Consider the following 57,671-nt stretch of genomic DNA (forward strand, 5'->3'; position numbering starts at 1 on the left):
GACTATGAGGAACAGATTCAATCGCTGTATGCGGGCGAGAATACAGGTCTGCCCTATTTTCCCTTGAAAGAAGCGCGGGGGCGCTATTTTGGCGGTTCGACCAATCTCTGGGGTGGTTGGAGTCGCCCGATGGATGAGATTGACTTCGAGCCTCGTGCTTGGATGCCCTATAGCGGTTGGTGTTTTCCCAAAGCGGAGCTAGATCCCTACTACGAACGGGCGCAAACTGCTTGTCATTTGGGTCCGTTTGAATACGATTTGGCATACTGGCAAGAGGGATTGGCGCAACAGCAACGGCGACAAGTGCCATTTTCGACAGACGAGCTGGCTACTTATCTGTGGCAGATTATCCCATCAACACACTTACGCTTTGGCGACGCTTATCGCGCCGAAATCGAGCAGGCGAGTAATATTACTACCTATCTCCACGCTAATGTGCTGGAGATTGAAACCAACGACAGCGCTCAAGCCGTGACGCGGCTGCGGGTAGCAAGCTCCGATGGGAAACAGTTCTCGGTAGCAGCAAAAGTCTTTGTACTAGCAGCGGGTGGAATTGAAAATCCCCGCTTGTTGTTAGCTTCCAACCGGGTGCAAAGTGGTGGAGTCGGCAACCAATACGATGTGGTGGGCAGATTCTTCATGGAGCATCCCTATTTAATTTCTGGGAAACTACAGCCTTCCCGTCAAATCCCCCTATACACGGGCAGAAATTGTCAGATTGATGAGACATTTGTGGCGACGGCTCTAGGACTATCGAAAGAAGTGCAAGAGCGCGAGCAAATTCTCAACTTCGCCGCGAGACTGATACCTTACGAGGAAGAATGGGTACAAGCCGTGACGCGATTGAAGCGGTTAGGTAAACCGCGCCCGGTAGGACATCAAGCTTTTCCTAAGCTTCAGGAACATAAGGAACACAGGCGGAAGTATTTCCCCAGCATTAAGGAAGGTAACAAGCACAGCAATGATACGACTTTACTTCAAGATCTGACGACGGCGATCGCCAATGTCGATCGGATTGCAGCTAAAGCCTATCAGAAGTTGCTGAAAAAAGGCTCCTCGAAACAGCCGCAATTGTGCGAAACTCACTTAATTGGGGAACAAGCACCGAATCCCGATAGCCGAATTACCCTCAGCCGCGATCGCGATAAATTAGGGATGAATCGCGTCCAGCTTGACTGGCGTTTGAGTCCGATTGACAAGTATACGATTAAGCGATCGCAGCAATTAATTGCGGCAGAATTCGAGCGTTCTGGACTTGGCAAAATGCAAATCGAAATGGGCGACGATGACGCTTCCTGGCGATCGCTGCGCGGTTCGTATCACCACATCGGCACAACTCGCATGAGTCACAACCCCAGGGAAGGTGTGGTTGACGAGCATTGTCAAGTGCATGGAATTCACAACTTATATATCGCTGGTAGTTCCGTTTTCCCCACCAGCGGACTCTCCAATCCTACACTCACGATTGTGGCTCTAGCCATTCGGCTAGCAGATCGAATTCAAGAGCAGATGAGTCGTGCTGAAGCCACAGCAGGAGCGATCGGGTAACTTGCTCGACTCGCTGTTGTGTCGGCGACTGTACCAATTTACTCTTTGACTACGACAAAAGAGATCCCCCCAACCCCCCTTATCAAGGGGGGATCTTGAAGCCCCCTTTTTAAGGGGGTTGGGGGATCTTCCAAGATCTTTGCATCGCTAACCGAGATCCGCGAGTAGGGGCGCACAGCTGTGCGCCCCTACGATTTATGGCGATCTAATGAGAATCGCTATTTAAACGTCAAACGCAAACTGGGTGCATCTAAAAAAGAGTTATGAAACTAAGTGTAATCATCCCCTGTTACAACGAAGCTGGCACTATTTCCGGTCAACTTGAAGCACTAACGACCCAACAGTGGTACGCACCTTGGGAAATTATCATTTCTGATAACGGTTCGACAGATGAAACAGTGGCGATCGCCGAGCAATACCAGGAAAGCTTACCTAACTTACAGATTGTAGACTCATCCGGTCGGCAAGGTGCGGCACACGCCAGAAATGTGGGTGCATCTGTGGCTGCGGGTGAGGCATTGGCTTTTTGCGATGCCGATGATGAGGTAGGTGCTGGATGGGTATCGGCTATGGGTGAAGCGCTCTCCCAGCACGATTTTGTGGCTGGCAAACGCGAGTACACAAAACTCAACGAACCTTGGACGCTTGCGTATCGCCCTCTGACTCAGGTAGATAAGTTGTTGACTAGCCATCCCCCTTATTTACCCCATGCATCTAGCAGCAACCTCGGGATCAAACGCTCGATCCATAAAGCTGTTGGTGGATTTGATGAAACTATGCTCAAAGTCCAAGACACCGACTATTGCTGGAGAGTGCAGCTTGCTGGGATAAAACTCCATTTTGTCCCAGAGGCAGTGGTTCACTACCGCTTGCGCGATCGCCTCAGGGCGATCTACCGTCAGGCGCGCCTTGCCGGAGAGTATAACGTTCTCCTGTACAAAAAATACAAAGCGCTAGGTATGCCTAAGCTTTCTTGGAAGGCAGGCTTAAAGTCTTGGTGGCGTTTATTCAAGCAATTCCCGCAGATTTTTTCTCAGCAAAATCGAACTAAATGGGTGGCACATTTTGCCCGCCGCTGGGGACGATTGCAAGGTTCTATCAAGTATCGAGTTCTAGCCCTCTAGTTTCTGACCGATCTTCAATCCCCCTACCCTTTTGAAAAAGGAATGACACTTGTAGGGGCGCACTGCTGTGCGACCCTACAGAACGTGTGTTTTACCTAATTGAAAACCGCAATAAGTTCGCGATCGAGAAAAATCAAAATTATGAATCATGCGAAGTCATTTGTACTTCCATCAGGGGGGTAATCTGCATTGTTCATCTATTTAAACATGCAGAAAAATGAAGGTATGCTACTTTATCCAAAGTCACAAAAATCCACAGCAAATTCATCGTCTAATTCGCACTATTAAACAACAAAGTCCTAACTCTCTAGTTTTAGTCAATCATGACTTTAGCGTATCTAATTTAGATATAAAAGCAGTAGGCAATTATTCAGGTATCGAAGTAATCAAAAGATATGAGTTGGTCAAAAGAGGCAATTCCTCAATTTTAGAAATTTATTTAGATGCAATTCATTGGTTGCTCGCTCGTGGTTTTCATTTTGATTGGCTAGTCTGTCTTTCCGGTCAAGATTACCCAACTCAACCCATCTCTAAAACTGAGGAGTTTCTGGCTCAAACTGAATACGATGGCTTTATCCGCTATCACGATCCGCTAGCAGAAAAATCCGCTTGGAATGAGAAGAGTATTCAGCGATTTTTTAATCAGTACGTGCAGGTTCCAGAATCAATGAGTTGGCTGCTCAGAAAGTATTCTGGAAAAATTCAACACTACACGCCGCTGATTGTCAAATGGCGATATTCTATGGTCGGAATGAAAACAAAAACTCCGTTCGATCGCAATTTTAAATGTTACAGAGGATGGCACTGGAATACTCTCTCTCAAGCCTGTGTCAAGTTTTTAATGAACTACTTGAACAACCATCCTAAAATCTTGAGGTATTACAAAAAAACGATTGGTCCTGAAGAATCTCTAGTTCAAACTGTGTTAGTCAATAGTCAGCAGTTCAATCTTTGTAATGATGACAAGCGTTATCATGACTATCCTTTAGAGCTTGGAGGTTATGCTAGATTGCTAACTGTTAAAGACTATCCGATCGTCACTAACGGTAGTTTTCATTTTGCCAGAAAATTTGATGCCGAGATAGATAGTGAAATCTTAGACTTACTTGACGCTCAAGTCTTAAATAATTCTCCACATTCACCCGAACATATTTAAAAGAGTAACAGTTGTGACTGAATCTATGGATAGCAGTTTAACTCAAAATATCTGGACTCAAATTGGCAAAATAAGACAACCAGATAAATTACTCGGTTTTCTCGTAACTATCTGGTCGCGCTTTTGGATGAAATTTGCTGGATTAGGCTATTTCGGGCGATTTGCTACTTGGCTTGCTACCTGGTTCATTCCACCCTACTACGAGCGTCGTCGTTTAGCTCAATACAACTCAAAAGGATATATCGCGCCTAGTGCCACCGTGTATCACTCCCAATTGAAACTCGGTGCTAACGTTTTTATTAGCGATCGCGTCTTGATTTTTGAGGATCGCAATAGTGGTTCAGTCAAGTTAGGCGATCGGGTGCGCCTGCATCAGGATGTTTGCATTCAGACGGGGAATGGTGGCAGTTTGCAAATCGGAGACAATACATCCGTTCAGCCCCGCTGTCAGTTTTCAGCCTACAAGTCAGCGATTCAAATTGGTAACAATGTCTTGATTGCACCCAATTGTGCTTTCTATCCCTACGATCACGCGATTGCGCCAGATCTGCCGATCGCGAAGCAACCTTTACAAACCAAAGGAGGCATCGCGATCGAAGATGATGTCTGGTTAGGCTTTGGGGTCATCGTGCTAGATGGGGTACGCATTGGTAAGGGTGCGGTCATTGGTGCTGGTGCAGTTGTGACGCAAGATATACCGGAGGGCGCGATCGCTTTGGGCGTGCCTGCCCGTGTCGTGAAACTGCGCAGTAGTCTAGCAGAGTCAAATCTCGCAACCAGCCCCAGCAATTAGAAGATTAGATTTTTAACCCTAATACATTTCGTTAAGACCAGATCCCCCCTAACCCCCCTTAAAAAGGGGGGAACTCTTGCCCCCGAAGAACTCTTGCCCCCTTCAAAAGGGGGTTGGGGGATCGCCAAGATCTTTGGTTTTGCCCCCGAAGAACTCTTGCCCCCTTCAAAAGGGGGTTGGGGGATCGCCAAGATCTTTGGTCTTGCAACGTAAATGTATTAGGTCTTGTCTGTGTAGCCGCGAATTTGATTCGCCAAATTAATTATGTTTGTTGATGCTAGGACATTACCAGAAGACACAGTCATTGACAGCGAAGTTTGCATCATCGGTACTGGTCCCGCCGGAACTACGCTGGCACATGAGTTTCGCTCGCAGAACTTTCGCGTTTGTTTGCTTGAAAGCGGGGGAACCGAGCTGGATGAAGCCACGCAATCTCTCTCCCAGGGCAGAATAGTTGAAGAAATTAAACAAAAGCTTGACAGGTCTCGCTGTCGTCAGTTTGGTGGTACTGCCAACCGCTGGAGAGATCGAACCGGAGAAAATCACTATAGCGTCAGACTGCTGCCGCTAGACAAAATCGATTTTGAAAAGCGGGATTGGTTGCCATATAGCGGCTGGTCGTTTGATAAATCTCACCTCGATCCGTTTTACGAACGCGCTCAACACTTATGCCGACTGCGACCCTTCGCTTACCATGCGGAGGATTGGGAAGACGATCGCACGCCACGGCTACCTTTAGCTGAGGAGCGGCTGGAAACGACCATGTATCAGTTTGGACCGCGCAACGTCTTCACGCACGAACTCAAAAGCGAAATTGCGCGATCGCCCAACATTACAACTTATCTCCATGCAAATGTTGTCGAGATTGAAACTAATGATACAGCTAAAGCGATAACTCGCGTCCGAGTCGCTTGTTTGTCGGGAAATCAATTTTGGGTAGCCGCTAAAATCTTCGTTCTTGCCACAGGTGGAATTGAAAATGCTCGTTTGTTGCTGCTGTCAAACAAAACTCAAAAGGCTGGATTAGGCAACCAAAACGATCTGGTTGGCAGATTTTTTATGGAACATCCAATTTTTCAAATTGGCGTGTTTCGACCGAAAGATAGACAGTTATTTAATTCAACTGCACTATACGATCTCCGCTGGGCAAATAACATTTTAGTTATGGGCAAACTGAGTTTGACAGACGCAGTGATGCGCCAGTGGCAATTATTAAATACGAGCTTAATTCTCGTTCCTAGATCGTTAGCATACGAGTCACCCGCTGTTAAGTCTCTGAAAACCTTTCTCTCATCAATACGACGGGGCAAATTGCCAGAGGCGCGATCGCATTTGCAAGCAGCAATTAATGGTATAGATGAAATTAAGTCTCATATTTATAGACGCACTTTTAAAATTGAAGAAAACCCCTATAGCATTAGCGAGGGCGGTTGGTCGTATTTTCAAAATAATGAAAAAAGATTTGGTGCGTTTGAAGTTTGGGCGGCTACGGAGCAAATACCGAATCCAGACATTCGAGTCACGCTAGGCGAGGAACGCGATCGCCTGGGACTCAGAAAAATACAACACATCCTCTGGCATTCGAGCGAGCTAGAAATTCAGAGCAACTTGCAAGTACAAGAAATCCTGAGAGAAGAAATTGCTCAAGCCGATCTCGGTCAGTTTCAGTCATGGCGCGAACTGACGGGACGTACTAAACCCAAATACTACGGTGGAATGCATCACATGGGAACAACCCGGATGCACGTCGATCCCAAGCAAGGTGTAGTCGATGAACACTGCTGCATTCATGGCATTGCTAATTTGTACGTGGCAGGCAGTTCTGTTTTTCCTACTGGGGGTGCTGCCAATCCAACTCTGACTATTGTTGCTTTAGCAATGCGGCTGGCAGATCGGATTAAACATGTGATGAAGCTAGATGCGATCGCCATAGGCAACGAGCAGTTGTTGCACGTTCCATAGAGAAAAACAAATACAACTTTATAAAATAGGCAATCTCATGACGATCGCAAATAATTCAGCATATTACGAGATCGATCCACTCAGCGCATTTTCCGAGCGCGGAGTAGATTATGCCAAATATCGACCGACTTACCCACCCAACGTCATCGATACTATTTTGAAAGAACTGGGCGAACCATCGCAGCTAGCAGCAGCAGATGTGGGAGCTGGCACGGGTATAGCCTCGCGGTTGCTAGCAGAGCGCGGTATCCACGTCTGGGCGATCGAGCCGAATACTTCAATGCGCAGCGCCGCCCAAAATCATCCCTTAGTAAAATTCTGCGATGCTAGTGCCGAACACACTCATCTCCCAACCGCATCTGTCGATCTGATTACATCCTTTCAAGCTTTTCACTGGTTTAATCCTCAGCCAACCCTAGCAGAGTTTCACCGCATTCTCAAACCATCTGGACGGCTGGCGATCGCTTGGAATCAACGAGCAGCGGATGACGAATTTTCTGTAGAATTCGATCGCCTCGTGAAAGCATCGATGAGCGAGCTACCAACGACCAAGCCGCAAAACTCAGTCGCTCGGGTCTTGATGTCGAGTCCAAAATTCGGGCGTGTCCGTCGCCATACTTTTACTTACAAGCACGAGTTGGATTTGGTGGGAACAATCGGTTACGCGCTCAGTAAATCATTTGTCCCTCAAGAGGGAGCAGCGCATCGGCAACTGCTTATGGATTTACAAGAATTGCACGCTCGTTGGGCAGACGAACGCGGCATGGTTAGCTTTGTCTACCATACAACCCTTTATCTGGCTCAGCCTCAGCATGGTTTGAATAAACTACGTAGGCTTTTTTCTAATTGGCTGATAGCAGGGAGCAGGGAGTAGAGAGCAGGGAGCAGGGAGCAGGGAGCAGGGAGCAGGGAGCTGAGGGAGCAAAAAACAACCGTCTTCACGTAGCTTGCTTCCCCGAAGGGGTAGTGTAGCGAGCGCGTTTACCGTCAACCGTCAACAATCAACTACCAATTACCAACTACCAACTACCAACTACCATCACTGCAGGCTTCTCTAAGGGCGGGTTTACCCGAACTCTTTATTGGAGTCAATATAGCTGGTGAACCCGCCCTTACAACTCCTTCATTTTGACTTTTGACTTTTGACTTTTGACTTTTGACTTATTTTGCTCAGTTTTGGCGATCGCGCAATCGCAACCAATATCTAGAAATCATATATCTAGAAATCACATGCATATCAAACTTCCCACGCCAGTTCGCAATTTTTTAGTCGCTACGAGTTTTTGGAAAGAATATTATTTTATCCTGCGCGAGTTCAAGCACTTTCGGCAAATTGCAATTCTGGCAGCAGTTTTCACGTTGTCAGCGGCAGTTTTGGAGGGCTTTGGAGTTGGGTTTATCTTAGCTGTCTTACATAGCGTACTCAATCCCAACGCCAAACCAATTCAAACTGGGGTGGGCTGGTTTGATGTGTGGATTTTAGCGGTCAACGCTTCTGCCAGCGAGCGACTCTTCCGCTCGTCTGCTTTAGTTTTGCTCACAACTCTACTGCGGTTGGGCTTGACGTACTTAGGACGGCTTTACGTTTTTACGGCTCAGTATACTTTAGGATATCGGTTAAGCTTGCGAGTTTTTGAGCAGTTGCAAGCACTCAGCTTGAGTTTTTTCACCAAGACCCGTGCGGGAAATTTAGTTAACAGCCTGACGAGCGAAGTCAATCAAATTACGATGGCTTTTGATGTCCTGGCTACTTTTTTCACGCGGGGTTCGACTCTCATAGCATATACGCTCTCCATGTTCATGCTGTCCTGGCAGCTGATGCTGATTACAGCCATGCTGTTCGGCTTGCTATCAGTAGGGATAACAAGTCTATTAGGACAAATCCGAGAAGCGAGTTTTGCCACCACAAAGGCTCGACGCTGGTATGTTTCAGTAGCGTTGGAATTTATCAATGGGATTCGCACCGTTCAAGCTTTCGCTGCCCAAGACTTCGAGCGCAAGCGATTTCAGGATGCAAGTTTGCAACTATTGCAAGCTAGTACTAAGTCCAGGGCTGCCCAGGCGTTAGTAGAACCTGTCTCAGAAGGGATAGCTACTTTTATCTTGTTTGGCATTTTGTTCTTAGCGTTTGCTGTCTTAATTCCAAATGGACAACTGCAACCAGCAGGATTGCTGACATTTTTGTTTGTCTTGTTACGTCTGATGCCAATTCGCCGTCAATTGGATGGAGCCAGGGCAAAGCTCAGCAGTTTTCAGGGATCGTTCAGCAATGTTAAAGAGCTGTTGCGGACTGATAATAAAACGTATTTACGCAACGGCAAACTTCAGTTTTCCAAGTTACAGCGAGCAATTGAGTTTGTGTCTGTAGATTTTGGTTACGACAAGAAACATACAGTATTGCATAACATCAAACTGACGATTAACCGTGGTGAGATGACAGCACTAGTTGGATCTTCTGGTGCTGGCAAAACGACATTAGCAGATTTAATTCCGCGATTTTACGACCCAACCCAAGGGCAAATCTTCATTGATGGTATCGATCTGCAAGAATATGACATTAAATCGCTGCGTCGCAAGCTAGCTGTAGTCAGTCAGGATACGTTTATTTTCAATGCTTCCGTGCGAGACAATATTGCCTACGCTTTAGAAGAGGTAGATGAAGAAGCGGTTTGGGAAGCGGCTCGACTGGCTAACGCGCTGGAATTCATCCAGAAACTACCTGAAGGCTTTGATACTCAATTGGGAGAACGGGGAGTACGATTATCTGGGGGTCAGCGCCAGCGGTTGGCGATCGCCCGTGCCTTGTTACGCGACCCAGATATTTTGATTTTAGACGAGGCGACGAGTGCTTTAGACTCCGTTTCCGAACGGCTGATTCAAGAGTCATTAGAAAAGCTATCTCAAGGGCGCACGGTGATTGCGATCGCTCACAGGCTTTCAACTATCGTTCGCGCCGATAAGGTCGTCGTGTTAGAACAAGGACGAATTCTCGAACAAGGAACCTATCAAGAGTTGCTGCAACAGCGCGGCAATCTCTGGAAATATCATCAAATGCAACATGAAGTCAGTCAGCTTAGTTAACACCAGATTTTGGTAATTGGTGGCTAACAGTTAACTGTTAACTGTTAACTGTTAACTGTTAGCTGTTAAGTGCGACTTGCAACTTGTGACTTGTCTCTACATCCCACACTCTATTTCAACTCAGGACTGAAATCACCGTGTCAACAGATACAAGAGCAATCAAAATTCTACTATATGGAAAGTCTTTTCCGGTTAATTACCGTTCTAAAGTTTTGATCGATCTGCTTCAGCGATCGCACTACTGTGTTGCTCAATTTAACCCTGACTTTTATTGGACGAGCAACAAGTTCTTAGCTATATTTGCTTGGATCGATCTTTTTGTGAAGGCTATCTTTGCCGATGTCATATATTTGCTGCCCAAAAATACCATTTATATTAAAAATGCTCTTTGGGTAGCAAAGCTTCTACGGAAAAAATTAATTGTAGAGATGCATATCTCGCTTTACGACAATTATGTAAAAGAATACAAAACGATTCAAATCGATGATAAAAAAGCCAAAGCCTTTAAAGAGTTCGATATCTTGGCTCTCACGAAATCGGATTATTTGATCCATAGTGCCGATTACGAATTAGTATATTGGGAAAAACTACTCGATATTCATGTCGATCGCGGTAAGGTTTTTATTGCTCCTAACTGCAATACTTCTACCACGCTACTGCACCAAAGAAGTTTCATGCAGGATGGCGTACTTAAAATTTGCTGGTGGGGAACGTTTATTCCGCTGCACGGCATAGATAAGATCTTGCAAGCAATGCAAACTTTAAAGGAAAAAGAAGTTAAGTTTACTTGCAATTTATTTGGTGTAGATCGACCTATTTTCTCCACATATACTGAGAAGATTCAGCTAGCAAATCTTGGAGATTGTGTTTTTCTCAGAAAAGATCTCAACTTCGCTGATGGCTCTTTACCTAAATATTTAGTTGAGAACTGCGATCTAGCATTAGGTATTTTTGGAGATGGAGATGCAGCACGCCATGCTCTCCCAAATAAATTGAATGAAGCTCTTGCTATGAGACTGCCGATTTTAACTATGAATGCTCCTGCCTTGACCGAATTTTTTAACCCTGAAGTAGACTTTTGGACATGCGAACCTACGGCTGAGTCAATTGTCATGTCAATTTTAAATATTATTCATGGCGTAGCGTATCCTGTCGATTGGGAGCAGAGTCGTCAAAAAGTTGTCAATACATTCAATGCTGTACGGTATCAAGAAGTCTTGAAACAAGTATTAGGGAAAGCTACCCCTAATATATTACCAAAAGAAAATCAGAATTCTGAAAGTGGAGTCTTAACAACTGGTCGGGCTGCACTTAATTAAATTAAGTGCTAAACTCATCGATACTTCTTTGCCTAAAATCAAAAACTTGCGTAGTATCTTGAAGCAAAGTTATAGGATTTCTCACCAGCTATTCCAATCATAAACGCACTGTCAAACAACTAAAAGCTTCGATTGTAAAAAATTTAGATGGGAGATTGGACAAACTAAAGCTTAGTAGAGAGATACAGCATTATGGATTTTGTCAACGATCTGTCTTTGTCAAAGTGGCTATGTAGGAAAGAAGTTGTAGTAACAAAATTGGTGGAATGGATTCCATTTTCGATTTTAAAAATGCCAATCTATCGCACTATCTTGGCGCGATTAGGTACATCTGCTCAAATTCATCGAGGCGTTCAACTTTTGCGTCCTCATGGAATCGAAATTGGCAACAGAACTACGCTTGAGTCTGGAGTTATCTTAAAAAACGTCGGAAAACATAGCAAAATCTGGATTGGAGATTCGGTAACTCTTGAGTCTGGCGTTCGCTTAAAAAGCTCCGCTCACAATAGCAGAATTCGGATCGGAGATGGGACATTAATTGAACGTGGAGTTGATATCAAAGTTCATCCTCTGGGTACGATTGAGATTGGCGCAAATACTCACATTGGACCTTATACATGTTTGTCTGGTAAATCTATCAGCATTGGGAACAACTGTTTGATTGCTTCTCATGGCGGAATTTATGCTGGCAATCATAATTTTTCGGATTGTACTCGTCCCATTAGAGGACAAGGAATTATTTACAAAGAAAAGGGAATTGCGATCGAGGATGATTGCTGGCTGGGTAGTGGAGTCAGAGTTGTTGATGGAGTAACCATTGGTAGAGGAAGTGTCATTGGAGCCGGAGCTGTGGTAACTAAAGATATTCCACCTTACTCTGTGGCAGTGGGTGTACCTGCTAAGGTAATTTCTCAACGACATGATGCTGACAACAAATTGTAGAGATAAAGCACTGCTTGAAATCTCAAGATGAGGACGGAGAGTTCGGGTTTAGTTATAGACATTCATTGCAATTTTTTTGGAGAAATTCATGAAATTTATCGAAACAAAACTCAAAGGCGCATTCATTATTGACTTAGACGAGCGAGTTGACAATAGAGGTTTCTTTGCTCGAACTTTTTGCATGAAGGAATTTATCGACCACGGATTAAAGCCAACTGTCGCTCAGTGTAATTTGTCTTTTAATTACAAAAAAGGCACGCTCAGGGGGATGCACTATCAAACTCCCCCAGCTACAGAAACTAAGTTAGTCCGGTGTACTCAAGGTGCAATTTACGACGTAATTATCGATATGCGTCCTGATTCTCCGACATATTTGTCACATATTGGCGTAGAACTCTCGGCAGAAAATCGCAGAGCTTTATACGTACCGGATTTGTTTGCTCATGGCTATCAAACCCTCACGCCTAATGCTGAAGTCGTGTATCAAGTGAGCGAGTTTTACACTCCAGGTTCCGAAAAAGGACTGCGCTACAACGATCCGGCGCTGGCGATTGAGTGGCGCTTACCTGTGAGCGAGATTTCGCCTAAAGATGCAACTTGGTCTTTACTGTTAGAACCCGCGAGTGTAGGAGTCTAGAGTTGAGCGCGATTAACGGTACTGAAGCTACCGAAATTTTGCGTGGCGATCGCCAAAATGACATCATCAATGGAGCTGGAGGCGACGATACTATTGATGGTGGAGCAGGTAACGATATTCTCATCGGAGGCAAGGGGAAAGACCGACTGATTGGTGGTGACGGTATCGATACCGTAGATTACAGCCAATCCAGCAGGGGAATTATAGCCGATCTCAACCGAGGTGTTATCTTAGCGCCGATATACGGAACATCAAGAACGCCGAGAATTATGCCCCTTGGCGATTCCAAGACCGCAGGCGGACACCGTGTCGAACCGACTCCAGGAGCCTACCGGATTCAGTTGTGGCAAAATTTCGTGGCGGATGGTTTGAGCATAGATTTTGTGGGTTCGCTATCCAATGGACCTAGCAGTCTCGGCGATCGAGACCATGAAGGACATGGCGGGTGGACGACTGATGAGATTTCTGCTTTACTCGACACAGGTATACTTAAGACCTATCAGCCGCACATTATACTATTGACGATTGGCACGAACGACACGGGAACGAGTTCTGTCAATGAAATGTATGGCGATCTGAGCCGCCTGATCGACCGCATTGCTGAGCAGTCACCCAACACGCAGATTTTTGTTTCTTCCATTGCACCGATCGATCCAAATGGATCTAAAGGTGTAAAACCAGAAGCAGCAGAAAACGCTGAAGACTTTAACGCTCTGCTTCCCCAACTGGTTAACAACAAAGTTAGCCAAGGTAAAAAAGTTGCTTTTGTAGATGCAGAGGGTAGTTTAACCATTGACGATCTCGGGTCAGATGGCGTTCACCCCAGTTATCAAGGCTACAAAAAAATTGGGAATAAATGGTATGACGCGCTCGTGGAGCGCGACACTATCAGCAGCGTCGAAAACGTGATTGGTACGGCTTATAAGGATAAATTATTAGGTAATGTTAGTAATAACGTCCTAGAAGGTGCTGCAAGTAGGGATATTCTGACTGGGGGTGGGGGTATAGATACCTTTATCTATCGATCGCCTCAACATGGTAACGATACCATTACCGATTTTGGTACAGATGACTTTTTCCAATTCTCTGCTGCTTATTTTGGTGGTGGTTTAGTTGCGGGTACGCCTTTGAGCTTGACGGAAGCAACAACAGGTGTTTTTGTCAGCAGCGATAATCCCCTTGCTCTGGGTACGAGCGCCAATTTTCTCTACAATACTGCCACGGGCATTCTGAGTTTTGACCAAGATGGAGTTGGGATTGATGCAGCCATGACCATAGCCAGACTCAGGAGCTTACCCAGTTTAAATTGGGAGCAAATTCAAATTATTGCTTAATTTCGGTAAAACTGAAGCATAACGTGCGAAACTACTCTTCGCCGGGTTGATTCTGTAAATATCTAGCTGTTACATCTATCTATAGATGTAATTTTGCGGATAGAACAGTCAACCAGTAAGTGTGGGGAGTAGAGTTTTGCCAGAAATATTTGGTACTAAAGCTGCTGACAATTTGCAGGGCAATGCCCAGGACAGTATCATCTATGGATTAGAAGGCGATGACACGCTTATCGGAGGGACTGGCAATGACATTTTGATTGGTGGTACGGGCAAAGACGCTTTAGATGGTGGCGCGGGAATCGACACGGTTAGTTATTTTAACGCTACCAGTGGTGTTACCGTCGATCTAAATGCGGACGTAGCGACGCGCACAGCCAAGTTGATGCCCCTGGGTGACTCGATTACCTATGGTTTTGTCAGTGATGTAAATCCTGACTCAGGCGGCTATCGCCTGAAGTTGTCGGAGTTATTGCAGGCTAATGGAATTAATATAGATTTTGTCGGTTCCCTATCCAATGGACCTACAACCCTCAGCGATAAAGACCATGAAGGACATAGCGGTTGGACGATCGACCAGATCGACGGCAAAGTTAATGAATGGCTGAATACTTCCCAACCAGATGTCGTTCTATTAACGATTGGCACAAATGACACCTACGGAGATTCTGTAGGGCAAATGTCCCAAGAGCTGAGCAATTTAATTGACAAAATCGTCCAGTATTCCCCAGATACTTATGTATTTGTAGCCACCATTCCACCGACCAACAACCAGGAACGGGTACAAAAGATAGCGGAGTATAATGCTGCCATTCCTGGGATTGTGGAGCAAAAGCGATCGGAGGGCAAACAAGTTAAGTTCGTCGATATGAGTTCTCTGACGACGGACGATATATCTAGACCACCAGATGACAACGGACTGCATCCCACGACTACAGGTTACAGTAAGATTGCGAGTTTATGGTACGAAGCCCTACAAGATTTAGGTATAAGCCAAGGTACGTTCACAGTCGATCGCGACACGCTCGTTAATATCGAATACATTGACGGCTCTAGATACAATGACACGCTAATCGGGAATGCGGTGGGAAATGCGATCGCGGGCAACGCTGGGGCGGATGTGCTAACTGGCGGTGGTGGAAGAGATGTTTTCGTGTATCGCTCCTATACAGATGGCGGCGATACGATTACTGACTTTAACGCCACCGACGATTTAATTCAAATCTCTGCTAGCGGTTTTGGTGGTGGTTTAACAGCTGGGGTAACGTTAAGTTTGACTGCTGCTGCTACTGGCACGTTTGTTAGTGGTAACAATCCCCAGTCTCTCGGCAATAATGCCAACTTTTTATACGATACCGCTACAGGTATATTGAGTTTTGATGCGGATGGTATTGGTACGAATTCAGCTGTCACCATAGCTCAGTTCAGTGGCTTACCTAACCTAAATCCAACTCAAATTAGTATAGTGGCGTAGTTGAGGCGATCGCCAAGTCAGACTCTTGCAGGAGGGGCTTTTTGTCCCTTTTTTTGTATTTCATCATTCCAGCTTTACTGCTTGGGAACCATAAACCAAAAATCACTTTCAATCAATGTTAGAGATGTGTAAACGATATAGCTGAACCATGTCAGCAACCATACTTCAATTCCACTCAAGACCGGAATGCCAAAATCTCCTGTAGAAACACTATGAAATTATTCCACCAGAATTGCTTTATTTTTATCTGCGGCAAGATACCTATATAACTGCAAGGGCGGGTTTTGAGTAAAGATTTACTGCTGTGGTTGTGAGTCTTTTCGCTAAACCCGCCCCTACTTGTACGGGCGGGTTTTGACCGAAGACTAACTATCTCAGTCGTCCATCGATCTAAACCCGCCCCTACAACAACTGATAACTGATAACTGATAACTGATAACTGAATTAAGGAACATACATCATGATCGTTGTCGATCGCGCTTTACAAGCACGGGCAGAAGCAGGCAACCCCGTTCGCGTGGGGATGATTGGTGCTGGCTTTATGGGACGAGGTATTGCCAACCAAATTATCAATTCCGTCCCAGGTATGGAATTGGTAGCGATTTTTAACCGCGATGTCGAGAAAGCCATGCGTGCTTATCGCGAGGCGGGAATAGAAGACGCGAAAGCTGTCCAGACTGTATCTGGCTTAGAAGCAGCGATCGCCGCCAGACAGTATGCAGTCACAGATGATGCAATGCTGTTGTGTCAAGCTACGGGCATTGATGCTTTGATTGAAGTCACGGGCGCGGTAGAATTTGGGGCGCATGTCGTTATGAAGGCGATCGCCCACCGCAAGCATGTCATTATGATGAATGCGGAACTCGACGGGACGATCGGTCCTATCCTCAAAGTCTATGCCGATCGCGCTGGGGTTATCCTCTCGGCTTGCGATGGCGACCAACCAGGCGTGCAGATGAATCTTTACCGTTTTGTCAAGAGTATCGGTTTAACTCCGCTAGTCTGCGGCAACATTAAAGGACTGCAAGATCCTTACCGCAATCCTACCACCCAAGCGGGTTTTGCTCAGCGTTGGGGACAAAACCCTTGTATGGTAACGAGTTTTGCTGACGGAACCAAGATTTCCTTCGAGCAGGCGATCGTGGCTAACGCTACAGGTATGCAAGTTGCCAAGCGCGGGATGTTGGGCTACTACCATGACGGTCATGTAGATGAAATGACATCTAAATACGATCTCGACCAATTAAAAGCATTAGGTGGGATTGTCGATTATGCCGTTGGTGCTAAACCCGGTCCAGGGGTGTATGTCTTTGGAACTCACGACGACCCGAAACAGAGACACTATCTCAATCTCTACAAGTTGGGCGAAGGTCCTCTCTACAGTTTTTATACTCCCTACCACCTCTGCCATTTTGAAGTTCCCTTATCAGTAGCGCGGGCGGTTTTATGTCAAGATCCTGTCATGACTCCGATTGCTGGTGCTGTAGTCGAAGTCGTCACCACTGCCAAAATCGACCTCAAAGCTGGAGAAACTCTCGATGGCATTGGCGAGTACATGACTTACGGACAATGCGAAAATGCCGACGTGGTGCGATCGCAAAATCTTTTACCAATGGGTTTGGCTGTTGGTTGTCGCTTGAAGCGAGATTTGCCAAAAGATAAAGTTCTCACTTACGACGACGTAGAACTACCTACAGGTAGACTGTGCGATCGATTACGGGCAGAACAAGAAGCGCATTTCGGCATTCAGCCAACCGCAAAATCTCCTGTAGCAGTGTAAAGGAGAATTCGGAATTCGGAATTCGGAATTCGGAATCAGTTGTGACTCGCGACTTATCTTGCTCCGCGACTCTCTCTTTCCTCGACGACTGAACGGGCGGGTTTTGTAGCGAAGAAAAACTGCCGGAGTTGTCTATCTATTTGTTAAACCCGCCCCTACGACTGAACGGGCGGGTTTTGACCGAAGAAAAACTGCCTGATAGCAATTCTCGATTGCGTGCGTGACATCTGTAGGGGCGCACAGCCGTGCGCCCCTACGGTCGTGTGTTTTATTTCAATTGAAAACCGCTATGAGTTGTCTATCTATTTGTTAAACCCGCCCCTATGACAACTGATAACTGATAACTGATATTCAAGGGTGCTATCGGAAAACAATGAAAATACTCGTTACCGATCCTGAAGGATATGTAGGTTCCCTTGTTGTTGCCTGCTTCCAACAACAAGGTCATGAGGTGATTAGCGTCAGTCAAGCGAATGGTGGTGCTGCCTTATCTTTGATTCAGCTGGCAGTAACCGACTTGCAAAATTTTGACGCAGTCATACATACGGGAGAAATCTGCGGGAATCTAGCCTTGCATCCGCAAATCGCCTGTAACATCCACTACAGAGATGCTATGCACTTGGCAAACTTAGCCAAAGCTGCTGGAGTCAGCCGCTTTATTTATTTGTCGTCCTGTAGCGTTTATGGTGCGGGTGAGGAAGAATACGTCACGGAAGAATCTCCCGTTCGTCCTCAAACTCCTTCTGCTACTTGTAAAGCTGCGATTGAAAGCGATCTACTGACGATCGCCTCGGTAGAATTCTCGCCGACAATTCTCCGTCCGGCAATAGCTTTCGGTGCTTCTCCCCGCATTCGCTTTGATGTCGTTCTTAACAATATGGCAGGATTAGCTTGGACGGCTAACAAGATTAATATTCCTGGCAAGGGTCTATCTTGGTGTCCTGTCGTCCACGTTCTAGATATTTGCCAAATTATCAATTGCATTCTCCAAGCACCGCGTCCTCTCGTTCATCAACAAATTTTTAATGTTGGTGATACAAATCATAACTATCAACTCATAGAAATTGCTGCTATGGTAGCAGAAGTTTTTCAAGTTGAGAATTTTAGCTTTGGGCATCATGGTTTTGGCGATCGCGGTCTATTTATGACTTTTGACAAGATTTATCAGTTTTTCCCTGATTTTCAATGTGGTTGGAATCCTCGGCAAGGTGCGGAACAATTATTAAATTTCTTTACTCTTACCGATTCGATCCAAAGTCATTTTACATTGGCGCGATCGCCTCACCGTCAGTCAGAAAACTATCCTTTCCATACTGCGTCAATAGCCTAGAGCGATGAGAGTTTTTGTGAAGGAGCAGCAAGTATTTCTATCTTTCTGCTCCCTTACGCTTATTTGTTGAGTTCACACATGTCAAAATTCAGTGATTTTTCTAAAAATTTTAGATTTTCCGTAATTTTACCCGATTACAAATATAGATAATTTCACCTATCGGCAAATTTGCGGTTGCTGCCAAATAATAAAATAGTTAATTTGAAGTTAATTTGAGTCGATCGCAACTTCATATGTCATAAACTGTTCGTAAGGAGAGTTATCGCTCGATTGTTGTTGGTAATAATAAAAACAATATAAAAAGCCGATGACGTGTATTCAATAACGCGATCGCCAGCGATTTTAAAGTTATTTCAGATTGCTAAGTCTAACGTCTCATTCGAGCTGAAAAGTTCTGATGAGAAATAGCATTAGCAATTAGCAAATGACGCATGACCGTCAAAATAGCAAATCTCAAGAACTATTTGTGACCGCTGTTTAACCTAAAACCGTGTAATTTGGCATGAACACTATCATTGCAGCATCAATTTGCATTTTCTTAGCTGGCAGTTGCTACTTTTTGATGAATTGGATGACCTTCTTTCATCGTCAGCCCGATCCTTCAGTAGAAGATAAATTTTTAGCTTTTACAATTCTAATTGTAGCAACCTTTTTCTGGGTTTTGCTAATTCCTGTTTACTGCTTTAGGCTTTTCACAAAGTTGTTTTTGCACGCGATCGAAGCTATAAAGCAACCCGCAATCAATAAAACAAAATTGACAACTGGCTATTCGGAAGTTTTGAGGACAGACTACAAGGTTAAAAGTCAAATTTAGGGGCTGAATCTTTTAAGAAGGGCTATAATTATAGCGTTTCTTATGCAGGTAAAATACATTCGTAGGGGCGCACAGCCATGCGCCTCTAAAATCATTGCACAGATTTTAATGACCAAATAACATTAGACTGTTCGACATTTATTGGCTCGATTATATAATTTTGCTTTGTTTTAAGCCGAGCTATCAGTGCTAAAAACTCCCTTGCAAATCTAGATTTGAAATCTGTCAAACCGCAGGGATTATATAAAAATACATCACTAAATTGCGCTGTATCAATTGCAATATTTTTTTGATTGATTAGTAAAAGCTTAACATTTGGATTTAGAAGATGACTAAAAGAAAATAAATAAGTAGCATTACAATCGTACAGAGATTGATAATTACTGACAACGACTAGCGGACGAGTAGCCTGATTGATAATTCGAGCAATTTCGTTGTCATTTTGATTTTTACCTTTGTTCCACGCAGCTTTTGAGTAAGCAATTTTAGTAGAAGAAAATATACTACCTGTGAAGATAGCGATCGCTATCCATAGCCAAATTTTTCTTTGCCATTGAGGAAAATGAGGGGAAACAACTTTAGTAGTAAAAAGATAAGCAACAGCAATTTGAATGCTAAGATAGCAAGAAATTAAAAATCGAGCTTGTAGCGTTCTTTGTCCCTGAGTAATAAAGTCTGGAATTGCCAAGCATAAGGCTGTACCTCCAAATAGGGTTAAGAGAAAAAACCAAACTTTACGTTCGGAGAACCGATAGGTGAAATAGGCTGCATATCCGACTAAAATCAGAGTCACTGGCGAGATTAAAAAGTCTAAATTAGTGGCATTGAAAAAAATTAGTCTTATCGTATTTCCCCACGAAAAGACTAGCTGACAAGCAGATATTTTAGCAGCGGATATCCAATTCGTTGAATCTCGCAATCTGCCATAGTTACGAATAGCGATCGCTAGCCAAGGGGTGAAGATTGCTAATGCTATACTTGTAGCCAATAAATAAGCTCGAACTGTTTTTGTCCAGCGCCACCTTCGACTCGAATTTTCAGTTACCAATATATAAATTCCGTGCGCGATCGCCACAAAAGCAGAAAATAAAAAAGTATATAGAGCAGATGTAAGAGCAATCGCGTAAATTCCCCAATTCAATCGACTGTAGCAGCGCTTGGCTTGTAATAAAGCAGCACTAGAAAGTAAAATTGTCACAGTCCATAAACTGTATTGTCGCGCTTCTTGAGCGTAGAGGACGTGAAACGGAGAAATAGCAACTAAAGCGATCGCCATCCATCCCGTTAAGGGCGATAATGGAAATAATTCTCGGCACAGCCAATAGATGCAAGGAAATACAAGTAAGCTAGTAACAGCAGACAAACTGCGGATAGCTGTTACCGAATTACCAAACCATTGCATCCACTGACGCAACATTAAATAATAAAGTGGTGGATGCTGCGGATCTTCTATTGCTAATGATGCGATCGTATCTAGCCAATTGCGGTTATGATTTGGACTTAAATACTGCCGAAATTCGCTAACATCAATAATTTTCCCGTTAAAAGTTTGCTGTACGACTTCTCGAATCACATAACCGCCAACTCTTAAAGAAGTAAAGCCTTCGTCAAACCAGTAAACTTTGCGATCGAGGTTAATTAAGCGAAAAAATATACCTAAAATTAAAATAGCTACGAGAAATCTCTGCAACCAGGGGAAATTTTTGCTACTGAGGGAACGATGCATTCAACGAGTGTGATCTTTAATATTTTCATCGAAAGACGTAAAATTTCGGGCGATCGCATCCCCTAGTTTAAAAATCTTTATATGAATTGCGTGCTTAGCAATAAAACTGGTAGGGTGGGCATTGGCCACCATAATGATAACCTGAGGTAGACATTGCCCACCCTACGATAAAAGCTCTTCACAAATGACAAATAACATTTAAGACACTTCTGCTTTCATCTCATCAATCTCAAACAAACTGACAATCACGCTAGTAATGGGAATAGCCAGAAAAACACCTAATAATCCTGCTACTCTTGCTCCCACCAGTAATGCAAAAAAGATTACGACTGGATTGACGTTTAAAGAACCTTGCATCACTCTAGGAGAAATTAAATTATCTTGAATCTGCTGCAAAATAATACAAGCAGCTAATACTTTTAATGCCAGCCAGACATTTTGAGATAAAACAATTAGAAAAATAATTCCAACTCCTAAAGTTGCTCCAATCCCAGGAATTGCATCAAAAACCCCCACGATTGCTGCTAAAACTAAAGGAAAAGGTACGCTTAATACTAAGAAAACTATAAAGCTAGAAGTCGTTAAGAATAACATTAGAATGAGTTGACCTTGTACGAAACCTGAAAATTTTCGCTTCACAATAAGTTCAAATCTTGCCCGTCGATTTTTCGGTACAGACTTTAGAATAAATCCCCAAAGTCGTTGACCGTCGAGCAGCATAAAAAAGGAAACTACCGCAATCAGAATTAAATTGAGAAAATTAGTAAAAAATATTTGAATAGTAGAAAAACTATAAGATAAACCCACACTCAGTCCTGAGAGAATTTGATTTTGTAACTGTTGTTGAATAGCATTTAGATCGACTATAATATTACGATTGCGTAAAAATACCTCTAGGTTTTCTACTAAAGGAATTAAAGAGTTCAAAAAAGCTGTAATACTATTAATTAACTGTTGTGCTTGAGATACTAACGATAAACCAACAGTAATTGTGAGCGCAATAATTAATACTAAACTAATGAGGAAAACTATAGCAACTGCTACATAGCGAGGCAAGTATTTTTGCAACCACTGTACGGGATAGCTGAGTAAAAACGCTAAGATCGCAGCAAATGAGAAAATTGCAATCACATCCTCGAAATATTTTAGCAGCAAGATAGAAGCCCATCCAGAAAGAAAGAGTAGCAAGAAACGCACCAACACCAAATTATTTAAGCGTTCCCAAAAATTCGGTGGTTCCTGCATATCTGGCTTCATAAGTACGATCGCTATTTGCTTAACATAGATCTCCAGCTAGGAGTACAGCATATGGTAACTGCTGGAAATAATCACCTACCTCAAGCAACAGATAGCTCTTGTACGAGGACGTATGGTTGGACGATCAGAGTATTAAACTGCCTAGCGCGATCGCTATTCCAATCAGAAAGTTGATTGGTAGAAGGCTTAGCAATCAATGCTTCACCGATCCAATGTTGTACCGCACTCACGTTATCATTCGCGATCGCCACCCCAACATCAAGAATATCGAGCTGTGGTGCAACAACTACCAGTGCATCTCGCATTGCATGAGGAATCAACCACTCCCACTCAGCTCTATCTAAACTTTCCGCCAGTTCTGTTCTTAAATCTTCCATCAGTCTGAGGTTGTAACAACATTTTTACAGTTTATCGTTTAGGAGGTAGCAGTGAGTGGCTAGCGGCTAGTGACTGGTGACTAGATAAAGAATCCAGCCACTAGCCACCAGCCACTAGCCACTGATAACCGATTATCTTCCCAATTCGTGCAGCGTAGTAATCGCGGCGGCGCACTTTTGCGTGACGGCTTGTAATTCTTCCTTGTCGGTAGAAGTAGGAGGGGGAATGACTTTGCCAATTCTCACGGTGATGGGAACGGGACGGGGAACGGCAGAACCTTTGATTAAAATTTTTTCGGTTCCCCACAGGCTGACGGGTAAGAGTGGAGCTTGGGCTTTGGCGGCGAGTAATGCGGCTCCGCGTTTGGGATCGGTAATGCGTCCGTCAGATGTGCGCTTTCCCTCTAAATACACGCCTATTGCCCAGCCATCTTCTAAACATTTAAGCGCAGCGCGAATAGCCTTGCGATCGCCCGCTCCGCGACTGACGGGATAAGCACCGTACAACTCAATTGCTTGCTTCAAAACCGGAACGTCAAATAACTCTTCTTTTGCCATGTAAGCAACTGGTCGTCTCATACAAGCCGAGAGAAGTGGCGGATCGAAATAACTGGCATGATTGCTCACGACCACCAACGATCCCTTTTGGGGGACATTTTCTGCCCCAAAAATTCGTCCCCGAAAATAAGCGTGCAGCATCGGACTGACCACCGAATATTTAAATAGGTAGTACAGCAGCAGACTGGCAAATGGTTCGCGTTCTTTTGGCATGGGGAATCGGGAGTCGGGAGTCGGGAATCGGGAGACAAGGGGGACAAGGAAGCAGTTCTAGCCACTAGCCACTAGCCACCAGCCACTAGTTCCACTAGTTACTGATAACTGTCAACTTACGACTTACCACTAATATTTTCTAAACCTAAGTCAGGGGAAGTCCGCTTGATTAATCCGGTCAGGACGCTACCTGGACCAATTTCTACCACCTGTTGCACGCCTTCCTCTACAAAGTGCTGAACTGTCTCGCGCCAACGGACTCCACCTGTCATTTGACGTGTCAATCGATCTTTTAAAATCGCTGCATCTACAGTTGGTACTGGTTCCACGTTCGATAAAACTGGAATTGTCGCCGTGTTAAAGGTGACGGTTGCTAATACTTGTTGAAACTCGCTGGCGGCTGCTGCCATAAATGGCGAGTGGAAGGCTCCCGATACTTTTAAAGGCATAGCCCGTTTCGTTTTGATACTAGCAATCAACTCTTGCACGGCGGTGGGAGTGCCAGAAATTACGACTTGGGCTGGGCTGTTATCGTTTGCCAGGACAACATCGGACATTTGTTGCAGTTGAGTTTCTAATTGGGCGCGATCGAAACCAATTAAAGCTGCCATCATCCCACCAGAAACGCTGTCCATCAGTTCGGCACGGCGTTTAATCAGACGCAATCCCGACGACCAATCAAACGCGCCAGCAACGTAGAGAGCAGCATATTCTCCTAAGCTATGACCTGCTACTAAGTCTGGTTGTCGTCCTTGTTGTCGTAACAAGTCGGCAAGAATAGATTCTACAACGTACATACAAGGCTGGGTGTAGAGCGTACGCGACAGGCTGTCATCTTCGCTCTGGCAAATTTCAACTACAGACCAACCTAAAATTTCTTCTGCCTGGGCAAACTTATCTTTGGCATAGTCGATTTCTAACAAATCCATCCCCATGCCAGTTGCTTGCGAGCCTTGCCCTGGAAATACCCATGCTGTTTTAGTCATTTGTCATTTGTCATTTGTGAGTGGCTGGTGGCTCGTGGTTAGTGGCTAGTCACCAGTCACCAGCCACTAGCCACTGATAACTGGTCACTGATAACTGATTCACCTATTTCCATTGAAAGACGGCGGCTCCCCAAGTCAAGCCTGCGCCAAAGCCAGAGACGGCGATGATGTGGTTGGGTTGCACTTGTCCTTGGCGGACTGCTTCGTCGAGTGCCAGGGGAATGGAGGCGGCGGAGGTGTTGCCGTAATGGGCGAGATTGCTAATAACTTTATGGGCGGGAATTTTTAAGCGATCGGCTACAGCATCAAGGATGCGCTGGTTGGCTTGATGTAGGAGCAACCAATCGATGTTGTCAACAGTGAGATTGGCACGAAATAGAGCTTTGTCAATGACTTCTGGAACTCTCTGCACGGCAAAACGATAGACTTCTTTACCGTTCATGGTGATGGGTTGATAAGTTCCTTGAGTCACTTCCACCCCATCCATGAGTTGTTTTGAGTTGCCTTGATAGCCGAGGTTGAGGCAGTGATTTTCCGTACCGTCGCTTTTGAGTTCAAATCCGAGTAAGCGATCGCGTTTGTCTGCTTGCATCACGACAGCTCCCGCACCATCGCCAAATAGGACGCAGGTACGCCGATCTTCCCAATCTACCCAACGAGACAGCACATCTGCCCCAATCAGCAAGACATTCTGATAGACTCCCGTGCGGATGTATTGGGCAGCAGTGACCATACCAAACACAAATCCAGAACAAGCTGCGGTCAGATCGAAGGCTACGGCATTACTCGCACCCAACCGTGCTTGGACTTGACAAGCACTGCCAAAAAGATCGTCGGCGCTGGACGTTGCTAAAAGAATCAGATCGATTTCGGCTGGTGTAATGCCTGCCATCGCGATCGCCTCTTGTCCAGCAGCGGCAGCGATCGAGCTTAAAGACTCCGCTGCCGTGGCTAGCCGCCTGCTACCGATGCCCGTACGACTTCTAATCCACTCATCGGATGTGTCTACCAGTTGACTGAGACTCTGGTTATCTAACACGGTTGCTGGTGTGGCGGAACCGCTACCTGTAATAATTATGCCTGATTGTTGTACCATGCTTCTCCCTGTAGAAGGAGTGAGGAGTGAGGGGTGAGGGGATTAAACTTTTCCCTCGCTCCTCGCTCCTCGCTCCTCGCTCCTCATTCTTCCGCGATCGCTACCGAGCCTTGAATCCGCTCTAGCACTTCGTTGTCTACTGCTTCTCTTGCCAGACGAATGGCATTAAAAATCGACGGTGCTTGAGAGCTACCGTGGCTGATAATGCAGATCCCGGCGACACCCAAAAGTAATCCGCCTCCATGCTCGGCATGATCTACCCGCTGCTTGATGCGTTTCAGGTTTGGTCGCAACAGCGATACGCCTAACTGACCGTGCAATCCTTGGGGTAACTCTTCACGCAGGATTTGCAGCAACACTTCTCCCACTGCTTCGGCAAATTTCAACAGCACGTTACCAGCAAAGCCATCGCACACGATTACATCAAAATCACCGGAGAGGATATCTCGCCCTTCGGCATTTCCGACAAATGGAACTTTAGGATTAGCTTGGAGCAGTTGGTAAGCTTGAAGCGCGAGATCGTTCCCTTTGGATTCTTCCTCGCCAATATTTAGTAAACCGACTTTAGGTTCGGGAATACCTAGAACGTATTTGCTGTAAACCGTCCCCATGACCGCAAATTGTTCTAAGAACTTGGGGCGACAATCGACGTTTGCACCCACATCTAGGATCAAAACTTGCTTGCTAGCAACGATTGTGGGAAACACGGCTCCAATCGCTGGGCGATCGATTCCTGATAGTCTTCCCAAACGTAATAATGCCGATGCCATCGCTGCACCTGAGTGTCCGGCTGAGACTACGGCATCTGCCTGTTTTTGCTTGACCAAATTCATTGCTACGTTAATCGAAGCTTTGGGCTTGCGCCTAATGCCACTCAGAGGCTCCTCGTGCATTTCTATCGTCCCTTGGGCAGGGACGATTTCTAACTGACCGAGATTAGTATTAGCGGGCAAGACGGCTTCAATCTGCTGGCGATCGCCCACCAGTATGACCTCTACGCCTAATTCATCCCTTGCTCGCAGAGCACCAGCAACAATTTCAGCGGGTGCGTGGTCTCCCCCCATAGCGTCTATTGCGATTCGTGCGCGAGTCTTTCCCATTGATGACAGTTCCAGAAACCTTAAAGATCTTACCAGTTATCAGTTATCAGTTATCAGTTATCGGAAGGTCGTAGGGGCGGGTTTTTTCGCAGATCTGTACTAGAACAAATAATTCTTCGTTCAAACCCACCCGAGCGAGCGGAAGGTCGTAGGGGCGGGTTTTTTCGCAGATCTGTACTAGAACAAATAATTCTTCGTTCAAACCCGCCCGTAAGAGTCAGGAGTAATTGCGAATTGCAAATCGCCAATTACGAATTGAATTATCTCCTGCTAAAAGGTAAGCAATTAAGTCCGATCTGTCAAACTTACTGGTGGCGCAGTTTTAGGTACTGGTGCAAAGCTTTGCGCTCCTGCGGAGCTGATAATGATGGGTTGCAGGATCGCCGTATTAGCAATGGAATTATTTGCCAGCGTAAACAGTGGGTTAGAGAGAATTCCAGCTAGAGATGTCGCAATTAAAGAAAGTACGATACCCACTTGTAGCGGACGCATCCCTGATAAAGTCCAGTTGATTTCGGGATAGTTTTTTACCACATCGGACATTTCCTGCGGTTCCTTGACCACCATCATCCTGACGACACGGATGTAGTAATAAATTGAAACTACGGTGGTAACTAGTCCTAGCAATACCAATCCATACTGTCCGGCTTGCCAGCCAGCCCAGAATAAATAGATTTTGCCGAAGAAACCTGCTAGTGGTGGAATCCCTCCTAAAGATAGCAAGCAAATGCTAAGGCACAGTGTCAGCAAGGGATCTTTTTGATATAAACCTGAGTATTCGCTAATTTGGTCGGTTCCCGTGCGGAGGGAGAACAGAACGACGCAGCAGAAGCCGCCCAGGTTCATGAACAGATATACCAACAGGTAAAATACCATACTGGCGTATCCTGCTTCCGTACCTGCAATTAAACCAATCATGACGAATCCGGCTTGGGCAATGGAAGAATAAGCCAACATCCGTTTCATGCTGGTTTGAGCAAGAGCAACGACGTTACCCAAAATCATACTCAGGACAGCGAGGGCGGTGAAGACAAACTTCCACTCGCTAGAAAGTAAGGGAAAAGCAGTAGAAAGAAGGCGAATGGCAAGGGCAAACCCAGCGGCTTTAGAACCTACAGATAAGAAAGCAATGACTGGAGTGGGCGCACCTTCATAAACGTCTGGAGTCCATTGGTGGAAAGGTGCAGCGGAGATTTTGAAGCCAATTCCCGCAATGACGAAGACAAGGGAGATCGCCAGACCGAGAGATTGACCCGCATTAGCTTGGACGATCCCAGTGGCGATCGCGCTCAATTCGGTTTCTCCACCGGATAATCCATATAGTAAGGATACGCCGTAGAGAAAGACGGCTGTAGAGGAAGCACCAATCAATAGGTATTTCAGCGCCGCCTCGTTAGAACGGGGGTCGCGCTTGGTGTATCCCGTCAGTAGATAAGAGGAAATACTTAAAGACTCTAGAGAGATAAAAATCATCACTAGCTCGTTTGCTCCAGACAGGAACATTCCCCCTAAAGTGGCGGTGAGCAAAATGACAAGAAACTCCGCCAAAGCCGTACCGCTTTTTTCGACGTAGGTAATCGACATCAAAATGGTGACAGCGGCAGACAGCGCGATAATGCCGCGAAAGACTATGCTCAGGTCATCACCATTAAAGCCGCCTAAGAAAGCTATTGGATTGGCAATATCCCATTGAAAATAGAGAGCGATTATGGAGCCAAGCAGCCCTGCGATCGCTGCATAAGCAACCCAGCGCGAGGAACTACGACCCACAATCAAGTCACCAACTAAAACTACCATGAGGGTAACGAGGACGATACTCTCTGGCAAAATCGTCCCAGCATTCAACTGGGTTGCAAGATTGGCTAAATCCATACTCTTTGTATCAGTTGCGATGTATCAGTTGCGATGTAATCAGTTGCGATCGTTGAGCATTAGGACTGACTGTGTTAGTTTTATTTTCTCTTAATCCGATCCCCTTTCGGTCACGCCACCCCAGCTAATATTAGCGTTAACTGGGATTGAGAGGATAAGTTTTGCTTGTTACATTAGGGCGAGTGAATGCATATCATTGCAAATTTCTTATAGCTGATTTCAGTTACATATGGCGATCGCTAATCTAGATATACCGAATATTAGCCATCATATTTTGAAAGAGAAAAAGCCCGAAAAATCGGGCTATGCGATCGTAAATCTTGTAGAGAGGTTACATGCAACATCTCTACACTGATAACAGTTAACAGTTAACTGATAACTGACAACTGGTCACTGACTCAAAGTTGTCCCCGTAGTGGAGAAATTAGAGAGAAAATCGGGAATCGGATTGCCTCCATTACGTCCCACGGCAGGAATTTCTAGTAATTGGTCTGTGGCTTGCCCTTTCCCATCATTAACTACAGCATTTTGGTCGCCTGGGTGTCCGTTGGGAATAAAAAGCTGTGGATGGTCGAAGGGCGCTCTTTGAAAGCGAACTCGCTCGTCGGTGAGTCCGCGCAAGAAGGCGACAAACGCTTGTTTTTCATTATTGGTCAAATTCAGCACTGGCAAACCGCCAAAATCTCCACCGCGACTGTAAAAATCTATGACTTGCTCTAAAGTCAAAGTTCCGCCGTTATGAAAGTAAGGAGCAGTCAGTTCTATATTTCGCAGTCCTGGGGTTTTGAAGGCTCCATTCGCCAGGATGGTATCGCTGGGACTTAGGGGTGGATCGAGCGTGGGTGGATTTTCTCCTAACAATTGCGAGAATTTCCCTTGCTGTGCCAACCGTGCTTCAGAGAGCGAATTGCCAAACCCGTCATCAGCACCTAAAGCAACGTCTTCCTGTGGAGGTCTAACTCCAATGGCAAAAAATCCCGTATCTTCCACAGGGGTTCCAGGGATTGGCGCTCGTCCGATTCTACCGCGACCAGTAACATTCCGAAACGAAGCCGCAGTGAGTTCTGTACTTGCATGACAGCCAATACAACCCCTGCGAGTGAAAAGCTGCCATCCTTGCTGTTGCTGTGGGGTAAAAGCACTGCGGTTTCCCGCTAAGAATTGGTCGAAGGGTGTTTGGCTGGAGACTAGAGTAGATTCATAGGCTTGAACTGCTAATCCAAAGAATAGCGAAAAATTGTATTCTGCCAGCGTATATAGCACTCGAAGTATAGATTAGGACGCAAGACGAACAGAAGCATCTACTCGTTCACGAAAGTTTTCAATGGTTCCTTGAGATTTCCTTACTCGGTTTTTAATCGGAAACCAGTAATGCTCAATCTCATTTAAATCGGGAGAGTAAGGCGGTAAGTATTCAAGTTCACATTTTGCTTGGGCGATTAATTCTCGGATTTTCTCAGATTTATGAAAGGTAGCATTGTCTAGAATTAAAGTCTGTCCTGGTTTTAAATGCGGTAACAACTTTTCAGATAACCATTGCTCAAAAACTAAGCGATTGCAAGCGCCTTCAAATGTGAATGGAGCTATCAATTTACCTTGACATAAACCACTGATAATGCTAACTCTCATACTTCTTTTTCCCGATTTCAAGTCAAAGAATCTTTGTCCTTTTTCATTCCAGCCATAACCATAGTCGTCTCGATTATCTATTCCTGACTCATCTATATATACTCGCTCTTCTATGCCTTTTTGACCAATCTTTTCGAGAAACTCTTGCCTTTTGGCTTCATCTCTTTCTTGATACCCGTAAGTTTTTTTTTCGAGTAAATCTAATTTTCTTCAAAGCTTTGCCAATAGTTCTGTCACTAATTTCTTCTTGCCAAGAAGAAGCCATTTCTTTTTGAGTTCGACTGCCATGTTTTCGGACAAATTCCTTAAACTCTTCTAAATCGGTAATTTTTGCGCCATAGCCTCGCTGATATCCATCTTCTGCTCGATAATCTCCTGTTTCTTCCCTTTTCTGAAGCCAGAGATTGATGGTGTTCCGGCTAATTTTAAAGATTTTACTGGCTTGGGTTTTTCCCATTCCACCATCTATTGCCTGTATGACTTTTGTTCTCAAATCATAACTATAGGGAGCTGGCATTTTTTCTCTCGTTGATTTCTCCTCTATTATGTCCTAATCTTTGTTTCGAGTGCTATACTCGATTGTTGATAGGGGACGGTTTCGCGGTCGGCGATAAAATCTTCGCCTACCCGTATTCGGATTGACGCGAATCACCATGTTGGAGTCCCACCACTGGGGTTGGAAAGCTTCTTGAATCATCTGCTCGTAGGTTTTATTTAAACCTGGCTGAGGTGCTTTGCTGAAAGCACCTAAAACGCTGTCATCGGCAGCGACGAGCTGTTTTGCTAAAGGTGGTAAAGCAAGGAGTTTTTTACCTGCCTTTCTCCCTATTCTCCTGATAATTCTGCGGCGGGTCGATTGTGCTGTCGTATCACTGCTTTGTGCGATCGCATCTGTTGAGGCGGCGATATCAGCACTGTTACTATCGACTACATTACCGTTAGTATCTCTCACCCTCACGGTGTTATCCGTATCAGATAAATCGATGACTAATGGTGCTATTGGCAAATCTTCGGCTGCTGTCTCAACTGCTGTAGTTATTGGTGCTACGGCTTGGGAAGCCAGAGAGGAATTTTTAATTCTGACTGGTACATCCCGCAAGCGTCTGCGGTTATTGGCTTGTAAGACAAACGCTTCTGGGTTTCTCAATCCAGAGCGATCGACTCCATTAAATATATTTTGGGCGCTACCGTCCCAGAAATTACGGAAGTTAAAAACAGCATCGATGACAGTTGGAGAGTGACGATCTGTGACGCGCCGTGTGTTAATACCTTGGACTCTGAAAATATCATCTGGCTGCGGCGTGACGTTATCTTTATCACTTCCAGGCACGATATCGACAAAATTAGCTCGAAATACTCCTTGGGAGCCTGCAATATCATTGCTGTCAGATATAACCCTAGAGGCGATATTATTGGGGTCTTCTAGCTTATGAAAGGGAAAATCTGCCGCTGTTAACTGATAATTAGGCGCGCCAGCAAGATTAAATACGCGATCGCCTGCTCTTAATCCTGGGTTGATTTGGTTTTTCGAGCGGCTGTCTGCACCTGCTTTAAAGTGGCAAGTTGCACAAGTGACATTACCATCCGTACCGAGTTGCATATCCCAGAATAAAGTTTTTCCCAAAGCGATCGCGGCGGTTTTGTTGCGAATAAATTCGCCGATATTGTCGGGTTCGGGAATGGAGACTTGGTTTAAAGGTACAATCGGCGGACTACCAACTTGTGCCGACACAGTATGTCCGGTTAAGACTGTAAAGATCGCAAGCAGGGCGATCGTAATACTAGTTTTGAGTTTTCTCGATAGTTGATTTCCTCCGAATTGCCGAGCTAAAAACGAAGTAAAAAAGCGAACGCCAGCCCAAAAAATAGCTGCTAGCTTCGCAAAAAAACGAGCTATAAAACGATAAAAAACTGTTTCGTTTTCTTTATTCGATAACTCGTTTGGTGGTTTATGCTTCAAACCATGACTCATGGCAAAATTCCCTTTGTTGGTTTGAGTAGAGATAAAATCTCTGCTTCCACAAAACAACATTGGTTGACTCAATTACTTAAAATCGTAATATTTTGATATATAGTCATTGGTCATTGGTCATTGGTCATTGGTCATTGGTCATTTGTGAAAGCACAATTAGCAGATCGCAGACAGATGGACGATATTTTCACAATTGGTTAGACACGCTATAGATCGATCTGCATCAGCAGCAGGGCGATCGCTTTACCTTTTCTTTTTAATTTAGCTGCCAATTTAAACTTTTTACACAACAACAGCTTTTACTAGCTAATCTTTCACACTAACTTCGGTAATTCTTCCAGTCTGAAATCTTCAAAAAATCAATTATTCTATATTTGGCTCTGTGCCAGCGAAGTCAATAGCCAAGACCTGAGAAATAATTATGACATTTGAAAAAGAATTAGAAGAAATTACCGCATTAATCTTATTTAGCTGCACGGGTCTATTTTTTGGATTTTTACTATTTTTTATTTGGGCTTATTCTTGATTAGTAATCTTCGATCAAAATTGAGATAGTAGGGTGGGCATTGCCCACCTTATTTTTTTGTAAAAAATAGACATAGCATTTGGATTGGCGAAACTAGCCAAAATAAGAAAAATATAGCTGCGCCACAACCTTCTATCAAACTACTTTCACCGCTAATATTTACGGCGTAGGTTGTCTCAATTTTCGCTGGAATAAGACTACTATACCAAAAGTATTCACAAACCGACCATGCTACATGTATAGCACTCGAAACAAAGATTAGGACATAATAGAGGAGAAATCAACGAGAGAAAAAATGCCAGCTCCCTATAGTTATGATTTGAGAACAAAAGTCATACAGGCAATAGATGGTGGAATGGGAAAAACCCAAGCCAGTAAAATCTTTAAAATTAGCCGGAACACCATCAATCTCTGGCTTCAGAAAAGGGAAGAAACAGGAGATTATCGAGCAGAAGATGGATATCAGCGAGGCTATGGCGCAAAAATTACCGATTTAGAAGAGTTTAAGGAATTTGTCCGAAAACATGGCAGTCGAACTCAAAAAGAAATGGCTTCTTCTTGGCAAGAAGAAATTAGTGACAGAACTATTGGCAAAGCTTTGAAGAAAATTAGATTTACTCGAAAAAAAAACTTACGGGTATCAAGAAAGAGATGAAGCCAAAAGGCAAGAGTTTCTCGAAAAGATTGGTCAAAAAGGCATAGAAGAGCGAGTATATATAGATGAGTCAGGAATAGATAATCGAGACGACTATGGTTATGGCTGGAATGAAAAAGGACAAAGATTCTTTGACTTGAAATCGGGAAAAAGAAGTATGAGAGTTAGCATTATCAGTGGTTTATGTCAAGGTAAATTGATAGCTCCATTCACATTTGAAGGCGCTTGCAATCGCTTAGTTTTTGAGCAATGGTTATCTGAAAAGTTGTTACCGCATTTAAAACCAGGACAGACTTTAATTCTAGACAATGCTACCTTTCATAAATCTGAGAAAATCCGAGAATTAATCGCCCAAGCAAAATGTGAACTTGAATACTTACCGCCTTACTCTCCCGATTTAAATGAGATTGAGCATTACTGGTTTCCGATTAAAAACCGAGTAAGGAAATCTCAAGGAACCATTGAAAACTTTCGTGAACGAGTAGATGCTTCTGTTCGTCTTGCGTCCTAATCTATACTTCGAGTGCTATATAGTAATAAGTATTATAATAATGCTTTTTATAAATTTTTTCATTAGCTAAGCAAAGGAATCGTCATGTCGGAGCAAAACCTTCCGTTTTGTCTACTAGATGAAAGCCAACTTAAAAGACTGTTGATTTTTCATTAGTCCGCGTAGGCGGACTTTGTTTGTATAGCCTCAGAATAGAATTCTGAGGGCATGGTGCTAAAGCTCAATCCCAGAAGTCAAGACAACGAGGGTGAATATTCTACAGATGAATATTTAATGCCTGCTTGTTTAAACCTGCGTAAGGCTTCGCCCAAGCGATCGCATTCTAAAATTAAACTAATCCGCACGTATCCTTCTCCCCCGACACCGAAAGCATTTCCAGGGGTGACAACAACTCCAGTTTGCTGTAATACTGATAAAGCAAAATCTGTAGAACCCATCCCAGGGGGACAGGGAATCCACAGATACATTGTCGCTTTAGTTTTGGGAATATTCCAACCGAGTTCGGCTAATCCTTGAATTAGAAAATCGCGGCGGCGAAGATAGCGTTCTTGGACTTGATGTAAATATTCATCTGGAAGTTGCAAAGCTGTCTCTGCGGCTGTTTGCAACGCGGCAAAAATGCCATAATCTAAGTTGGTTTTTAACGTCCGCAAACCTTGAATAATTTGGCTATTTCCTACCACAAATCCCACGCGCCAACCTGCCATATTGTAGGTTTTAGACATGGTGTGAAATTCTACGCCAATATCTTTTGCCCCTGGTATTTCTAATAAGCTGGTAGGTTGATAACCATCAAAAGCTAATTCGGCATAACACAAGTCATGCACTAATAAAATCTCGTATTTACGGGCAAAGGCAACAATTTCTTCAAAAAATTCGCGAGGAGCTGTGGCAGCGGTGGGGTTGCTGGGATAGTTAAAATAGAGAATTTTAGCTTTTTCGGCTACGGCATCGGGAATTGTAGAGAGATCGATCAACCAGTCATGTTCTGGTTTGAGAATGAGGCTGTAAATTTCTCCACCAGCAATAACGGGACCGCGAAAATGGACGGGATAGGAGGGTGAAGGAACTAATACGACATCGCCAGGGTTAATATAGGCGATCGCCAAGTGTCCTAATCCTTCTTTAGAACCGAGTAGCGGTAAGGCTTCACTATCAGGATCGAGATTCACACCATAGCGACGATGATACCAATTTGTAATTGCCCGTCGAAAACTTGCCGTACCTTCAAACGGGGGATAGCCGTGGTTGGCAGGGTTTTTTAATGCGGCGATCGCCGCATCGATCACAGGTTGAGGTGCTGCGCCGTCTGGGTTTCCCATCCCCAGATCGATTAAATCTATCCCCTGTTCTCTAGCCTTGGCTTTTAATTCATCTAACCGAGCAAATACATACTGTGGTAACGCCCGCACGCGATCCGCCGGACTAATCCAATCCAAGCTCATTGAGCTACCTCTTCGTTGACGAGATTTGTAGTGATGGGGTTGATACTACTGTTAGCTGGAGCTGTGGTAGAAACCATCGCCGCCATCAATTGTTCTGTAACAACTTTAAAGGGTAGCCGATGAATGTCAGATTTGGGATTTAAAGCGATTTCTGCTGCTTGTTTGAGTTGGGTAATCGTAATATCTTCCAGCCCCAAGTCTGCAAGAGTTTGGGGTAGTCCGATTTCGGTATAAAACTTAATTAACTGTTGTCGTGCGGTGGCTGCGAGTTGGTTGCCCTGCACCATTTCTTCTAAGCGCAACTGGACTAAGATGCCGTAACTAACTTTTTCGCCGTGGATGCTGCTGTGAATCGGCAGGTGAGTTAAGCCATTGTGGACGGCATGAGCGGCTACAGTACGACATTGAGCGCCCCCTAAGCCACCAATGACTCCTGCGAGTAAGACTGTAGCATCAACAACTTCCCGCCAAACTTCGCTACCTGGTGCTTGTAAAGCAGCAGCGGATTTTTGAAATAAAATATCGCGCAGTACCCTAGCTTGTTGCACGGCAGCAATAATTAAAGTTTGCTCCGAGTGTCCGCTACTCACAGAAGCTTCGTACCACTTGGCGATCGCATCTCCAATTCCTGCAACTAAGGTATGTCTGGGAGCAGTTTGCACCAAATCGTAATCTAGGATGAGTAAATTAGGGCAATTCGGCAGGTTTACGTCATATAAAAACGCTCCGTCTTCCGAATAGACGTTAGAAAGAGCCGTCCAAGCCGCACAGGTAGCCGCCGAAGTCGGAATCGTGACAATAGGTAACTCACCGCACTGATACGCCAACAATTTCGCCGCATCTAACGCTTTACCACCACCAACACCAATAATCAGATCGGCTTTGTGTGCTGCTACCGCTTGCTTTAACGCCGCTAAACTCGCCTCGCTGCAATCTCTACCGTAGCTTGCTTGAGTAAATTTTAATTTTTGCTCTGACAATACGGCTTGTAACCGAGGTTGGACGGCAACAAGAGAGCGATCGCCACCTACAATTAAGGGACGATGACCTAAACGCGCGATCGCGCTTCCGGCTGTTTCTAAAGCTTGCGGGGCGCGGATTACCTGTGCTGGAGCTACGGACAGACAAAGCATCTTACTAGTATTTGGTGATTGAATATATAGTATAAGCGAGCGATTGTTGTTGGTTGACGGTAGACGCTACGCTACACTGCGTGAAGACAGCTGACGGTTGACGGCTAACTGATAACTGGTTACTGATAACTGTTCACTGGTCACTGGTCACTGGTAACTGTTTTAAGCTTTCGGGATCGATCTTAATTTCCATTGCATTGTCAGTGCGGCTGGAGAGCGATCGCTCGATTTGTCCCAAGTAGAGGGGTTTGGTAACTCCTGGTTCTGGATGCAGATTTGTCCTGACTCTAATCGTCAGTTTATCGTCCTGTCTGCCTAAGCGACCGTAGGAGAATAAATCGCTGGCGGCTTGTTGCATTGTTGCTTCTAGCGCTTGGCTATCAATGGTAGGCGGTACGGCAATTACAGTTTGCGTCCCGCCGTTGTCGAAGACTAAAGAGTAGCGGACTGCGCCTGGAATGAGCGTGCGGGTAAATGGTACTAAGCCAAGGGCAAACAATCCACCCGTGAGTACGCCTAAAAAGCCAGTAATCCCGACGAGGCGAAATCGAATTCCCCATTTAAGCAGAAAACCCAGGACGGTTATCGCCGCCAAAGCTAGGGTGGTTATTCCTACCCACCCAGAAGCGTTGAGAAAATCAGTTGTAGTTGGCATTGTGAAATCAAATTGTGAGATTGATTACTCGTTTTCGTTACTGATAAATCCTTCAGGCACTTGCTCGTTGGTTGATTCCAAGGCTGCTTTGAGGGTATGCCAGGTGAGATTAGCACATTTGATCCGCACGGGAAACTGAGCGACTCCTGCCATCACGTTGAGTTTGCGCTGTTCTTTGGGAAACTCGTCTTCCCCTTTCATCATCCGTTGGAAGCGCTGCACCATCTCTAATGCGACGCTGACAGGCTTACCGCGCAAAACATCTGCCATTAAGTCAGCCGATGCCATCGCGATCGCGCAACCTTCACCATCAAATTTTACATCTGCGATCGTATCGCCCGCTTCATTCAGTTGCACCGTTAATTCAATCGTATCCCCACAAGAAGGATTATGTCCCCGTTGATACCGATGCACGGGATCGGTTTTTCCTTTGTGGCGAGGTTTTTTATAGTGTTCTAAAATTACCTGCTGGTACAGGTCGCGGACATTACCCAAAGTCATAACTGCATTTGCGATCGGGTTTATTTACCTACTTCCATCCTATCAGGGTATTTCAGGTGCGATCGGGTCGTTTTGACGTACTCTACCAATTCGGGAAAAAAGGATTGAAAACTGCGATCCAATTCCTGATAATGAGCTGTTAATTCTTCAATACCACTAGCTAAAATCTCTCTTTGCCTGTTGACGCGATGAGCCATTCGGTTGAGCGTCACCTCAATTCCACTAATATATTGATATTTACTTAACCAATCTTGTTGAATCATTTGTGGTAATGCACATTTGAGACGATCGGGTAAAGTTGATTGATGTTGTGATAGTATCGCATATACTTTTTGGCTAAAATCATCGAGCGTTATCGAACTATAATTCTGCCAATCTCTAGCTAAAAAATGGTCGTAGAATACATCTATCAAAATACCTGCAAATCTTCTTCTCGCTACAGAAATTAGTTGTTTAGATTCTTTTACTATTGGGTGCGAATCTGTATAGGCATCGACTTTCCGATGCAATTCTATTCCTTGCTGAATTGCGATCGAATATCGTTCTTTGCTTACCCCTTGAAGAAAATCACCTAAAAGATTACCTATAATCGATTCTGGGCGATCGTCAGCTAAAAATAGGTGCGCCAAATAATTCATTTCTCAGCTTGTCTCTGCTTGACGACTTGCTCGATTTTGTCTTGGATAGCTTGACTTGCGGGGCTAATTTCTACAGCCGGAATTTGCCACAATTTAGTAATTAACCATTCAGGAACCGGACTAATTACCATATGACATTTACCACATAGGGTAATTAAATTTGCCAGATCGTTTGTTCCGCCTTGACTTCTCGGCAGAATATGGTGTACTTGTCCGCTATGTTCTTTCCCGCAAACTTGACATATACGGTTGTCTCGCCGCAATACTTCTTGTCTAATTTTTTGCCATTCTGACATACATTACATATATTTCTTATCTCTAAATCGGTAAGTCAGCGCGGGGATTGAAGGTTTCAATTTGACGAATCTTCTCGTATAAATCTCGTTCTTCAGGACTAATATTTCTGGGAACGACGATTTGAATCTCAACAATTTGATCGCCTCTTTCACCATCAGCGTCGGGATAACCTTTCTTTGCCAGTCGCAATCTTTGCCCAGTGCGCACGCCTGGAGGTAAATTCATTTGTACCAAACCATCTAAAGTTGGTACTTCTACCGCACCCCCTAAAATTGCCTCGACAGGAGTAATTGGTAACTGAATCGCAATATCGTTACCTTCTAACTTGAAATACGGATGAGGGGGAACGGTGATTTTCAAATAAAGATCGCCGCCGCCAATTCCTTGTTCTCGCAGGCGAACGATCTGTCCGGTATACATTCCAGGTGGCATGTTGACTTCTAGCGATCGCCCGTCTTCTTGGAGGCGAACGCGCTCTAGCCCGCCTTCATATGCCCGTTCTAAGGGTATAGTTAACTTAGCCTCAATATCGCGCCGCGTAGTACGGGCATTAACTGTATAAGCTGCTTTAGTCGTCCCAGGACGAAACGGATCGCGGGGTGCTGTTGTCACTGGTTCGTCATCGGCTGTTGCAGTCCTGGCTTGTTTGCGCCGTCCCAAGACTTGATCGACAAAATTATTAAAGTCGGGAAATGCGCCATAATCGACTTTATTGCCATTACCGCGACTATCGCCAGTCTTAGCGCGGGAAGTTTGCTTGCTCCAGAAACCAGGCTGATTCCAATACTTAGTATATTGGTCGTATTCTGCCCGTCGAGTTGGGTCAGAAAGGACTTCGTAAGCTTCGCCAATTGCCTTAAATTTTTCCTCTGCCTCTTTATTTCCTGGGTTTAAGTCAGGATGATATTGTCTGGCTAAGCGCCGGAAAACCTTTTTAATCTCCTCGTTGCTTGTCTCTCTGGAGACTCCCAACACTTCATAGTAATCGCGAAAGTTACGCAAATCTTGCATAGTTTAGCTATCCGCTTGCAGCTTTTGGCTGTTAGCTTTTATAAGTTACCGTTTAACGTTTTCTTGTTTAGTTCTAGCAATCAACGTGCCAATTTAGCTAAAAGAGAGTGGTGCGTGGTTAGTTGTGTCTCCTATCTTCTGATAACTGATAACTGATAACTGTTAACTGTTATAGCCAATCATCGTCATCATCCCAATTGTCTCGGTATGTGGGACGCTTACGACTGCTGGGCTTATCTCCGCCGTAATACGGGGAACGATCGCGGCTATAGTCTTCTCTACCATAGTCGTAGTAGTCGCGATCGCGATCGCGATAGTTGTCTCGGCGGGGTATGTCAAAGTAATCATCGTCATCACCCGTAAAGATGCGCTTGATTGAGTCAAATAAGCCTTCTTCCTCATCCTCACCATAGTATTCGCGGATCTCGCGTTTTAACTCGTAGATGGCATCTTGCAGTTCGACAAATAATTGGTCGATGCCGCGATCGTTATTTTCCTCTAAATTTGCCCGCAGTTCGCGGACTAAACTTTCGATCCGCTGGCGCTGACTCCGCGCAAATTGCATTCCGAAGTCTAACGCGACTTCCTTCAATTGTCGTTCTGCTTCGACTGTCAAAGACTCTGCCCGCGTCCGCTTTTCTACTCGTTCTTTGCGCTGGCGGTCGATATCGGCATATTGTTCTGCATCGCGAATTGCCCGTTGAATTTCTCCCTCGCTGAGGGTAGAAGCCCCTTGGACGGTGATACTTTGTTCTCTACCAGTAGTGCGATCGAGTGCCGTTACCTGTAAAATTCCATTAGCATCGACATCTAGCGACACTTGAATTTGGGGAATTCCCCTCGGTGCAGGTGGAATCCCCGTTAGCTTGAATCGTCCCAGAGATTTGTTATCAGCTGCCATTTCCCGTTCGCCCTGGACGACGTGAATTTCTACAACAGTTTGATTGTTTTCGGCAGTAGAAAAGATATCGGAACGACGCACGGGAATTGTCGTGTTGCGCGGGATCAGTTTTTTCATCACGCCGCTGACACTTTCCAATCCCAGCGATAAAGGCGTGACATCCAATAGCAACACATCTTTCATCTCGCCGCCCAATATGCTGCCTTGAATTGCTGCCCCAACAGCCACAACTTCATCGGGATTGACATTTTGATTCGGTTCTCTGCCAATGAGCGCTTCTACAAGTGCTTGTACCATTGGCATTCGCGTCCCTCCACCGACAAGGACAACCTCATCAATATCTGCGGGTCGCAGGTTAGCATCCGTCAGCGCCCGTTTGACAGGAACGCGCAACCGTCCTAGCAAGTCAGAACACAAGCCTTCAAATTGAGAACGGGTGAGTCTTGTTTCTAAGTGCTTGGGACCCTCATCTGTAGCAGCGATGAAGGGGAGGTTGATGTCGGTTACCGTCACGCCAGATAATTCAATTTTTGCCCGTTCTGCTGCTTCCATCAAGCGCTGTAGAGAGGAGCGATCGCGTCTTAAGTCTACCCCTTCTGTCTCTAAAAATTGCTCTGCTAGCCAATCGACAATCTTTTTGTCAAAATCGTTACCACCTAGTTGTGTATCTCCACTAGTAGCTTTAACTTCAAATACACCATCGCCTACATCTAAAACTGACACGTCAAACGTACCACCACCTAAGTCAAATACTAAAATCGTTTGGCTTTCCTGACGGTCTAATCCGTAAGCCAAGGATGCAGCAGTGGGTTCGTTTAAAATCCGCAAGACTTCTAGTCCGGCAATTCTACCCGCATCCCGCGTGGCTTGGCGTTGGGAGTCGTTGAAATAAGCTGGAACGGTAATGACTGCTTTGGTGACGGGTTCCCCTAAATACTTGCTGGCATCTTCCACCAACTTTTTTAGCACCATTGCCGAGACTTCTTCGGGAACGAATTCTTTATTCAGTCGCGGGCAGTCGATTTTGATATTACCAGCTTCGCCTTTGCGAATTGTATAAGCAACCCGCTTCGATTCAGGGCTGAGTTCGTTATAATTGCGACCGATGAAACGCTTAACCGAGTAAAATGTATTTTTGGGGTTGAGGACAGCTTGTCGTCGCGCCATTTGTCCGACTACAACTTCCCCTTCACGACTGACACTAACCACGGAGGGAGTAGTCCGCATTCCTTCTGCATTGGCGATCGCCACAGGTTTACCACCCTCCATCACCGCTATGACTGAGTTCGTTGTCCCTAAGTCGATGCCGACTACCTTGCCCATGCGCGATCGTTCTCCTAATTTGTCTCAATATAATAATATGTTGAGAACTTTTGCTGGATTTATTGTATCTTGCTGGCAACAGATATAGGAGCTAGGGAGCAGGGAGCAGAGAGCAGGGAGCAGAGGAGCAGAGGAGCAGAGGAGCAGAGGAGCAGAGGGGCAGAGGGGCAGAGGAGAAATCCAAAATCCAGAATTTCCCTACACCCCACACCCCACACCCCACACCCCATTCATCACGCACCACGCACCACTCTTTTCCAACTTCTGACTTCTTCATGACACATTTATGTCACATCTGTTGCTTATCCTAGATATTTGTAGTGTTAGCAATTGATGATTTTTGCCATTGCCAGGTTTTCCCTCTTGAGAGGGAGCCGCTTTGCAACTAGAAAAGTTTAAATAACTTAACAATTATCTGAGTTATGGCTGTAAAAAATTATAGTCTCAGCCATACTCAAGTTATAGAAACTAGCTCATATATTTGAATTGCCACGGCAAAAGCAAAAATAAGAATTTTTTTATGGGAGCTTTCCATCTATTTAAAGCAATTGCGTTGAGTGCTGTTGTACTCAGTGCTACAGCAGGCTGTGGCATTTTACCGAAAGAAGCAGCTGACGCTCAATCTCAGAGCAGGGCAGCAAGACAACAGCAACCACCAGCAGTAGAAGTGGCGATCGCCAGTACCGGAAAAATTCGCACGGAACCGGAGTATACAGGGACGACTCTACCACTGCAAGAAGTCTCGCTGAGGGCGCAAGTCGAAGGGCGGATATTAAAACTCTTAGTCGATGTGGGCGATCGCGTCAAACAAGGTCAAGTCCTCGCCCAGCAAGATAATACTATATTGCGCACGGCGCTGAACCAAGAACAAGCAGAATTAGCAGCCCTCAAAGCAGAAGTTGCTAGAGCTAGAAATCAAGTCAGTAATGCCAAAGCTAGGGTAGAACAGGCACGCCTGGAATTTCTCCAAGCACAGTCAGACTCCCAACGCCAACAGCAATTAGTCGAACAGGGTGCAGTTGCCGAACAAGCTGCCGAACAAGCCCGGACTAACGCTCAAAGTGCTGCCAAAGTGTTAAAAGCTACTGAAGAAGAAGTCCGTACCGAAGAACAAGCGGTAGCAGCAGCTAGCGATCGCGTCAACGCTCAACAAGCGGCGATCGCTCAAGCCCAAGAACAATTATCCTACGCCAATATCCGTTCTCCCATAAATGGTGTAGTCACGCAAAAAGTCACGGAAGAAGGCAATTTTCTGCAAGCTAACGGCGAAGTGCTGCGTTTAGGAGACTTTCGCCGCGTCAAGGTGAATGTAGAAATCTCAGAATTAGCCTTGGCAAATCTGCGCGTCGGACAGACGGTGAGGGTGAGACTAGATGCTTTCCCTAACCAGACTTTTACGGGAAAAATCAGTCGAATTTCTCCAGCAGCCGATCGCACGGCAAGACTAGTTCCCATAGAAGTCATCATTCCCAACGGCAATGGACGGATCGGCAGTGGATTGTTAGCACGGGTGAGTTTTGAAAGTAACGCCGCTTCTAGGGTGGTGGTTCCTGAGACGGCTGTTGCTCAACTAGGAGCGAGGAGTGAGGAGCGAGGAGCGAGGGCAAAGGAGGGAGACAATTCCCGACTCCCGACTCCCGACTCCCGGCTCCCGAATACAGCGACGGTATTTGTCTTGAATGGAGAAAAAGTAGCAGCGCGATCGGTGAAATTGGGGGAAAGGGTAGATGGTAGAGTCGAAATCTTATCTGGGTTGCAACCAGGGGAAAGGTTTGTGGCGAGAAGTGGTAGACCGTTGAAAAATGGTGAAACCGTGCGACTGTCGGTCTTATCGGAAACACAGCAACAGGAATCGTAGGGGCGAGTTTAGCAAACAAGTTGACAGCATCAACCGTAAATCTTGGCTAAAACCCGCCCACGCTTGAATTTGTCGATACAGAGTATAGGTAATGCAGCCGCCAACATCGGGATTTAGTATCAGCGCCATTTCGATCCGACGACACATCGCCACACTGATGTTAACTGTAGCCGCGATCGTCCTGGGTATCTTTTTTTTGACGACTCTGCAAGTCGATCTCTTACCTGCGATTACCTATCCTCGCATCGGCGTGCGGCTAGATGTTCCCGGAGTATCGCCAGAAGTTGCAGTTGACGAAATTACTCGACCGCTAGAAGAAGCTTTAGCAGCTACAGAAGGCGTAGTCCAGGTCTATTCCCAAACTCGCGAAGGACAAGTCAGTATCGATCTGTTCTTTCAGCCTGGTGGGAATATCGATCAAGCCTTAAATGACGCTACTGCTGCTTTTAACCGAGGTCGAGGTGGATTGCCCGACAATTTAAATATCCAAGAACCCCGATTATTCAAAGTCGATCCTTCGCAATCGCCAATTTACGAATTTGGGTTGACCTCTCCGACACTTAAGCCTGTAGATCTGCGCGTCTTTGCCGATGAAGAACTGGGGCGCGAATTAAGCGTCGTCCCAGGAGTAGCAGCTGTAGATGTGTCCGGTGGCGTGCAGGAAGAAGTAAGAATTAATATCGATTTAGATCGCCTTCAAGCTGTGGGTGTGGGTTTAACTGACGTATTGGAAGAACTGACAACCCGCAACCAAGATATTGCTGGGGGTCGCATTTTGGGAGAGTCCGAACCCTTGACGCGGACTCGCGGTAGATTTCAAACATCTCAGGAAATTCGCAACTTATCCTTTGAAGCCGCTACCTTTGAGGAAAATAACTCCACACCAGGGGTAGCGCGGCGCGTTTACCTGCGGGACTTTGCCGAAGTCATAGACGGGACGGAAGATCAAAGGGTTTTTGCTTTCCTGAACAAAACCCCAGCGGTCAAACTTAGCGTCCAAAAGCAACCAGAAGCCAATACGATCGCAGTGGTTGATGGGGTCAAGCGTCGGATTGAATCTCTGCGGCAATCGGGCTTAATTCCCGCCGATGCGGTCATAACTCCCACGTTAGATGAGTCAGTTTTCATTCAAAACTCAATTTCTAACGTTACCAGTTCGGGGTTAATTGGCGCGGGACTCGCCGCGATCGCAGTTCTACTTTTTCTCGGTTCGCTACGTCAAACCATCATTATCGTTCTTGCCATTCCCCTAGCGACCTGCGCTGCAATTATCTTGATGGGGTTATTCGGTCTTTCCCTCAACGTCTTCAGCTTAGGCGGACTTGCCCTCGGCGTTGGCATCGTCGTCGATAACTCCATCGTCATGTTGGAGAATATTGTCGAAGGAGTTAGGGCGCACAGCCGTGCGCCCCTACCAACAACCTCCATAATCGATCGCGCCGAAAGCAGCAGCCGTGAGGTAGAATCTGCCTTGGTTGCTTCTACCAGTACTAACTTGGTGGCGGTGCTGCCGTTTTTGCTGATTGGCGGTCTGTTTTCTCTCCTATTTAGGGAGTTAATTCTGACTATCAGCTTTGCCGTTGCCGCGTCAATTCTGGTCGCTGTCACGGTCGTACCCATGATGACATCAAGACTCATGGGAATAAAGCGATCGAGTGGAATTGGGAAATTTTGGTTGTTGCGAGAATTCGATCGCAAATTTGAGGCTGCAACTCGTAGCTATGGTAACTTCTTAAATCGGCTGTTGCGCTGGCGGTTTATTATTGTCTTGCTGGCTTTTCTCATCCTGGGTGGTGGTAGTGTGTGGATGGCAGGACAAATTCCGCAGGAAATTCTGCCTCGCATTGATACTGGACAAGCGAGATTATTCGTGCAGTTTCCTCCTGGTACGGCGTTGGCAACGAACCGCAAGGTGATGGAAATTGTAGACGACATTTTACTCAAACAGCCAGAAACCGAATATATCTTTTCGACTGCGGGTGGCTTTTTGTTTGGCAATAATACCAGTGAAAATCCTCTGCGTGGCAGCAGTAATATTACTCTTAAACCAGGTACTAACGTAGAAGCATATGTCACTAAGGTAAGCCAGGAATTCGATCGCCTCAACTTAGTGGAAACAACGATCCGCTTGCGACCGGGAGAAGTGCGAGGTTTAATCTTAAATAATTCTCCCGTACGGGGGGCAGAGTTGGATGTCATCCTTCAGGGTTCGGACACAGAAGAACTGAATCGCGCCGGACAGCAAGTTCTCCAAGCTTTAGAACAGCAGGCAAAATTAGCAAGTTTTCGACCCGATGCCACTCCCAGACAACCGGAAGTCCAGATTCGTCCTGACTGGGAACGAGTCGCAGAATTCGGCTTGACAACTCAAGAAATTGGCGAGACAATCCAAACTGCGCTCGAAGGTTCCATACCAACGCAACTACAAAGAGGCGATCGCTTAGTTGATATTCGCGTCCAATTGAATGAAACTACAATCCAGCGTCCTTCTCAACTCGCCAGTCTTCCCTTATTTATTGAAGGAAATCGGCAAATTCGCCTTGGTGATGTTGCCCAAATTGAAATCGGTCAAGCACCAGGAGAAGTGCAGCGAATCGACCAACGACAAGTATTTATCATAGCCGGAACCCTAGCAGAGGGAGCGAATTTAGGGCAAGCGCTAGCTGAAGTTAACAACGTGATGCAAAGTATAGACTTACCGCAGGGAGTCAACGTCATCCCGAGTTCGGCGGCGCAGTCCAATCAACAGTTACAAAACTCGTTAAAGCTTTTAGGAGGTTTGGCTGCTTTTCTCGTATTTGTCGTGATGGCAGTGCAGTATAACTCTTTAATCGATCCTTTCGTCATCATGTTTACCGTCCCGCTAGCTCTAGCTGGAGGTATTTTCGGACTCTACATCACCCAGACGGCAATTGGGGCTACGGTTTTGGTAGGTGCGGTGTTATTGGTGGGGATTGTGGTCAATAACGCAATTATTATGGTAGAACTGGCAAATCAAATTCGAGAACGGGAGGGTTGTTCTCGTTGGCTGGCAATTCAACAAGCTGCGCCGCAACGCTTGCGTCCGATCTTGATGACGACAATTACGACTGTATTGGGAATGCTTCCCCTGGCTATGGGTATCGGTCAAGGTTCGGAATTTCTCCAACCTTTAGGAATTGTGGTATTTTCAGGATTAGCTTTAGCAACGTTGCTCACTCTATTTATCATTCCCTGCTTCTACGTCATGCTACATGACATTGGCTGGGGTTGGGCAACGCCAATCTGGAAATCTGTTAGCGTTGTGCCGGAAAAATTTCTGCATCGTAAGCGCTATAAAGATAAACGCTGGTAAGTCATGCATTCGTAGGGGCGGGTTTACCAAAAATCTTTGACTTCAACAAACGATCTGGTGAACCCGCCCGTACAAAAGTAAGTAGGGTGGGCATTGCCCACCATTAAATAGCAATAATTTCTGAATATAATTAAACTGCTATATGCCAACAAATTCTTTGTTTACAGGTCGCGTAGCAGTCATTGCTACTATGCACGAGAAAGAAAAAGCGATCGCACCCATTTTAGAATCAGAATTGGGAGTACAATGTATAGTTCCAAATGGCTTTAATACGGATATTTTTGGTACGTTTACTCGCGATATTGCCCGACCAGCAGACCAAATTGCTACGGCTAAACTCAAAGCTAAAAAAGCTTTAGAAATTACGGGTGAAACAATTGCGATCGCCAGTGAAGGTTCTTTTGCACCTCATCCCGATTTGCCTTTTATTGCGTCGAATCGAGAAATAGTCGTTCTCGTCGATACGCTAAATCAGTTAGAAATTGTTGGTCAGGAAATCTCTACAGAAACTAATTTTAATAGTCAATCGGTTAGAACTGTTGAAGCAGCCGAATCTTTTGCTCGTAAAATTGGTTTTCCTTCTCATGGTTTAGTTGTCATGCTCAGTGCTGACTCGTCAGAACGAGAAGAGATTTTTAAAGGTATCAATACAGAAGATAAATTAAGAAAAATTGTGACTTTTGCTTTAAGCAAATCTTCAACAGGCAAAGTACATATAGAAACAGATATGCGGGCGCTATATAACCCCACTAGAATGCAAAATATTGCTAAAGCTACTAAAAATTTAATTCAAAAAATTCATCAAATATGTCCTAATTGTGGTTGTCCTGGCTTTGATGCGATCGCCCAACGTCGCGGCTTACCCTGTGGATTATGCAATCTTCCCACATCTGCAATCCGCTCGGTAGTCTATCAGTGTCAGAAATGCAGTTTTCAACAAGAAAAACTATTTCCGCATGGTGTGAAAGTAGCCGATCCAGCTCAATGTATGTATTGCAATCCTTAGTTGAAAGTCAAAAGTTAAAACTCAAAAGTCAAAAATTGAAAGTTTAAAGTTAAAGATTAAATATTGTTAGGTTAAATTGTCAGTCACTTTTGGTAACAAAATCTTACAAAGAAGTCATCAAATTTTACAAAAATCTAACTTAAGGTAGAAGAAAACACAATATAAACTTTTCTAATGGGAATAAGGTAACATATATTCTTATCTACTTCGATCGCTTGCAGCCTCATTTCTGGACAGGGCAGCTATCTCTGTCTTGCTCGTGTCATTCAATTTTGCCTTGCGACTTGTGACTTGAGTATGCGATTACTGTTTCTCTTACCCTTAACAACTAGTCTGATCTCTGGGTATCTTTGCAAAAAATCTGCTGATGAGATGGCTTACCTAACAGGAACGGCTACAATCGTCAGCCTGATTTTGGCTTTGATTTTAGCTCCTTGGCAGATCCAATTATTAATCCTGTGTGTAACAATCTTCGGCACAAAAAAATTACTTTTAAAAAATCTATCTAAAGGCGAGTCTAATTCAGTCGCCCAAAGCATAACCCAGAGCGATCGCCCTCAGATAGTAATTCCTAGCAGCTCCAGCGAAAACGATGTCGTCGCAGAAGTGAAAGGAATGTATCGCGGTGCGCCTTGGTTATCGAGTCAGGAAAAAACACCTGCACCACACCCAAATCCCACTAACCTCAAATATCGCGGTGCGAGTGTTGTAAAACAAGAGAGTAGGGAGCAGGGAGCAGGGAGCAGTGACCAATGACCAATTATGTATAGTAATTTTAAATATATGTAAATTTTCAGGACGGGGAAATGAGATACTTACGCAGCAAAATAACTAGCAGTAGAAAATATCTGCAATCCTTAGTTTTCTCTTTGGGATTAGTTGTTCTCACTACATTAATGCTGCCATTTCCAGCGATCGCAACGAGTCTATATGAAATTCCTTCAGTTGCTCCAGGAGAGCGGACTTGGGTGATCGATCCGGCAAAAGCAATCAGTCCGGTTAATGAAGGTAAAATTGGTAGCGAGTTGGAAAAATTGGCAGAAACGACGGGAAATGAAGTTAGACTTGTCGCCATTCGCCGCCTCGACTATGGCGAGACTGCTCAATCTTTTACCGATAAATTATTCGAGCAGTGGTTTCCAACTCCAGAAGCGCAAGCCAATCAAACTCTAGTCGTACTAGACACCCTGAGCAGCGGGACTGGAATCCGCGTCGGAGATAAAGCTAAGTCGCTGCTGACAGATGACATCGCCAAAAGCGTGATGACTCAAACCATTTTGTATCCCCTGCGTGAAGGTGAAAAATACAATCAAGCGTTTCTCGATGCTAGCGATCGCCTCGTAGCTGTTTTATCTGGCGCACCCGATCCTGGCGCACCCGAACAGCTAGCAACTGATGTCGCTGTCGAAAGTACCTACAAAAACACCGAAGAGACAAAATCCAGCAACGCTACTATTTGGGTAATTGGCTTTCTTGTCGCTGCGACGATTATTCCAATGGTGACCTATTATTTTTATGTTCGATAGTTGACAGTTGTCAGTTGACGGTTGACAGTTAACAGCTAACGGGTGACTGTCAACTCTAATCCTGAACGTATTCTTGCCCGTTGACTAAAGCGATTTCGGCGCGGACAAATTCTCGTCCAAGATAAGCGGCGTGATCTAAGTAAGTCACGGGACAAGATTGTTCTTGCTCGAAAATTTCCACACAAATTTCTTTTGCTGTTCTACCCCGATAGAGTGTGGTGGAAGTTCGTTGGACTTTACCGCGTGCGGGAATAGGTTTACCCGTTTCAGGATCGACGGCTAAACCGCGATCGTCGATCGCATTGGTGTAATGCTTCGCACAAATTAACCCTGCTTCTCGATCCAGATAAATGATGAAATATCCGCCTGGGTCAAGGTCAATATGACGCTTAGAAAGTTTATCATCAATTGCCGTTAAGTCTTCTAGCGTCCGCTCCATGTTTCATCCCATCAATAACTATTTTTTGCCCTTAACTTAATTTTAAATCTTTCTTCTCTGTGTGGGTTTTGCCAAATATCACGCCATGTATGACTTATCTATTGCCCCCTTTTTAAGGGGGTTGGGGGATCGAAAAACTAAGTTACCTCCTCACAAGATCCCCCCTAGCCCCCCTTGACAAGGGGGGAAACAAAAGAAATTTGCACATTGCGATCTGCTTAAATCTCTAGGTTTTTGCCGCATAACTGTTTTAACAGCAAATATATTTCCTTGCCGTAGCGTGCTGGAGTAAATTGCTCGGTAGCCCATTGTTGACCGTTTTCGCCCATCTGTCTAGCCAAGTCTGGGCGATCGCAAATATGTTTAATTTTCTGCGCTAGCTCTCGCTCGTCTTCCGCAGTATATAACAACCCATTAAATCCATCGCGAATTAACTCTTGCGTACCACCACTCCTCGTACCGATTATTGGCTTACCTGCCCGCATCCCTTCGACAGTCACCCTGCCGAAAGCCTCGCACTTAGAGCATACAAGTACGACATCGGCACTCTGCATTAACGGAAAGGGATTGTCGGCGTAGCCATAAAACTTAATATATTGCTCTACTTGGTTTGAGGTTGCGATCGCCTCTAAATACTCTCGATACTGGAGATCGCCATCGCCAACGATTAATAGCTCTACTCTTACACCCGTACGTACTAGTTGGGCAACAGCGCGGATCGCGTCTTCCTGTCTCTTTCCCTCCACCAATGCACCCACAATAATGCATCTAAAATTTGTTGTCGGAGGTAAGGCGATCGCCTCGCCTGGAGTGACGTTAACTGCTTGATAAACCACTTTCAACTTTGCAGGCGCGATCCACTGCTCGTATTTTTGAGCTACAGCTTTAGAGTTTACGATACAAACCTGGGACAGCAAATTTACTAGTTTTAACGTAAGATTGCGACCGAGATCGAAAACTTGTCCGTGATCTTCGTAAACAAACTCGCGGATGTGCCACACATGGGGTTTTTTCAAGAGAAATGCGGCAAAAGCACCAACGCCTATAGCAACAGTATTCGTGTAGACTACATCGCACTGCCATGCTTTAATTTGAGCGGCGATCGCGAATGCTATACGGTAGCTTCGCTTTAGCTTCTGCCATCGATCGCGTAAGGGATAGTTTGTGGCTTCCAGCCAGCGTTCGTAGGGAATGACACGAATGGGGATATGGCGACGACTCAATTCGTCAAATAGTCGCCCTTGTGCGGGTAATAAAACAAAACACTCGACTCCCAACTTCTGAAGCGAGTCTATAGTTTCCAGCAGCGATCGCGGTCCTCCCCGCATATCCGTGCCTGGACAGGCAGCAATGAAGCATACCTTCATCATTTATCTTTATCTATCCTCAGTTACCACAGCCAGCGTAAACTTCAATTAACTCTTGAAAATGTTGTTCTAGCGATCGCACCGTTCGCGCCTCTTGCCAAAACTCGGTTAACAACTGCGGGTTCTCGCGAATCGTCGAGAGTTTCTGCTGAAAGTCGCCCTTTTTTCCTGGGTCGAAAATGAACGCCGGATGTCGCACGAACTCCTGTGCGCCGCCTCGATTCGAGCAAAGTACGGGTACGCGACAAGCTAAAAGCTCATAGGTGACTTGCGGTAAATTGTCTTCCCATAGTGGCGGGACGATTCCCAAGTGGATGCCATCTAAGATTTTAGGAATATTTTCGTGAGAGTAACCAGGATGGTAATTTAAACGGTGCAACGACTGAGCTAAAGAGAGCAACGGTCCTCTCTGCTGCATTGCCAGGTCTAACTCGGTGCGATCTGCAATTCTACTGGCGACAACGAGTTCTAACGTGCTTAATTCTACTGCTGACAGGCAACGTAATTCTTCTAATAAGAAGTAAAATCCTTTATCTTTTCGCGGTACTCCCATGTAAACGCACCGAAACGGCTGCCCTGGAGAGTATACTGCTGGGTTATGCGGCGGGACTGGAAACTGCGTAGCTTTACTACCTATATATTGCGTACTCAACCGTGCCGGATCGACTCCATAGTACCGATAAATTGCAGCGGTGCGATCGGAAACAGACAGCGCTACATCAACATAACGGTTAATGAGAGAAACAATTTCCTGCCGTCGAAATTGATATGCCTGAGCTTGCTGAGGCAGATTTGAACCTTTAAGTTCTAGCGATCTGAGTAGGGGCGATCGCGTTTGTACGACTAGCGGTCGTTGAATTTTGTAGAAAATAGCGACGAGTTTTTTTAACAAGTTTAAAGGGAGCGATCGTCCTTTCAAATCGAGCGAGTTGCCTAAAAATTCTAATCTCCTCATTGCCAATTCTCGCTCTGAATTTGGTGGTATAGGCAAACAGGCAAGGCAGGCTCGTCCGTCTAAATTATCGTCACAATGGCTCTGTTCTAACCTCCACAAATTGACCTGCGGACAAACAGCCCAATAATTATGCAAACTAAACACGACTTTAGCACCACTTTCTTTAGCTATTTTGAGGCAATTAGCAGTTATGCCCTCCAAATTATGAAAGTGAATCACAGAAAAAGGTGCTTGCGTGTCTAAAAACTCTTGAAAGCATTTTTCCAGAACGGGTTGTTTAACGTTGCCTAATGGATCGTCAAAAGCGAAGTGAGAAGGTGCAATAATTGGAGAATTAACGAGTGAAAAAGTGGATACTTGGGGATGATTTTGGTTGCGAATTGATTTGATATGAGGGCGTTTATTGAAGTAACTATAATCGGTTCCAGAATACAAAAAAGTGACGTGCCAGTTATCTTTTTGAGTTGTAAAGTCAATTAAATTTTTACAGTAAACAGATACACCTCCCCCAGGAGCAGGTTTCTGAAAGTAGGCAGCCCAGTTATAATGAAGTACTCTGTATGACATATTAAGTTTTCCCAATTGAAAACTGATAATTGAAAACCGACTATGTAGCAGCAAACGCTATTCTCATTCTTTACTCAGCGCGATTTTCACTAACGATCTGCCACGATCGCGGTTGATAAAACTTACATTGACTCATCGTCCCGTCCGATTTAACGCTAAATCGAAAAGACTCAAAGACATCGAAAGTATAGATAGAGCTTTGCTTGAGTTTGACACTCATGGTATAAGTTCCAGGGGCTAAACCTAGATAAGGCATTTGCAATTGAATTTCATGTTTTCCTGGGACAATTTCAAAGAACTGCTCATCATTTTCACCGCTTAAAAACAAAACTGCTCCCGTACCACCTTCGCCACCTAATTCGGTAATTTTTAAATGCAATGTCACGTTGTCAAACTTTTGATGAGCTTTACAGCCGATACAAAAGGAAGCAGGTTCGCCACTTTTAAGCGATTCTAGAATCTTGCCTTCAACGTCTCGAAAAAATAGATGAGTGATGTCTAAGCCAAAACTTTCACCAGCAGATTTTTCTGGCAAATACATGACTTGTGCAGTTGCTTTCTTACTGTCTAAAAACAAATCTTCTTCATACTTTTCGATAACTGTTTCCGTATCGCCAGATGCAATCAATTCACCTTTGACTAGGTAGATTGCCGAGTCACATACGTTTAAAATTGCCTGGGGATTATGATTGACTAAAACAAAAGATGTTCCCTGCTGGCGTAGCTGGTGTAGTTTGCGATAACATTTGGCTTTAAACTTGATATCTCCTACAGCCAAGACTTCATCAATTAATAAGATTTCCGGTTCTGTATGAATTGCGCAGGCAAACCCTAACCGCGCTGCCATTCCCGAACTATAATTTTGCACGGGTGCGTCAATTGCATCCCAGATTTCCGCAAAGTCTATGACCTCTTGAAATCTGGCTTCGATTTCTTTGGTTGATAATCCTAAAATTGACATATTGGCATAGATGTTTTCTCGCCCCGTCAATAGCGGATTAAACCCTGCTCCTAAAGCAATCAGTGGAGCCACCCTACCCTTAAGTTTTACAGTGCCAATATCCGGCTTAATTAGACCGCTAATAATCCTTAATAGCGTGCTTTTTCCAGCTCCATTTGCCCCAACTAAGCCTAGTGCTTGCCCTCGACGCAACTCGAAATTAACGTCTTTTAGTGCCCAAAATTCTTGGGAACGCAGCGTTTCTGTTCTCTTTCCACCTATTAACTCCGTGGCGATATCTCGGACACCATAAAATAGCGATCGCCTTAAGTCTCGACAAAACTTTTTCGAGACACTTTCTACCGAAATAACGACTTCAGAATCTTGAGGTTGAATGGCAATTTCTCGATCTACTAATTCAGTCATTAGGAACTCACCCTTTCAATCACGAAAGGCATGGCGAGGCGAAATGCCACCCAGGTTAATAATAAGCCAACTAGAGTAATAATACTGGCGATCCAAAATCCCGCCGGGTCTGAGATAACTCCCGTCGTTGCTAGCTCCCGTGTTGTTACTAGTAGAGGAGTCACGGGATTCAGCCGCACCAGAAATCCAAACGTTCCTTCGCCAGGAACGGGATAAACTACCGGAGTCAAGAACAGCCAAAACCCTGTAATCATGGTCAATCCTTTTGATACATCCTGGTACAAAATCCCCAACGGCGCTAATAAAACACCGATAAATGTACCGAATAAAATCAAATGAATCAACGCCACCGGAGCCAAAATTACCGTCCAACCGACCGGAACTCGAAACCAAATAAACAATCCCACAATTAAAATTAGCTTAATCGCGAAGTTGAAAAAGACCTCACCTAACTTAGCCAACACGATCGCTTCTCGCGGAAAATTAACCTTAGCTAGCATCGGCTTAGCTACTGTTACCGCTTGTACTGGACCGTTGAGCGCTTCCACAAAAGTTTGCCACAACGCCGTACTGAACATGACATAAGCTGGATATGGTAAATCTGTCCTATCAACTGCGATCGCACCTGCATCACTAGCTAACGTAAATCCTGCTGCCATTACAATTGGGGGCAAAAAAGCCCAAATTACACCCAGAAACGACTGACGGTACTGAGCGCTAATATCTCGCACCATCAGCCGCCACGCCAATTCGCGAGAAGCGAGTAAGTCTCGTCCCATTTGCTTAAACAACTGAATCGGATGCCTTAATAAGCTTTCAGGCGTGTACACCACTTCAAACGGCATCGGATTTGAATTGAGATTTCTCTTTTGCTTCAAGTGCTTGATCCTTTATACATCTGAAGGATACTCCCGCAATAGTAACCGTTGCTAGCATTTGGCTTAAAGATCCCCCCTAGCCCCCCTTAATAAGGGGGGAACTAATAATGCCTCCTTTGTAGGAATCATTTTTTAGTTATCAATCCTAAAGGAGATGACTAATGCCCCCTTTTTAAGGGGGTTGGGGGATCTCCAAGATCTTTCCTAAAGGAGATGACTAATGCCCCCTTTTTAAAGGGATTGGGGGATCTCCAAGATCTTTGTTCTTGCGCTCCCACGATGTATTGTCTCCTAGCCCTACCTTATTATGCTGATACTGGAGTTTTCGGCAACGACTTAGCAGGCTGCTGTTGCACTTCTTGCGGATGTTGGCGAGTATGGCGATCGGTGAGATAATGGTTCAGCCTCTTCTCCATCCGCACTAGCATATTTTCTATTCGAGTCTTGCCCCTACCAAAGACATAATATTTGTTCAGCAGTGGTCTAATAATAAATACCCTGCGTCTTCCGGTTAAATATTCCGACCAACTGCGATACCAATTTTTGTGGTAGTTATCCTCGGTCAGATTCCACTTTTCGCGCAAGCGGTTTAAGCTAGTCGTACCCCAAGCATCGCTCCAACGTACCATGTAGAAAGGAATTTCGGACAATTCCAGCGGCATCCCGTTAATGTATGTGACGAGGGATGACGGCTCTAGGTAGATGGAACCTCCAGCCTCAGATACCGCTACACAAAAATCTACGTGTTCCTTTGTGTTCATCATCGCGGGGTCGAGCTGACCGCCGATTTTTTCAATTATCGCCGTGCGTACCAACATGCAATGGAACTCTGCCAAACCAGTTGGTTGTCGTTGCAGGAAGTCGCCTAAATCTGCTACACGCTTACCTTGCTTGTAAATTTTATCGTGCAAGCGCCGCGTCGGGCGATCGCCTTTGTTTTCTTCAATGACCGCAGATTCTCCACCTGCACAATGTACAATTTCGTGTAAAGCTTGACCTTGGCATACGAGGGGACTGACTACCGCAGCTCCCGTTTCCTCAGCGCATTGAACCAAATTATGCAGCCAATTTGAAGCAACGACAACATCGTTATCCATGAAGACAACGTATTCTGTATTGACTTGGGCTAAACCCAGATTTCTAGCATAATTTGGTGAAGGGTAATAATCGGTACGAATCAGTTGGAAATGTTTCTCGCGTGCTTGAGCTGCTAAGTAATCTCGGATACGCGCCGGGGAACCACCATCTACGTAAATCAACTTGAAAGGGATTGTTGTATTCTCATAGATACTTTCAAGGGACTTTTGAGTTAAACTGAAACGCTCGCGTGGTACGACTACGATAGTGACTTGTGGTTCTGCCATCTTTAATACGTCCATTTACAACCCTGTCATCTATAAAATCAATCGTTTGCAAGTCTGTCTACTTGCAAATACTTACACAAGATTGCAGAATTAGGCTACTTCCACCAATACCATACGCTAATCCGCGTAGCCTCATAAGGGTAATAACTATACAGAGTCATGTATTTGACAGTAATTCATAAAACATTTACACGGTACAGGGATTTTATGAAGTGTAGATGAATGTTTCATGAGAGTTTTTTCATAATCAACTCAAGTGTTATCGACTATACAAATGCAAGCATCGCTTCTACCAAAAGTGGTATATCCTTGGAAAGAGTTGCAGTGTACGATTTTGTCATTTGAAGGGTGACTTTGCATAATACATAAGTAGTAAATGATGTATTTGATAATTTTCGGCTATATTTTTGGCGTTCCCCAAGTATTGTTGCAGAAATTGCTATTATGCTGCTAGTCTGTTTTCTAAAGAGTTGAATCCTGCCTGTTGTATATCATCCTGTGAGGGATTACCTATTAGCGATCGCGCGTATTTTAACTTTTATTCCTTCTAGCTTTCATCGATCGAGACACTTCAAATCAACTCATAGAAACTAGGAATTGACAATGGTTGAAGCCACAATCGCTGTTGTAGTCGTCACCTATAACCGAAAGAAACTTTTAATAGAATGCTTAGACGCAATACTTGCTGGAACGCGCTTGCCAGATAAAATTATCCTTGTAGACAATGGGTCTACTGATGATACACCTAATTTTCTGAAGGCAGAAGGATATCTAACAAATCAGCTCATCGATTACATCCGCTTATCAGAAAATACTGGGGGTGCAGGTGGATTTTATCAAGGTGTAAAGTATGGATATGAAGCAGGTTACGATTGGCTGTGGCTAATGGATGACGATGCCGAACCTGAAATAGATGCTTTAGAAAAGCTCAGTCAATATCTAGATGAACCTAATGTAAGTGCTTTAGCAAATCTCAAAATCGACTTAGAAGGAGAGATATTACATCCCCATCTAGGCTTTTTCGATCGCCAGACTCATCAAAATGATTTTGATTTTGATATTGAAATTCATAAGAAGATAGAAGACGATTTAGTAAAAAAACATCAAGCTTTAGAAATAGCTTTTAGTTCTTTTGTTGGTATTCTAGTTAGTAAAAAAGCGATTGAAGAAGTAGGTTTTCCCAATCAAGAATTTTTTATTAGAGGCGACGATTTAGAGTATTGTCTTAGGTTAAACAAGGCAGGCAAAATATTGCTAGTTACTAATAGCGTTATTCTTCACAAAGAAGCTGGCGATCCAGGCGCAATTGTCAAACATTTTTTAGGAAAAATTTCTTAT

General features: G+C 44.8%; 48 protein-coding genes (2 of these 48 running past the window's edge). 23 read left to right on the forward strand and 25 right to left on the reverse strand.

Annotated features, from left to right (window positions below):
- The 15 genes from QH73_RS04540 to QH73_RS04605 form a co-directional block, all read left to right on the forward strand.
- Positions 1–1,548, forward strand: partial view of an FAD-dependent oxidoreductase gene (locus tag QH73_RS04540; protein WP_039715408.1) — the 3' portion only. 147 nt of this gene lie to the left of the window's left edge; the window shows 1,548 of its 1,695 coding nt (coding positions 148–1,695); the start codon falls outside the window, past its left edge; its stop codon occupies positions 1,546–1,548.
- A gap of 263 nt (positions 1,549–1,811) precedes the next feature.
- A complete protein-coding gene (locus QH73_RS04545; protein ID WP_039715409.1) occupies positions 1,812–2,672 on the forward strand; it encodes a glycosyltransferase family 2 protein in 861 nt (286 codons plus the stop codon).
- A gap of 217 nt (positions 2,673–2,889) precedes the next feature.
- Positions 2,890–3,828, forward strand: a complete 939-nt coding sequence (locus QH73_RS04550; RefSeq protein WP_039715410.1) for a beta-1,6-N-acetylglucosaminyltransferase — start codon at positions 2,890–2,892, stop codon at positions 3,826–3,828.
- 13 nt (positions 3,829–3,841) lie between these two features.
- Positions 3,842–4,621 (forward strand): acyltransferase, encoded by a 780-nt coding sequence (locus QH73_RS28610; protein ID WP_309476447.1) that lies wholly within the window; start codon positions 3,842–3,844, stop codon positions 4,619–4,621.
- A 264-nt stretch (positions 4,622–4,885) separates the two neighbouring features.
- Entirely contained in the window at positions 4,886–6,583 is a 1,698-nt protein-coding gene (locus tag QH73_RS04560) for a GMC oxidoreductase (RefSeq protein ID WP_039715411.1), read from the forward strand.
- A 37-nt stretch (positions 6,584–6,620) separates the two neighbouring features.
- Entirely contained in the window at positions 6,621–7,457 is an 837-nt protein-coding gene (locus tag QH73_RS04565) for a class I SAM-dependent methyltransferase (RefSeq protein ID WP_039715412.1), read from the forward strand.
- The gene (locus QH73_RS28615; protein ID WP_286194038.1) at positions 7,430–7,555 is read left to right on the forward strand and encodes a hypothetical protein; all 126 of its coding nucleotides are present in this window, start codon (positions 7,430–7,432) and stop codon (positions 7,553–7,555) included. The genes QH73_RS04565 and QH73_RS28615 overlap by 28 nt, the downstream gene beginning before the upstream one ends.
- Positions 7,556–7,813: 258 nt before the next feature.
- Positions 7,814–9,664 (forward strand): heterocyst formation ABC transporter subunit HepA, encoded by a 1,851-nt coding sequence (gene hepA, locus QH73_RS04570; RefSeq protein WP_039715413.1) that lies wholly within the window; start codon positions 7,814–7,816, stop codon positions 9,662–9,664.
- A gap of 137 nt (positions 9,665–9,801) precedes the next feature.
- Positions 9,802–10,983, forward strand: a complete 1,182-nt coding sequence (locus QH73_RS04575) for a glycosyltransferase (protein WP_039715414.1) — start codon at positions 9,802–9,804, stop codon at positions 10,981–10,983.
- Positions 10,984–11,265: 282 nt separating this feature from the next.
- On the forward strand, positions 11,266–11,925 hold the full coding sequence (locus QH73_RS28620) for an acyltransferase (RefSeq protein WP_374189014.1): 660 nt from the start codon (positions 11,266–11,268) through the stop codon (positions 11,923–11,925).
- A gap of 88 nt (positions 11,926–12,013) precedes the next feature.
- Positions 12,014–12,562, forward strand: coding sequence for a dTDP-4-dehydrorhamnose 3,5-epimerase (gene rfbC, locus QH73_RS04585; RefSeq protein WP_039715416.1), 549 nt, complete (start codon positions 12,014–12,016; stop codon positions 12,560–12,562).
- Positions 12,563–12,564: 2 nt separating this feature from the next.
- Positions 12,565–13,896 (forward strand): GDSL-type esterase/lipase family protein, encoded by a 1,332-nt coding sequence (locus tag QH73_RS04590; RefSeq protein WP_052290014.1) that lies wholly within the window; start codon positions 12,565–12,567, stop codon positions 13,894–13,896.
- Positions 13,897–14,032: 136 nt separating this feature from the next.
- Positions 14,033–15,367, forward strand: coding sequence for a GDSL-type esterase/lipase family protein (locus QH73_RS28625; protein WP_052290015.1), 1,335 nt, complete (start codon positions 14,033–14,035; stop codon positions 15,365–15,367).
- A 460-nt stretch (positions 15,368–15,827) separates the two neighbouring features.
- Entirely contained in the window at positions 15,828–17,147 is a 1,320-nt protein-coding gene (locus QH73_RS04600; protein ID WP_039715417.1) for an NAD(P)H-dependent oxidoreductase, read from the forward strand.
- A 373-nt stretch (positions 17,148–17,520) separates the two neighbouring features.
- Positions 17,521–18,477 carry an NAD-dependent epimerase/dehydratase family protein gene (locus QH73_RS04605; protein ID WP_052290016.1) on the forward strand — a complete coding sequence of 319 codons (957 nt, stop codon included), beginning with the start codon at positions 17,521–17,523 and terminating at the stop codon, positions 18,475–18,477.
- A 905-nt stretch (positions 18,478–19,382) separates the two neighbouring features.
- Here the strand turns inward: QH73_RS04605 and QH73_RS04615 are convergent.
- The 11 genes from QH73_RS04615 to QH73_RS04665 form a co-directional block, all read right to left on the reverse strand.
- On the reverse strand, positions 19,383–21,017 hold the full coding sequence (locus tag QH73_RS04615) for a glycosyltransferase family 39 protein (RefSeq protein WP_039715418.1): 1,635 nt from the start codon (positions 21,015–21,017) through the stop codon (positions 19,383–19,385).
- 198 nt (positions 21,018–21,215) lie between these two features.
- A complete protein-coding gene (locus tag QH73_RS04620; protein WP_236146881.1) occupies positions 21,216–22,274 on the reverse strand; it encodes an AI-2E family transporter in 1,059 nt (352 codons plus the stop codon).
- Positions 22,275–22,354: 80 nt separating this feature from the next.
- Positions 22,355–22,651, reverse strand: coding sequence for a DUF2288 domain-containing protein (locus QH73_RS04625; protein ID WP_039715419.1), 297 nt, complete (start codon positions 22,649–22,651; stop codon positions 22,355–22,357).
- A gap of 132 nt (positions 22,652–22,783) precedes the next feature.
- Positions 22,784–23,422 (reverse strand): lysophospholipid acyltransferase family protein, encoded by a 639-nt coding sequence (locus QH73_RS04630; protein ID WP_039715420.1) that lies wholly within the window; start codon positions 23,420–23,422, stop codon positions 22,784–22,786.
- 116 nt (positions 23,423–23,538) lie between these two features.
- Positions 23,539–24,408 (reverse strand): ACP S-malonyltransferase, encoded by an 870-nt coding sequence (gene fabD / locus QH73_RS04635; protein WP_039715421.1) that lies wholly within the window; start codon positions 24,406–24,408, stop codon positions 23,539–23,541.
- A gap of 103 nt (positions 24,409–24,511) precedes the next feature.
- A complete protein-coding gene (locus QH73_RS04640; protein WP_039715422.1) occupies positions 24,512–25,504 on the reverse strand; it encodes a beta-ketoacyl-ACP synthase III in 993 nt (330 codons plus the stop codon).
- Between the two features lie 83 nt (positions 25,505–25,587).
- On the reverse strand, positions 25,588–26,604 hold the full coding sequence (plsX, locus tag QH73_RS04645; protein WP_039715423.1) for a phosphate acyltransferase PlsX: 1,017 nt from the start codon (positions 26,602–26,604) through the stop codon (positions 25,588–25,590).
- Positions 26,605–26,889: 285 nt separating this feature from the next.
- Positions 26,890–28,476 carry an NAD(P)H-quinone oxidoreductase subunit N gene (locus tag QH73_RS04650; protein ID WP_039715424.1) on the reverse strand — a complete coding sequence of 529 codons (1,587 nt, stop codon included), beginning with the start codon at positions 28,474–28,476 and terminating at the stop codon, positions 26,890–26,892.
- 390 nt (positions 28,477–28,866) lie between these two features.
- Positions 28,867–29,739, reverse strand: a complete 873-nt coding sequence (locus QH73_RS04655; RefSeq protein WP_309476448.1) for a cytochrome-c peroxidase — start codon at positions 29,737–29,739, stop codon at positions 28,867–28,869.
- A 12-nt stretch (positions 29,740–29,751) separates the two neighbouring features.
- A protein-coding gene (locus tag QH73_RS04660; protein ID WP_132866633.1) for an IS630 family transposase occupies positions 29,752–30,622 on the reverse strand; the annotation gives its coding sequence in 2 pieces (ribosomal slippage) (positions 29,752–30,315 and positions 30,317–30,622; 870 coding nt in all).
- A gap of 33 nt (positions 30,623–30,655) precedes the next feature.
- On the reverse strand, positions 30,656–32,137 hold the full coding sequence (locus tag QH73_RS04665) for a cytochrome c peroxidase (protein WP_132866636.1): 1,482 nt from the start codon (positions 32,135–32,137) through the stop codon (positions 30,656–30,658).
- A 761-nt stretch (positions 32,138–32,898) separates the two neighbouring features.
- Here QH73_RS04665 and QH73_RS04670 point away from each other — a divergent pair.
- Positions 32,899–33,769 (forward strand): IS630 family transposase gene (locus tag QH73_RS04670; protein WP_132866633.1). Its coding sequence is split into 2 segments (ribosomal slippage): positions 32,899–33,204 and positions 33,206–33,769, totalling 870 coding nucleotides; the frame shifts between segments, so codons are not numbered across the junction.
- A 233-nt stretch (positions 33,770–34,002) separates the two neighbouring features.
- Here QH73_RS04670 and QH73_RS04675 read toward each other — a convergent pair.
- The 8 genes from QH73_RS04675 to dnaK all read right to left on the reverse strand — a co-directional run bounded on the left by QH73_RS04675 (position 34,003) and on the right by dnaK (position 41,673).
- Positions 34,003–35,214, reverse strand: a complete 1,212-nt coding sequence (locus tag QH73_RS04675; protein WP_039715425.1) for an aspartate aminotransferase — start codon at positions 35,212–35,214, stop codon at positions 34,003–34,005.
- Positions 35,211–36,347, reverse strand: coding sequence for an iron-containing alcohol dehydrogenase family protein (locus QH73_RS04680; RefSeq protein WP_052290018.1), 1,137 nt, complete (start codon positions 36,345–36,347; stop codon positions 35,211–35,213). The genes QH73_RS04675 and QH73_RS04680 overlap by 4 nt, the downstream gene beginning before the upstream one ends.
- 133 nt (positions 36,348–36,480) lie before the next feature.
- Positions 36,481–37,002 (reverse strand): Ycf51 family protein, encoded by a 522-nt coding sequence (locus QH73_RS04685; protein ID WP_039715427.1) that lies wholly within the window; start codon positions 37,000–37,002, stop codon positions 36,481–36,483.
- Between the two features lie 24 nt (positions 37,003–37,026).
- Positions 37,027–37,503, reverse strand: coding sequence for a Fe-S cluster assembly sulfur transfer protein SufU (gene sufU, locus QH73_RS04690; protein ID WP_015153367.1), 477 nt, complete (start codon positions 37,501–37,503; stop codon positions 37,027–37,029).
- A gap of 20 nt (positions 37,504–37,523) precedes the next feature.
- A complete protein-coding gene (locus QH73_RS04695) occupies positions 37,524–38,141 on the reverse strand; it encodes an acyl carrier protein phosphodiesterase (RefSeq protein WP_039715428.1) in 618 nt (205 codons plus the stop codon).
- Positions 38,138–38,437 (reverse strand): HNH endonuclease, encoded by a 300-nt coding sequence (locus QH73_RS04700; RefSeq protein ID WP_132866638.1) that lies wholly within the window; start codon positions 38,435–38,437, stop codon positions 38,138–38,140. Before QH73_RS04700 ends, QH73_RS04695 begins: the two co-directional genes overlap by 4 nt.
- A gap of 22 nt (positions 38,438–38,459) precedes the next feature.
- Positions 38,460–39,449 carry a DnaJ C-terminal domain-containing protein gene (locus QH73_RS04705; RefSeq protein WP_039715429.1) on the reverse strand — a complete coding sequence of 330 codons (990 nt, stop codon included), beginning with the start codon at positions 39,447–39,449 and terminating at the stop codon, positions 38,460–38,462.
- Positions 39,450–39,618: 169 nt separating this feature from the next.
- Positions 39,619–41,673: a molecular chaperone DnaK gene (dnaK, locus tag QH73_RS04710; RefSeq protein WP_039715430.1), complete on the reverse strand. Its 2,055-nt coding sequence runs from the start codon at positions 41,671–41,673 to the stop codon at positions 39,619–39,621.
- A gap of 69 nt (positions 41,674–41,742) precedes the next feature.
- Here dnaK and QH73_RS04715 point away from each other — a divergent pair, with 69 nt between their 5' ends.
- The 6 genes from QH73_RS04715 to psb32 all read left to right on the forward strand — a co-directional run bounded on the left by QH73_RS04715 (position 41,743) and on the right by psb32 (position 49,397).
- Entirely contained in the window at positions 41,743–41,952 is a 210-nt protein-coding gene (locus QH73_RS04715) for a hypothetical protein (RefSeq protein ID WP_132866641.1), read from the forward strand.
- Positions 41,953–42,193: 241 nt separating this feature from the next.
- The gene (locus QH73_RS04720; protein ID WP_052290019.1) at positions 42,194–43,531 is read left to right on the forward strand and encodes an efflux RND transporter periplasmic adaptor subunit; all 1,338 of its coding nucleotides are present in this window, start codon (positions 42,194–42,196) and stop codon (positions 43,529–43,531) included.
- Between the two features lie 91 nt (positions 43,532–43,622).
- Positions 43,623–46,865: an efflux RND transporter permease subunit gene (locus QH73_RS04725; protein WP_039715432.1), complete on the forward strand. Its 3,243-nt coding sequence runs from the start codon at positions 43,623–43,625 to the stop codon at positions 46,863–46,865.
- A 142-nt stretch (positions 46,866–47,007) separates the two neighbouring features.
- Positions 47,008–47,871 carry a DUF6671 family protein gene (locus tag QH73_RS04730; protein WP_039715433.1) on the forward strand — a complete coding sequence of 288 codons (864 nt, stop codon included), beginning with the start codon at positions 47,008–47,010 and terminating at the stop codon, positions 47,869–47,871.
- 372 nt (positions 47,872–48,243) lie between these two features.
- Positions 48,244–48,627 (forward strand): DUF4278 domain-containing protein, encoded by a 384-nt coding sequence (locus QH73_RS27695; protein ID WP_063777333.1) that lies wholly within the window; start codon positions 48,244–48,246, stop codon positions 48,625–48,627.
- A gap of 140 nt (positions 48,628–48,767) precedes the next feature.
- A complete protein-coding gene (gene psb32, locus QH73_RS04740) occupies positions 48,768–49,397 on the forward strand; it encodes a photosystem II repair protein Psb32 (RefSeq protein ID WP_374189008.1) in 630 nt (209 codons plus the stop codon).
- A 55-nt stretch (positions 49,398–49,452) separates the two neighbouring features.
- Here the strand turns inward: psb32 and QH73_RS04745 are convergent, their stop codons facing one another.
- The 6 genes from QH73_RS04745 to QH73_RS04770 form a co-directional block, all read right to left on the reverse strand.
- A complete protein-coding gene (locus QH73_RS04745; RefSeq protein ID WP_039715435.1) occupies positions 49,453–49,836 on the reverse strand; it encodes a DUF4346 domain-containing protein in 384 nt (127 codons plus the stop codon).
- A 218-nt stretch (positions 49,837–50,054) separates the two neighbouring features.
- Positions 50,055–51,206, reverse strand: a complete 1,152-nt coding sequence (locus QH73_RS04750) for a glycosyltransferase family 4 protein (protein ID WP_039715436.1) — start codon at positions 51,204–51,206, stop codon at positions 50,055–50,057.
- Between the two features lie 16 nt (positions 51,207–51,222).
- Positions 51,223–52,725, reverse strand: a complete 1,503-nt coding sequence (locus tag QH73_RS04755; RefSeq protein WP_039715437.1) for a glycosyltransferase — start codon at positions 52,723–52,725, stop codon at positions 51,223–51,225.
- Between the two features lie 70 nt (positions 52,726–52,795).
- A complete protein-coding gene (locus QH73_RS04760; RefSeq protein ID WP_039715438.1) occupies positions 52,796–54,091 on the reverse strand; it encodes an ABC transporter ATP-binding protein in 1,296 nt (431 codons plus the stop codon).
- Positions 54,091–54,936, reverse strand: a complete 846-nt coding sequence (locus QH73_RS04765) for an ABC transporter permease (protein WP_039715439.1) — start codon at positions 54,934–54,936, stop codon at positions 54,091–54,093. The genes QH73_RS04760 and QH73_RS04765 overlap by 1 nt, the downstream gene beginning before the upstream one ends.
- 338 nt (positions 54,937–55,274) lie before the next feature.
- Complete coding sequence (locus tag QH73_RS04770) at positions 55,275–56,348, reverse strand: glycosyltransferase family 2 protein (protein ID WP_039715440.1); 1,074 nt, start codon at positions 56,346–56,348, stop codon at positions 55,275–55,277.
- A 588-nt stretch (positions 56,349–56,936) separates the two neighbouring features.
- Between QH73_RS04770 and QH73_RS04775 the strand changes: the two genes are divergently transcribed.
- Positions 56,937–57,671: the 5' portion of a glycosyltransferase family 2 protein gene (locus QH73_RS04775; protein ID WP_039715441.1), read on the forward strand. 255 nt of this gene lie beyond the right edge of the window; only the first 735 of its 990 coding nucleotides appear in the window; the start codon lies at positions 56,937–56,939; its stop codon lies off the right edge, out of view.

The organism is Scytonema millei VB511283 (genome assembly GCF_000817735.3).
Classification (GTDB): Bacteria; Cyanobacteriota; Cyanobacteriia; order Cyanobacteriales; family Chroococcidiopsidaceae; genus Chroococcidiopsis; species Chroococcidiopsis millei_B.

What these genes read in the sequence shown, in the direction of transcription:
- QH73_RS04620 (WP_236146881.1), bottom strand. Translation starts at nt 22,274, where the DNA reads ATGAAGCCAGATATGCAGGAACCACCGAATTTTTGGGAACGCTTAAAT.
- psb32 (WP_374189008.1), top strand. Translation starts at nt 48,768, where the DNA reads ATGCTGCCATTTCCAGCGATCGCAACGAGTCTATATGAAATTCCTTCA.
- QH73_RS04760 (WP_039715438.1), bottom strand. Translation starts at nt 54,091, where the DNA reads ATGACTGAATTAGTAGATCGAGAAATTGCCATTCAACCTCAAGATTCT.
- QH73_RS04695 (WP_039715428.1), bottom strand. Translation starts at nt 38,141, where the DNA reads ATGAATTATTTGGCGCACCTATTTTTAGCTGACGATCGCCCAGAATCG.
- QH73_RS04665 (WP_132866636.1), bottom strand. Translation starts at nt 32,137, where the DNA reads ATGTTGTTTTGTGGAAGCAGAGATTTTATCTCTACTCAAACCAACAAA.
- QH73_RS04770 (WP_039715440.1), bottom strand. Translation starts at nt 56,348, where the DNA reads ATGGACGTATTAAAGATGGCAGAACCACAAGTCACTATCGTAGTCGTA.
- plsX (WP_039715423.1), bottom strand. Translation starts at nt 26,604, where the DNA reads ATGGGAAAGACTCGCGCACGAATCGCAATAGACGCTATGGGGGGAGAC.
- QH73_RS04750 (WP_039715436.1), bottom strand. Translation starts at nt 51,206, where the DNA reads ATGATGAAGGTATGCTTCATTGCTGCCTGTCCAGGCACGGATATGCGG.
- sufU (WP_015153367.1), bottom strand. Translation starts at nt 37,503, where the DNA reads ATGACTTTGGGTAATGTCCGCGACCTGTACCAGCAGGTAATTTTAGAA.
- QH73_RS04675 (WP_039715425.1), bottom strand. Translation starts at nt 35,214, where the DNA reads ATGAGCTTGGATTGGATTAGTCCGGCGGATCGCGTGCGGGCGTTACCA.
- QH73_RS04755 (WP_039715437.1), bottom strand. Translation starts at nt 52,725, where the DNA reads ATGTCATACAGAGTACTTCATTATAACTGGGCTGCCTACTTTCAGAAA.
- QH73_RS04765 (WP_039715439.1), bottom strand. Translation starts at nt 54,936, where the DNA reads ATGCCGTTTGAAGTGGTGTACACGCCTGAAAGCTTATTAAGGCATCCG.
- QH73_RS27695 (WP_063777333.1), top strand. Translation starts at nt 48,244, where the DNA reads ATGGCTTACCTAACAGGAACGGCTACAATCGTCAGCCTGATTTTGGCT.
- rfbC (WP_039715416.1), top strand. Translation starts at nt 12,014, where the DNA reads ATGAAATTTATCGAAACAAAACTCAAAGGCGCATTCATTATTGACTTA.
- QH73_RS04680 (WP_052290018.1), bottom strand. Translation starts at nt 36,347, where the DNA reads ATGCTTTGTCTGTCCGTAGCTCCAGCACAGGTAATCCGCGCCCCGCAA.
- QH73_RS04550 (WP_039715410.1), top strand. Translation starts at nt 2,890, where the DNA reads ATGAAGGTATGCTACTTTATCCAAAGTCACAAAAATCCACAGCAAATT.
- QH73_RS04600 (WP_039715417.1), top strand. Translation starts at nt 15,828, where the DNA reads ATGATCGTTGTCGATCGCGCTTTACAAGCACGGGCAGAAGCAGGCAAC.
- QH73_RS04650 (WP_039715424.1), bottom strand. Translation starts at nt 28,476, where the DNA reads ATGGATTTAGCCAATCTTGCAACCCAGTTGAATGCTGGGACGATTTTG.
- QH73_RS04730 (WP_039715433.1), top strand. Translation starts at nt 47,008, where the DNA reads ATGCCAACAAATTCTTTGTTTACAGGTCGCGTAGCAGTCATTGCTACT.
- QH73_RS04705 (WP_039715429.1), bottom strand. Translation starts at nt 39,449, where the DNA reads ATGCAAGATTTGCGTAACTTTCGCGATTACTATGAAGTGTTGGGAGTC.
- QH73_RS04625 (WP_039715419.1), bottom strand. Translation starts at nt 22,651, where the DNA reads ATGGAAGATTTAAGAACAGAACTGGCGGAAAGTTTAGATAGAGCTGAG.
- fabD (WP_039715421.1), bottom strand. Translation starts at nt 24,408, where the DNA reads ATGACTAAAACAGCATGGGTATTTCCAGGGCAAGGCTCGCAAGCAACT.
- QH73_RS04615 (WP_039715418.1), bottom strand. Translation starts at nt 21,017, where the DNA reads ATGCATCGTTCCCTCAGTAGCAAAAATTTCCCCTGGTTGCAGAGATTT.
- QH73_RS04545 (WP_039715409.1), top strand. Translation starts at nt 1,812, where the DNA reads ATGAAACTAAGTGTAATCATCCCCTGTTACAACGAAGCTGGCACTATT.
- QH73_RS04640 (WP_039715422.1), bottom strand. Translation starts at nt 25,504, where the DNA reads ATGGTACAACAATCAGGCATAATTATTACAGGTAGCGGTTCCGCCACA.
- QH73_RS04720 (WP_052290019.1), top strand. Translation starts at nt 42,194, where the DNA reads ATGGGAGCTTTCCATCTATTTAAAGCAATTGCGTTGAGTGCTGTTGTA.
- QH73_RS04725 (WP_039715432.1), top strand. Translation starts at nt 43,623, where the DNA reads ATGCAGCCGCCAACATCGGGATTTAGTATCAGCGCCATTTCGATCCGA.
- QH73_RS04745 (WP_039715435.1), bottom strand. Translation starts at nt 49,836, where the DNA reads ATGGAGCGGACGCTAGAAGACTTAACGGCAATTGATGATAAACTTTCT.
- QH73_RS04700 (WP_132866638.1), bottom strand. Translation starts at nt 38,437, where the DNA reads ATGTCAGAATGGCAAAAAATTAGACAAGAAGTATTGCGGCGAGACAAC.
- QH73_RS04560 (WP_039715411.1), top strand. Translation starts at nt 4,886, where the DNA reads ATGTTTGTTGATGCTAGGACATTACCAGAAGACACAGTCATTGACAGC.
- QH73_RS04605 (WP_052290016.1), top strand. Translation starts at nt 17,521, where the DNA reads ATGAAAATACTCGTTACCGATCCTGAAGGATATGTAGGTTCCCTTGTT.
- hepA (WP_039715413.1), top strand. Translation starts at nt 7,814, where the DNA reads ATGCATATCAAACTTCCCACGCCAGTTCGCAATTTTTTAGTCGCTACG.
- dnaK (WP_039715430.1), bottom strand. Translation starts at nt 41,673, where the DNA reads ATGGGCAAGGTAGTCGGCATCGACTTAGGGACAACGAACTCAGTCATA.
- QH73_RS04630 (WP_039715420.1), bottom strand. Translation starts at nt 23,422, where the DNA reads ATGCCAAAAGAACGCGAACCATTTGCCAGTCTGCTGCTGTACTACCTA.
- QH73_RS04685 (WP_039715427.1), bottom strand. Translation starts at nt 37,002, where the DNA reads ATGCCAACTACAACTGATTTTCTCAACGCTTCTGGGTGGGTAGGAATA.
- QH73_RS04565 (WP_039715412.1), top strand. Translation starts at nt 6,621, where the DNA reads ATGACGATCGCAAATAATTCAGCATATTACGAGATCGATCCACTCAGC.